Source organism: Tianweitania sediminis, from assembly GCF_017813335.1.
Classification (GTDB): Bacteria; Pseudomonadota; Alphaproteobacteria; order Rhizobiales; family Rhizobiaceae; genus Tianweitania; species Tianweitania sediminis.
The window spans coordinates 167,712-216,530 of sequence record NZ_JAGIYY010000006.1; the positions used below are offsets into that span (position 1 = coordinate 167,712).

The 48,819-nt window shown below is 61.1% G+C and carries 47 protein-coding genes and 2 tRNA genes (1 of these 49 cut by a window edge); 15 read left to right on the forward strand and 34 right to left on the reverse strand.

Translation table 11 applies throughout. The features are described from left to right. From J5Y06_RS16570 to J5Y06_RS16590, 5 genes are all read right to left on the reverse strand, one after another. Window positions 1-11, reverse strand: a tRNA-Cys gene (locus J5Y06_RS16570); it reaches 63 nt to the left of the window's first position. Between the two features lie 103 nt (window positions 12-114). Continuing rightward, window positions 115-687, reverse strand: a complete 573-nt coding sequence (locus J5Y06_RS16575) for a GNAT family N-acetyltransferase (RefSeq protein ID WP_209336291.1) — start codon at window positions 685-687, stop codon at window positions 115-117. Continuing rightward, window positions 684-1,529, reverse strand: coding sequence for a 3-mercaptopyruvate sulfurtransferase (gene sseA, locus J5Y06_RS16580; RefSeq protein ID WP_209336292.1), 846 nt, complete (start codon window positions 1,527-1,529; stop codon window positions 684-686). The genes J5Y06_RS16575 and sseA overlap by 4 nt, the downstream gene beginning before the upstream one ends. Before the next feature lie 2 nt (window positions 1,530-1,531). Continuing rightward, entirely contained in the window at window positions 1,532-2,263 is a 732-nt protein-coding gene (locus J5Y06_RS16585) for an alanyl-tRNA editing protein (protein WP_245247974.1), read from the reverse strand. After that, entirely contained in the window at window positions 2,260-3,297 is a 1,038-nt protein-coding gene (locus tag J5Y06_RS16590; RefSeq protein WP_209336293.1) for a cysteine synthase A, read from the reverse strand. The genes J5Y06_RS16585 and J5Y06_RS16590 overlap by 4 nt, the downstream gene beginning before the upstream one ends. A gap of 218 nt (window positions 3,298-3,515) precedes the next feature. Between J5Y06_RS16590 and J5Y06_RS16595 the strand changes: the two genes are divergently transcribed. Continuing rightward, window positions 3,516-4,307, forward strand: a complete 792-nt coding sequence (locus J5Y06_RS16595) for an SDR family NAD(P)-dependent oxidoreductase (protein WP_209336294.1) — start codon at window positions 3,516-3,518, stop codon at window positions 4,305-4,307. Between the two features lie 7 nt (window positions 4,308-4,314). Here the strand turns inward: J5Y06_RS16595 and J5Y06_RS16600 are convergent, their stop codons facing one another. Both J5Y06_RS16600 and J5Y06_RS16605 read right to left on the reverse strand, forming a co-directional pair. Next, window positions 4,315-5,511: an MFS transporter gene (locus J5Y06_RS16600; RefSeq protein WP_209336295.1), complete on the reverse strand. Its 1,197-nt coding sequence runs from the start codon at window positions 5,509-5,511 to the stop codon at window positions 4,315-4,317. Window positions 5,512-5,590: 79 nt separating this feature from the next. Then, window positions 5,591-6,934, reverse strand: coding sequence for a DEAD/DEAH box helicase (locus tag J5Y06_RS16605; protein WP_209336348.1), 1,344 nt, complete (start codon window positions 6,932-6,934; stop codon window positions 5,591-5,593). Between the two features lie 390 nt (window positions 6,935-7,324). Here J5Y06_RS16605 and J5Y06_RS16610 point away from each other — a divergent pair, with 390 nt between their 5' ends. The 4 genes from J5Y06_RS16610 to J5Y06_RS16625 all read left to right on the forward strand — a co-directional run bounded on the left by J5Y06_RS16610 (window position 7,325) and on the right by J5Y06_RS16625 (window position 11,976). After that, the gene (locus J5Y06_RS16610) at window positions 7,325-8,782 is read left to right on the forward strand and encodes a TrkH family potassium uptake protein (protein ID WP_209336349.1); all 1,458 of its coding nucleotides are present in this window, start codon (window positions 7,325-7,327) and stop codon (window positions 8,780-8,782) included. 177 nt (window positions 8,783-8,959) lie between these two features. Beyond that, window positions 8,960-9,934: a tripartite tricarboxylate transporter substrate-binding protein gene (locus tag J5Y06_RS16615; protein ID WP_209336296.1), complete on the forward strand. Its 975-nt coding sequence runs from the start codon at window positions 8,960-8,962 to the stop codon at window positions 9,932-9,934. 70 nt (window positions 9,935-10,004) lie between these two features. Further along, window positions 10,005-10,466: a tripartite tricarboxylate transporter TctB family protein gene (locus tag J5Y06_RS16620; protein ID WP_209336297.1), complete on the forward strand. Its 462-nt coding sequence runs from the start codon at window positions 10,005-10,007 to the stop codon at window positions 10,464-10,466. A gap of 4 nt (window positions 10,467-10,470) precedes the next feature. After that, window positions 10,471-11,976 (forward strand): tripartite tricarboxylate transporter permease, encoded by a 1,506-nt coding sequence (locus J5Y06_RS16625; RefSeq protein WP_209336298.1) that lies wholly within the window; start codon window positions 10,471-10,473, stop codon window positions 11,974-11,976. A gap of 53 nt (window positions 11,977-12,029) precedes the next feature. Here the strand turns inward: J5Y06_RS16625 and J5Y06_RS16630 are convergent, their stop codons facing one another. The 3 genes from J5Y06_RS16630 to J5Y06_RS16640 form a co-directional block, all read right to left on the reverse strand. Continuing rightward, window positions 12,030-12,416: a MerR family transcriptional regulator gene (locus J5Y06_RS16630; protein ID WP_209336299.1), complete on the reverse strand. Its 387-nt coding sequence runs from the start codon at window positions 12,414-12,416 to the stop codon at window positions 12,030-12,032. Window positions 12,417-12,501: 85 nt separating this feature from the next. Continuing rightward, window positions 12,502-13,914, reverse strand: coding sequence for a magnesium transporter (mgtE, locus tag J5Y06_RS16635; protein WP_209336300.1), 1,413 nt, complete (start codon window positions 13,912-13,914; stop codon window positions 12,502-12,504). Between the two features lie 149 nt (window positions 13,915-14,063). Further along, window positions 14,064-14,660 (reverse strand): transglycosylase SLT domain-containing protein, encoded by a 597-nt coding sequence (locus tag J5Y06_RS16640; RefSeq protein WP_209336350.1) that lies wholly within the window; start codon window positions 14,658-14,660, stop codon window positions 14,064-14,066. A 204-nt stretch (window positions 14,661-14,864) separates the two neighbouring features. On the opposite strand from J5Y06_RS16640, the gene J5Y06_RS16645 reads away from it, so the two are divergent. Beyond that, window positions 14,865-15,485 carry an FMN-binding negative transcriptional regulator gene (locus J5Y06_RS16645; RefSeq protein WP_209336301.1) on the forward strand — a complete coding sequence of 207 codons (621 nt, stop codon included), beginning with the start codon at window positions 14,865-14,867 and terminating at the stop codon, window positions 15,483-15,485. A gap of 148 nt (window positions 15,486-15,633) precedes the next feature. Here the strand turns inward: J5Y06_RS16645 and J5Y06_RS16650 are convergent. Then, window positions 15,634-15,718, reverse strand: a tRNA-Leu gene (locus J5Y06_RS16650). 189 nt (window positions 15,719-15,907) lie between these two features. On the opposite strand from J5Y06_RS16650, the gene lipB reads away from it, so the two are divergent. Further along, the gene (lipB, locus tag J5Y06_RS16655) at window positions 15,908-16,720 is read left to right on the forward strand and encodes a lipoyl(octanoyl) transferase LipB (RefSeq protein WP_209336302.1); all 813 of its coding nucleotides are present in this window, start codon (window positions 15,908-15,910) and stop codon (window positions 16,718-16,720) included. 139 nt (window positions 16,721-16,859) lie between these two features. Here the strand turns inward: lipB and J5Y06_RS16660 are convergent, their stop codons facing one another. The 23 genes from J5Y06_RS16660 to J5Y06_RS16770 all read right to left on the reverse strand — a co-directional run bounded on the left by J5Y06_RS16660 (window position 16,860) and on the right by J5Y06_RS16770 (window position 39,503). Next, on the reverse strand, window positions 16,860-17,543 hold the full coding sequence (locus tag J5Y06_RS16660) for an ABC transporter ATP-binding protein (protein ID WP_209336303.1): 684 nt from the start codon (window positions 17,541-17,543) through the stop codon (window positions 16,860-16,862). After that, window positions 17,543-18,769: a lipoprotein-releasing ABC transporter permease subunit gene (locus tag J5Y06_RS16665; protein ID WP_209336351.1), complete on the reverse strand. Its 1,227-nt coding sequence runs from the start codon at window positions 18,767-18,769 to the stop codon at window positions 17,543-17,545. Before J5Y06_RS16665 ends, J5Y06_RS16660 begins: the two co-directional genes overlap by 1 nt. A 71-nt stretch (window positions 18,770-18,840) precedes the next feature. Beyond that, the gene (gene proS, locus J5Y06_RS16670; protein ID WP_209336304.1) at window positions 18,841-20,169 is read right to left on the reverse strand and encodes a proline--tRNA ligase; all 1,329 of its coding nucleotides are present in this window, start codon (window positions 20,167-20,169) and stop codon (window positions 18,841-18,843) included. A gap of 404 nt (window positions 20,170-20,573) precedes the next feature. Continuing rightward, the gene (locus J5Y06_RS16675; RefSeq protein WP_209336352.1) at window positions 20,574-20,849 is read right to left on the reverse strand and encodes a DUF1467 family protein; all 276 of its coding nucleotides are present in this window, start codon (window positions 20,847-20,849) and stop codon (window positions 20,574-20,576) included. After that, complete coding sequence (mce, locus tag J5Y06_RS16680) at window positions 20,849-21,253, reverse strand: methylmalonyl-CoA epimerase (RefSeq protein ID WP_209336305.1); 405 nt, start codon at window positions 21,251-21,253, stop codon at window positions 20,849-20,851. Before mce ends, J5Y06_RS16675 begins: the two co-directional genes overlap by 1 nt. 24 nt (window positions 21,254-21,277) lie before the next feature. Continuing rightward, complete coding sequence (locus J5Y06_RS16685; protein ID WP_209336306.1) at window positions 21,278-22,954, reverse strand: ribonuclease J; 1,677 nt, start codon at window positions 22,952-22,954, stop codon at window positions 21,278-21,280. 10 nt (window positions 22,955-22,964) lie between these two features. After that, window positions 22,965-23,732, reverse strand: a complete 768-nt coding sequence (locus J5Y06_RS16690; protein ID WP_245247978.1) for a biotin--[acetyl-CoA-carboxylase] ligase — start codon at window positions 23,730-23,732, stop codon at window positions 22,965-22,967. A gap of 65 nt (window positions 23,733-23,797) precedes the next feature. Beyond that, on the reverse strand, window positions 23,798-25,234 hold the full coding sequence (nuoN, locus tag J5Y06_RS16695; protein WP_209336308.1) for an NADH-quinone oxidoreductase subunit NuoN: 1,437 nt from the start codon (window positions 25,232-25,234) through the stop codon (window positions 23,798-23,800). Between the two features lie 14 nt (window positions 25,235-25,248). Next, complete coding sequence (locus J5Y06_RS16700; RefSeq protein WP_209336309.1) at window positions 25,249-26,757, reverse strand: NADH-quinone oxidoreductase subunit M; 1,509 nt, start codon at window positions 26,755-26,757, stop codon at window positions 25,249-25,251. Beyond that, entirely contained in the window at window positions 26,757-28,757 is a 2,001-nt protein-coding gene (nuoL, locus tag J5Y06_RS16705; protein ID WP_209336310.1) for an NADH-quinone oxidoreductase subunit L, read from the reverse strand. Before nuoL ends, J5Y06_RS16700 begins: the two co-directional genes overlap by 1 nt. A gap of 9 nt (window positions 28,758-28,766) precedes the next feature. Then, entirely contained in the window at window positions 28,767-29,075 is a 309-nt protein-coding gene (nuoK, locus tag J5Y06_RS16710; RefSeq protein ID WP_209336311.1) for an NADH-quinone oxidoreductase subunit NuoK, read from the reverse strand. A 2-nt stretch (window positions 29,076-29,077) separates the two neighbouring features. Then, window positions 29,078-29,698: an NADH-quinone oxidoreductase subunit J gene (locus J5Y06_RS16715; RefSeq protein WP_209336312.1), complete on the reverse strand. Its 621-nt coding sequence runs from the start codon at window positions 29,696-29,698 to the stop codon at window positions 29,078-29,080. Window positions 29,699-29,856: 158 nt separating this feature from the next. Then, complete coding sequence (nuoI, locus tag J5Y06_RS16720; RefSeq protein WP_209336313.1) at window positions 29,857-30,348, reverse strand: NADH-quinone oxidoreductase subunit NuoI; 492 nt, start codon at window positions 30,346-30,348, stop codon at window positions 29,857-29,859. 2 nt (window positions 30,349-30,350) lie between these two features. Continuing rightward, window positions 30,351-30,542 (reverse strand): hypothetical protein, encoded by a 192-nt coding sequence (locus tag J5Y06_RS16725; protein ID WP_209336314.1) that lies wholly within the window; start codon window positions 30,540-30,542, stop codon window positions 30,351-30,353. Next, window positions 30,542-31,588, reverse strand: a complete 1,047-nt coding sequence (nuoH, locus tag J5Y06_RS16730; RefSeq protein ID WP_209336353.1) for an NADH-quinone oxidoreductase subunit NuoH — start codon at window positions 31,586-31,588, stop codon at window positions 30,542-30,544. The genes J5Y06_RS16725 and nuoH overlap by 1 nt, the downstream gene beginning before the upstream one ends. Before the next feature lie 9 nt (window positions 31,589-31,597). Further along, window positions 31,598-33,685, reverse strand: a complete 2,088-nt coding sequence (gene nuoG / locus J5Y06_RS16735) for an NADH-quinone oxidoreductase subunit NuoG (RefSeq protein WP_209336315.1) — start codon at window positions 33,683-33,685, stop codon at window positions 31,598-31,600. A gap of 67 nt (window positions 33,686-33,752) precedes the next feature. Continuing rightward, complete coding sequence (gene nuoF, locus J5Y06_RS16740; RefSeq protein ID WP_209336316.1) at window positions 33,753-35,057, reverse strand: NADH-quinone oxidoreductase subunit NuoF; 1,305 nt, start codon at window positions 35,055-35,057, stop codon at window positions 33,753-33,755. Continuing rightward, window positions 35,057-36,145, reverse strand: coding sequence for an NADH-quinone oxidoreductase subunit NuoE (gene nuoE / locus J5Y06_RS16745; protein ID WP_209336317.1), 1,089 nt, complete (start codon window positions 36,143-36,145; stop codon window positions 35,057-35,059). Before nuoE ends, nuoF begins: the two co-directional genes overlap by 1 nt. Further along, window positions 36,145-37,335: an NADH-quinone oxidoreductase subunit D gene (locus J5Y06_RS16750; protein WP_209336318.1), complete on the reverse strand. Its 1,191-nt coding sequence runs from the start codon at window positions 37,333-37,335 to the stop codon at window positions 36,145-36,147. The genes nuoE and J5Y06_RS16750 overlap by 1 nt, the downstream gene beginning before the upstream one ends. A gap of 10 nt (window positions 37,336-37,345) precedes the next feature. After that, a complete protein-coding gene (locus tag J5Y06_RS16755) occupies window positions 37,346-37,954 on the reverse strand; it encodes an NADH-quinone oxidoreductase subunit C (protein WP_209336354.1) in 609 nt (202 codons plus the stop codon). A gap of 15 nt (window positions 37,955-37,969) precedes the next feature. Beyond that, complete coding sequence (locus J5Y06_RS16760) at window positions 37,970-38,551, reverse strand: NuoB/complex I 20 kDa subunit family protein (RefSeq protein WP_209336319.1); 582 nt, start codon at window positions 38,549-38,551, stop codon at window positions 37,970-37,972. Continuing rightward, window positions 38,542-38,907 carry an NADH-quinone oxidoreductase subunit A gene (locus tag J5Y06_RS16765; protein ID WP_209336320.1) on the reverse strand — a complete coding sequence of 122 codons (366 nt, stop codon included), beginning with the start codon at window positions 38,905-38,907 and terminating at the stop codon, window positions 38,542-38,544. Before J5Y06_RS16765 ends, J5Y06_RS16760 begins: the two co-directional genes overlap by 10 nt. Before the next feature lie 185 nt (window positions 38,908-39,092). Beyond that, window positions 39,093-39,503, reverse strand: a complete 411-nt coding sequence (locus J5Y06_RS16770; protein ID WP_209336321.1) for a hypothetical protein — start codon at window positions 39,501-39,503, stop codon at window positions 39,093-39,095. 169 nt (window positions 39,504-39,672) lie between these two features. On the opposite strand from J5Y06_RS16770, the gene J5Y06_RS16775 reads away from it, so the two are divergent. The 8 genes from J5Y06_RS16775 to J5Y06_RS16810 all read left to right on the forward strand — a co-directional run bounded on the left by J5Y06_RS16775 (window position 39,673) and on the right by J5Y06_RS16810 (window position 48,622). Beyond that, entirely contained in the window at window positions 39,673-41,286 is a 1,614-nt protein-coding gene (locus J5Y06_RS16775) for an ABC transporter substrate-binding protein (protein ID WP_209336355.1), read from the forward strand. 40 nt (window positions 41,287-41,326) lie between these two features. After that, window positions 41,327-42,319 carry an ABC transporter permease gene (locus J5Y06_RS16780; protein ID WP_209336322.1) on the forward strand — a complete coding sequence of 331 codons (993 nt, stop codon included), beginning with the start codon at window positions 41,327-41,329 and terminating at the stop codon, window positions 42,317-42,319. After that, window positions 42,316-43,143: an ABC transporter permease gene (locus tag J5Y06_RS16785; RefSeq protein ID WP_209336323.1), complete on the forward strand. Its 828-nt coding sequence runs from the start codon at window positions 42,316-42,318 to the stop codon at window positions 43,141-43,143. Before J5Y06_RS16780 ends, J5Y06_RS16785 begins: the two co-directional genes overlap by 4 nt. Continuing rightward, window positions 43,140-43,901 (forward strand): ATP-binding cassette domain-containing protein, encoded by a 762-nt coding sequence (locus J5Y06_RS16790; protein ID WP_209336324.1) that lies wholly within the window; start codon window positions 43,140-43,142, stop codon window positions 43,899-43,901. The genes J5Y06_RS16785 and J5Y06_RS16790 overlap by 4 nt, the downstream gene beginning before the upstream one ends. Then, window positions 43,901-44,680 carry an ATP-binding cassette domain-containing protein gene (locus tag J5Y06_RS16795; protein ID WP_209336325.1) on the forward strand — a complete coding sequence of 260 codons (780 nt, stop codon included), beginning with the start codon at window positions 43,901-43,903 and terminating at the stop codon, window positions 44,678-44,680. Before J5Y06_RS16790 ends, J5Y06_RS16795 begins: the two co-directional genes overlap by 1 nt. Before the next feature lie 108 nt (window positions 44,681-44,788). Further along, window positions 44,789-45,451: a carbonic anhydrase gene (locus J5Y06_RS16800; RefSeq protein WP_209336326.1), complete on the forward strand. Its 663-nt coding sequence runs from the start codon at window positions 44,789-44,791 to the stop codon at window positions 45,449-45,451. Between the two features lie 105 nt (window positions 45,452-45,556). Beyond that, the gene (locus tag J5Y06_RS16805) at window positions 45,557-47,143 is read left to right on the forward strand and encodes an acetolactate synthase large subunit (protein ID WP_209336327.1); all 1,587 of its coding nucleotides are present in this window, start codon (window positions 45,557-45,559) and stop codon (window positions 47,141-47,143) included. Window positions 47,144-47,191: 48 nt separating this feature from the next. Beyond that, entirely contained in the window at window positions 47,192-48,622 is a 1,431-nt protein-coding gene (locus J5Y06_RS16810; protein ID WP_209336328.1) for an aldehyde dehydrogenase family protein, read from the forward strand. The last annotated feature ends 197 nt before the right edge of the window (window positions 48,623-48,819 follow it).

Sequence of the window (48,819 nt, forward strand, 5' to 3'; positions counted from 1 at the left end):
GCCACGAGGCCTCGACGCGCGCCTCGCACAGGCGGGTTCAATAGGTTGAGGCCCCGATGGCGTCAAGCGCTGCTTGCGCGCCCCGTCTTCTTTCTTCCTGCTGCTCCAGCAGCCTTAAGGCAGGAAGAGTACATAGGCCCGTTCACGCTGCGAAAGCGGCCTGACAGTGCTTCTCACCTGCCCCACAGGAGCAAAGCCGAGCTTCTGGTAAAGTGGCAGCGCTGCGGGGTGATCCAGCGTGCAGGTTTGCACGGTCACGCGGCGTGGCTGGTAGAACCAGGCAGCCTCGATCGCCGCACCCAGGAACCAGCGGCCGAGCCCCTGCCCGATCCCGTCAGCAGTCATGCCGAAATACGCAAGCTCCACCTGATCGGGAAGCTGCGCGTGAAGATCAAAGAAGCCCACCGGCGCGCCGTCCAGATGCAGCACGCGGATGTCACGGCCCGGCGCCTGAAGGTAAGCGCCAAGCTCCTGGTCGCTCATCCGAAGCACATTCACCCAATGCCATTTTCGGCCGACGCGATCCATCAGGTAGCGAAAATAGTGCAGCGGGATGTGCTTGGTGCGAAGCAGCGCGAGCTTCTTGTTCACGGGCATTGCCGGTAGATGCGCCGGCGGCCGCTGCATTTCGAGGAAGGTGACGGTTACCTCAATCGCTTCTGCCGCCACGGTTGAAAGGCTGCTCATTTCTGGCTGGTTTCCACTGCGGTGTCGGATCGCGCGCCCCACTCACTCCAGGACCCGTCGTAGAGCTTGTGATTCGAAGAGCCGAGGGTTTCCAGCGCCAGGGAGACAACCGCGGCGGTGACACCGGAGCCGCAGGTGGTCACCACCGGCTTGTTGAGGTCGAGGCCCGCTGCTTCGAATGTTTCGCGCAGGGCCTCGGGCGAAAGCAGTTTCCCGTCCTGCGAAAGCGCAGCAGCAGGAACGTTCCTGGCCCCAGGCATGTGCCCTCCGCGCATGCCGGCACGCGGTTCAGGATCAGTGCCCTTGAAGCGCCCCGCTGGTCGTGCATCGGCAATCTGGAGGTCGCCTGTGCGCACCGCTTCCTGCATGTCTCCGAAGCTTGCCACGCGCTCGGGATGATGATCGACATCGAACACGCAGGGCGCGATCTTCGTGACCTCCCCGGTCAGCGGAAGGCCGGCCGCCTTCCAGCCATCGACGCCGCCTTCCAGAATTCTGACATCCTTGGCACCCATCAGGCGGAACATCCACCAGGCTCTGGGCGCGGTAAACACGCCCGGTCCGTCATAAACAATGATGGTGTCGTTTTCCGTCAGGCCCATCGAACCGGCCCAGCGCGCGAAATCCTGGGGAGACGGCAGCGTATGCGGAAGCTCGCTTTGCGGATCCACCACCAGGTCGTGATCGAAAAACACCGCGCCTGGAATATGCGCGGCGTCGTACTCGGCCTTCGGATCCCGATTCTGAGCCGGCAGGTACCAAGACGCATCTACAAGGGAGACGCCGGGCGTCTTAAGGTTTTCGAGCAGCCACTGCTGCGAAACAAAGAAGTTCTCGGCCATTCTTATCCTCCCAAGGTCCCGAAGCGCAGCCGGAAGCGGCGATTTTCCCGGCCCTTCTTCTCGATCTTCCCGATGTGAATGTCACCGATTTCACTAGTCGAGCGTACATGCGTGCCGCCGCACGGCTGGCTATCGACGCTGGCATTCCCGCCGATGCAGACGAGCCGGATCTGACCTGAACCAGAGGGCGGCCGCACGTTCTTTGACTTCACCAGCGCGGGGTTGGCGGTCAGTTCGTCTTCGCCGATCATGCGCACGAATACAGGGTGATCGGCGCGGACGAGTTGCATCAATCTGTCCGTCGCTTCTTCCTTGCTCATTCCGCCGTCGGGCATGTCGAAGTCGACACGCGAATCCTCTTCCGAAACCGCGGCTCCCGTCACCGGATATGGGCAGAAGGTCGTGAGAAGGTGGCAAGCAGTATGCATGCGCATCAGCCGCAAGCGCCGCTCCCAGTCGATCAGCAAATCGACGGTGTCGCCGGCGCGAAGAGTGTCGGCCCCTTCCGCGGCAAGGTGGAAGATATCTTCCTTGGTTTCGCCCGTTACCGTTCCGGTGATCGCGATTTCTGCGCCGTCGGCGCGAATGAGGCGGCCCGTGTCGCCGGGCTGCCCACCCGATGTCGCGTAAAAGATCGTGCGATCCAGGACGATCCCGCGCTCATCGACCTGCTGTACGGTCGCTTGCGTATGGGCGAGGTAAGCGTCGTCGCGAAAAAGAGGAATGGTTTTCAAGATGGAACAGCCTCGAACGGCGGCTGGATCGTCGTTTCCTGCTCCATCCAGGCTGGCACCGGCAGGTTCTTGGAGCGCAGGAAATCCGGGTTGAAAAGCTTCGACTGATAACGCGTTCCGTAGTCGCAAAGGACCGTCACGATGGTGTGGCCCGGCCCAAGATCGCGGGCAAGACGGATGGCGCCGGCGATGTTGATGCCAGACGAGCCCCCGAGGCAAAGCCCCTCCTCTTGCACGAGGTCAAACACGATCGGCAGGGCCTCTTCGTCGGCGATCTGATAAGCGAAATCGGGCTTGAAACCCTCTAGATTGGCGGTGATGCGTCCTTGACCGATGCCCTCCGTGATCGAGCTACCTTCCGATTTCAACTCCCCTTCGGTGTAGAAGTTGTAGAGCGCAGCCCCGAGCGGATCCGCGATGGCGATCTTCACGGCGGCGTTGTGCTCCTTCAGCCCGATGCCGACACCGGCCAAAGTTCCGCCACTGCCGACCGCTGCCACGAAACCGTCGATCTTGCCGCCGGTCTGCTCCCAGATCTCCTGCGCCGTTGTGCGGATGTGACCTTCGCGATTGGCCGTGTTGTCGAACTGGTTAGCCCAGATCGCTCCATTGGAGGCAGTCTGCGCCATCTGTTCGGCCAGGCGTCCGGAGAGTTTCACGTAGTTGTTGGGGTTCCGGTACGGCACCGCGGGGACCTCGATCAGTTCGGCCCCGAGGACGCGAAGCGCATCCTTTTTCTCCTGGCTCTGCGTTTCGGGAATGACGATCACGGTGCGATAGCCAAGCGTCTTGGCCACGAGCGTCAGACCGATACCGGTGTTGCCGGCCGTGCCCTCCACGATGATGCCGCCGGGCTTCAGCAATCCTTTGGCTTCGGCGTCACGGATAATGAACAGTCCGGCTCGATCCTTCACCGACTGGCCCGGATTCATGAATTCCGCCTTGCCAAGGATTTCGCAACCCGTGGCTTCCGAAGCGCGCTTGAGCCGGATGAGCGGCGTATTGCCGATCACGTCGATTACGGAGCGGTCCATGATTTCCTCGCTGTAGGTGTGAAGAGACGAACCTATGAAGGCGGGGCCCACCACGCAAGACGCACATTTTCCGAGAAGGGAGGCCAGACAGGATCATCCTCCCAACAGGCAGGCGTCGCGCAGCAACAACGCCTTTGACCAGCCGAAGTTCGAAGGGACGTGCGGGGTTCCGCATCCGCATCGAACAGTCTAGGAGCATCGCTCCGGAGAGCCGATTCATGACGAAATATCGCGCCACACCACAAGACGGCACCGTATGGGTCACCGGCGCAAGCGGCGGTATTGGCTATGCCCTGGCCCTCGCTCTGGCGCGCGCCGGCTATACGGTGGCGGCCTCAGCCCGAAGCGCTGATCGCTTGGACGATCTCGCCAAGGAAGCGGTTGCTCCGGGACGCATTGTGCCCTTTCCGCTCGATGTCACGGATGAAGCCAAGGTGCGGAGCGTAGTGGAACGCATCGAACAGGAGCTCGGCCCGATCGCACTGGCGGTTCTGAATGCCGGAACCTCCCTTCCAGCCACGGGCGTTCGCATCCAGCCGCCTCTTTACGAGCGCGTCTACGACGTGAATCTGTTTGGGGTGGTTCGCTGCATGGCGCCGGTCGTCGAGCGCATGAAGGCGCGCAACAAGGGGCAAATTGCGATTGTCGGTTCCCTAACCGCCTATTTCGGGCTGCCGGGCACCGCCGCCTATGGCGCGACGAAAGCCGCCTTAAACGCAATGGCCGAGTCCCTGCGCTTTGACTTCCACACGCTGGATATCCGCATTCAGGTCATCAATCCGGGCTTTGTGGATACAGCCATGACCCGGCTGAACCGCTTCCCCATGCCCGGCCTGATGACACCGGATGCCGCTGCCAAGCGGATCACGAGCGGCCTCCAAGATGGCGGCTTCGAAGTGACGTTCCCGCGCCGGCTGGCCTGGCCCATGAAGGCGGTGCGCCTTTTGCCGCACGCCATCCTGTTTCCGCTTCTTTTTCGTCTCACCCGTTGGGGTCGACGGCCCTCATGATGCTTGATCAGGGCCGATCGGGCTTGGCGTCCGTGGACCACAGGTAGATCAGAACGGCCAAGGCTAGCAGAAGCGCATAAAACCAGAACAGCGCGGAATAAGCCGCAGACGGTTCGCCTGGAACCGTGGCAGCAGTCACCACTGCGCCGCTCGCGAACTGCATCGCTCCCACGCCGCCGATCGAGAAGAAGTTCATCAAGGTGGAACCGCGACCGACCAGGTGAGGCGGATAGAAAGCGCGCGCATGCGCCATGAGAAGTCCGTAGCTCGCCCCCGCAAGACCCATGGCGATGAACAGAAGAGTGACAGTGGCGATGCTGGTGACAGGCTGGCTGGCGAGGATCACAACCACAACAAGGCTGATCAGATTGCCGCCGACAGCGATCCATTTGCGGGTCCGCAGCAGGGTGTCCAGCGGTCCATAAAGGAAGTTCCCTGCCACCATAGCGAGCGCCATGAACAGGGTGACGCGCCCAATCGTCAGCGCATCCGCGCCGTATAGATCCGTCAGGTAGGTGCCGGCCCAAAGGCTTCGGACATTCACCACAGGACCGTAGTTCACCGCCGTCAGGGGGATGATCGCCCAAAGCGCCGGGATCTTTAGGAGCTCGATATAGCCTCGAAAGCCTGCTCCCGATGCATGCCCGATATGGGTCGGTTCCGGATCACGCACGAGAAGAAAAACAGCGCCCGCGGCAAAAAGGGTGAAAACGCCAAGACCCGCCATGACTTCGCGCCAGCCAAACATCTCCGCGGCATTGGCGAGCGGCGAGGCGCCCACCACGTTGCCGAGACTTCCGATCCCAACCATCATCGACGTGAGCAGCGCCAGCTTGGCCGGCGGATAGCTTTTGGAAAATACGTAAACAGCGCCCATCAGCGCGGCCGAACATCCGATCCCGATGAGTGCCATGGCAACGATGATCATTTCGGGGCTGTTGGCCGTGGCGAACACCGCTGCGCCTGAACCGCCGCCGGCGGCAAGGAGAAGGCTGGTAGTTCGCCGCGGTCCATAGCGGTCGAGCCAAACGCCGACGGCAAATTGCATCAGGGCGAAGGCCACGAACCATGCACCGGAGGCCAGGGACAGCTGCGCTTTTGTTGCGCCGAGTTCAGCGGTGAGAGCCGGAGTGAGAACCGCGAGAAAGGTCCGGTAGAATTGCGACAGCATGTAGCCGAGCGCAAACGCGACGAGTCCAACCAAGGCTTACCTCCCACCGCCCCGAACGAAAAACGGAGCCGGTTTCCCGGCTCCGCCTATGCGATCGATGGGGGGATTGCAATCAGGCTGCGCGTGGAGCCGGCTTGCGGTTGCTCCAACCGCGACGCTTGCCGCGGAATGGCTTTTGCCCTTCTGGCTTGCCGCCGCGGACATCGCCATTACCACCGGTCGCAGCACGGCCCTGCCCTTCCGGACGCTTGCCGCCGCGGGCGTGTTGCGGGCGTTGATTTCCCCGCGCGCCACGAGGCGCCTGCGGCTGAGCGGCGGCCGCATCGAGATCCACGCCACCTGAAAGGTCGCTGACGATGGTCAGCTTGGTGCGGGTGACCTTTTCCACAGCACGAAGCTTTGCTGCCTCAGCCGGATCGCAAAGCGTGATGGCGATGCCATCGGCGCCGTTGCGGCCGGTGCGTCCAATCCGGTGGACATAGCTTTCCGCTTCATCCGGCAAGTCGAAGTTCACGACATGGCTGATGCCCGGCACGTCGATGCCACGCGCGGCGATGTCGGTCGCGACCAGAATGCGAACCGAACCGTCGCGGAAACCCTGCAAAGCTTTCTGACGCGCATTCTGGGACTTGTTGCCATGGATCACTGCGGCCTTGAAGCCGTCCTTTTCGAGATCACGCGTGACGCGATCGGCACCGTGCTTGGTGCGTGCAAAAACGATCACCTGGCTCATCGCCTCATCGCCGAGCAGCTTGGACAGGAAGACCCGCTTCTGCTTCAGCGGCACGATGTGAACGCTCTGCTGGATCTCCTTCGCGGTCGTGCCCTGCGGCGCAACTTCGATGCGAACCGGGTCGTTCAACAGCGTGTCGGCCAAAGAGGCGATCTCAGTGGGCATGGTCGCTGAAAACAGCGCCGTTTGCCGCTTGTGATGGGTGGCCTTTGCCAGACGCTTCACGTCGTTGATGAAGCCCATGTCCAGCATGCGGTCGGCTTCATCCAGCACCAGCCAGCGTGTTTCCGAGAGAACCACATCGTTTTCGCGCACGAGGTCGACGAGCCGGCCAGGCGTCGCGATCAGAAGATCGACTCCCGGCGCAAGCTTCTTGACCTGGCTGAAGCGTGACACGCCACCAAGCACGAGAGCAGTCGAAATATGCATGCCCTTCGTTACGGAACGGATCGTTTCCTCGATCTGCACCGCGAGTTCACGCGTTGGCGCAAGGATCAGTGCGCGCGCCGTCTTCGGCGTTCGCTTGCTTCCGAGTGCTGCGATCTTGGACAGGATCGGAAGCGTAAAGGCAGCGGTCTTGCCGGAGCCGGTTTGCGCAATGGCGACGATGTCGCGACCTTCCAGATGCACGGGAATGGCGGCAACCTGGATCGGCTTCGGCGTGACGAAGCCTGCATTGGCTGTGTTTTGAAGAAGTGTTCCTGACAAGCCGAGTTCGGCCATGGTCGGAATGGTGGTGGTTTCGATATCAGTCAAAAGAACTATCCTGCGGACACATGCCGCAATGTGCCGACGGGCGCAGCCCCGCGGCAGAGATGATGAGAAACGACGAGGCGACGGAGGTAAGTCCGTTCGGTTGCGCTGCCGTGCCTAACAGAGGCAATGTTATTCCTCACGAACACGCGAGGAATACGACGCAACCAGTCCCATAAGGAGAAAGCCGGCAGACCCGGCCCATGCGCCTGCAGGCCGTATATGGCAGGTCATGCGCTGCAGCGCAAGATCGCTCGGCGATACCAGCACGCAATGAGCTCCGATGGACGAGAAGCCGCTCATCGCTTATGCGGGTTGCGCCGATTGCCGTTGTTTCCTGTTGTTTGGATCGCCACCTCCTTGCAAAGCCTAGCTGTTCGTTCCGCGGTACATGCCGCAGGCATCTTCGGACTTTACCTGTCTGGCACGATGCTGCTGCCGGCGGCCGTCGACCTTTATTATGGCAACGAAGACTGGAAGGTCTTTGCCTTTTCGGCGTTCCTCACGGGTGGGTTTTCGCTCGCCGTGGCTCTCGCGACGCAATCCAGCGCCCCCTCCGTTTCGCCGCGCTTTGGCTTTTTGCTGGTGAACCTCCTGTGGGGCACCGCAGCCCTCGCTGGATCTGTTCCCTTCCTCTTATCCTCGCTCGAGATGGGCCTGACGGACGCAATCTTCGAGTCTGTTTCCGGCATCACCACCACCGGGGGAACGGTGATCACCGGTCTCGACAGCGCGCCGCCGGGCATTCTGTTCTGGCGCTCCCTGATACAGTGGATGGGCGGCATCGGGGTTATCGCCTTGGGACTCTTCATCCTGCCCTACCTGAACATCGGCGGCGTGACCTATTTCAAGATCGAGTCGTCCGACATTGAAGACCGTCCTTTCGAGCGGCTGACGACTTTCACCGTCGCCCTCCTCACCATCTATTCCTTGCTGACCCTAACCTGCGCCGTGTCCTACGCCGCCGCGGGCATGACTGGCTTTGACGCAATCAACCACGCGATGTCCACGGTTTCGACCGCGGGGTTTTCCACGCATGACGCCTCGTTCGGCCGCTACGGCGACAACTACGCGGTCTTGTGGACCGCAATCGTTTTCATGACGATCGCCGCTTTGCCCTCGTCGATCCTGATTTTGTTTGCAATCCGTGGCCGCACCGAAGCCATTCGAGATCCGCAGATCCGCGTCTTCCTCGGCTACACGATCGTGCTGTCCCTTGGCGTCACGGTCTATCTCCGCACGATCGACGGGGTGGATTTTTGGGAAGCGCTGACCCACTCAACGTTCAACTTTGTGTCCGTGATCACCACCACGGGCTTCGCAAGCGACGACTACAACCTGTGGGGCCCGTTCGCGATCGCCTGCTTCTTCGTGGCGAGCTTCCTCGGCGGATGCTCGGGATCGACGTCAGGCGGCATCAAGGCCTATCGCTTCTTTATTCTTTACCGGCTGATGGCCAACGGCTTGCGGCGCCTGATCTACCCCAATGTGGTCTTGCCGGTCCGCTACGGTGACCGCCCTGTTGATGACGTCATGCAGCGCAGCGTCGTGCTTTTCATCTGCGCCTTCATGATGATCTGGCTGCTCGGCAGCGTGCTGCTCGCGGCCACTGGTTTGGACCTGACCACAGCAACAACGGCAACGGTGGGAGCGCTCGCGAATGTCGGCCCTGGATTGGGCGACATCGTAGGTCCGGCTGGCAACTACACGACCTTTCCCGACGCCGCGAAATGGGTGCTTTCGCTGGCGATGTTGTTTGGGCGGCTGGAGATATTGGCGGTTCTGGTGATCTTCACGCCGGGCTTCTGGGGCCGCTGAGGCAGCCTTTGCATTGCGTATGCGACGAAAGAATAAGGGTGTTTGACCGGTGTTGGCCACCAATGTCCGTGATCAGGACCTTCGCCCGGTTGCGTTCAGCAGCAAAATAAAAGAACCATGCTGCAGAAGCAGTGATCGGGAGGAGACCGGTCGCGCCTTCTCGAAAAGGAGGAATCAATGAAAGCACTTCTTGCGTCACTGGCTGCCGCACTCACCCTTGCCACCACCAGCTTCGCTTCGGCGCAGTCGTTTCCGGAGCGGAATATTACCATTGTCGTGCCGTTTTCCGCCGGCGGTCCTACCGACACGGTGACGCGACTTGTGGCCGAAGCAATGTCGAAAGACCTCGGCCAGCAGGTCCTTGTGGAAAATGTTGGCGGTGCCGGCGGCACCCTTGGTGCTGCCCGCGTCGCTGATGCGGAAGCCGACGGCTACACGCTGCTGCTCCACCACATCGGCATGGCCACCAGCGCCACGCTTTACCGCAAGCTGCCTTTCGATACGCTCAACGCTTTCGAGTACATCGGCCTCGTCACGGAAGTTCCGATGACACTTGTCGCCCGGAAGGATCTGGAACCCACCGATCTCAAGGGGCTCATTGAATATGCGAAGGCCAACAAGGATACGGTGACGGTTGCCAATGCTGGTATCGGCGCTGCTTCGCACCTGTGCGGCATGCTGTTCATGAGCGCGATCGAAACACCGCTGGTGACCGTTCCCTACAAGGGCACCGGTCCAGCTATGACCGACCTGCTCGGCGGCCAAGTCGACATCATGTGCGACCAGACCACCAACACCACCAAGCAGATCCAGGGCGGCACCATCAAGGCTTACGCCGTGACTGCGCCCGAGCGCCTGGATGTTCTTCCTGATGTGCCGACTGGCAGCGAAGCTGGGCTGAAGGAGTTCGACGTCTCGATCTGGCATGGTTTGTATGCCCCGAAGGGCACGCCGTCCGAGGTGGTTGACCGCTTGTCCAAGTCGCTGCAGGCGGCCCTGGCCGACCAGAACGTGATTGATCGTTTCGCCGAACTCGGCACGGAGCCGTCGCCTGCGGAAGATGCAACCCCTGCTGCGCTGAAGGCGAAGCTGGAAGGTGAAATCGATCGCTGGAAGCCGGTGATCGAAGCCGCCGGCCAATACGCGGATTGATCCTGCGGTGAGCGGGTGGGCCTTGCCGCCCTCCCGCTCCTTGCTCCCTACCCTTACCCGGAACCACATCATGAAATCCCTGTCGTTCGACAAGGTGAACGGCTTCGCTGGCCTGCTCTTCATCATCCTCGGTGGGTTCTTCGCCGTGCAGGCCTATGGCCTCGACCTTGGCACGGCCTTCCGAATGGGTCCGGGCTACTTCCCTTTGGTGCTGGCCGTGATCCTTATCGGCTTGGGGTTGATCGTCTTGATCCAGGCCACACAGGTGTCGGGTGAGGCTTTAGGGGCCGTCGCCTGGCGCGGCATGCTCCTGATCTTGCCTGCGCCGATCGTTTTCGGATTGACCGTCAGGGGGCTTGGCTTCGTCCCGTCGTTGTTCCTGACCGCGCTGGTCGCCTCCTTTGCCTCGACGCGAATGACCATCCTGCGGGCGCTCCTGGTTGCCGCCGCCGTCACCATCTTCGCATCGCTGGTGTTCATTGAAGCGCTGGGGCTGCCCTTCCGCCTTTTCGGCCCTTGGCTCGGATACTGACCTGATGGATCTCTTCAGCAATCTGGCTCTGGGCTTCGCAACGGCCGCTTCGCCCTGGAACCTGTTGTTCTGCCTGATCGGCGTTCTGCTGGGCACGCTGATTGGCGTTCTGCCGGGCATTGGCGCCACGGCCACGATTGCCATGCTGCTGCCGATCACCTTTCAGCTGGAGCCCGTGTCGTCGCTCATCATGCTGGCCGGCATCTACTACGGCGCCCAGTATGGCGGCTCCACCACAGCCATCCTCATCAACATGCCGGGCGAAAGCTCATCCGCGGTGACCGCGATCGACGGTTACCAGATGGCGCGAAAAGGCAAAGCGGGCGCAGCCCTTGCCATTGCTGCAATCGGGTCTTTTTTCGCCGGAACGGTTTCCACGTTCCTTGTCGCAATCTTCGCCCCGCCGCTGACCTCCATTGCCCTCCAATTCGGTGCAGCCGAATATTTCTCGCTGATGGTGGTGGGCCTGGTTTCCTCGATCGCCTTGGCGCACGGCTCCATCATCAAGGCCTTGGCGATGGTCGTGCTCGGGCTGCTGCTAGGCCTGGTCGGCACCGACATCTACAGCGGCACACCTCGCTTCACCCTGGGCATCCGCGAATATGCCGATGGCCTGAATTTCGTCGCCGTTGCGGTTGGCGTGTTTGGCGTTGCGGAGATCCTCCGCAACCTCGAAAGCGAGAAAACACGCACAGCCGTGATCACGAAGGTATCGGGGCTTTTCCCCTCGCGAGAGGAGTTGCGCGCGATCGTAGCGCCCGTGCTGCGGGGCACCGCGATCGGTTCGGCGCTTGGTATCCTTCCCGGCGGTGGCGCCATCCTCGCTTCTTTCGCCTCTTACACGGTCGAGAAGCGTGTATCGCAACGTCCGGAGGAATTCGGTCACGGCGCAGTGGCCGGCGTGGCGGGGCCCGAGTCTGCCAACAATGCGGGCGCGCAAACGTCCTTTATCCCCATGCTGACGCTTGGCATCCCTGCCAATCCCGTGATGGCCCTGATGATTGGTGCCATGATCATTCAGGGGATCGTGCCAGGTCCCAACGTCGCAACCGAGCAGCCGGCGCTGTTCTGGGGCATCATTGCGTCCATGTGGATCGGCAATCTGATGCTGGTGATCCTGAATCTTCCGCTCATCGGCCTTTGGGTGAAGCTCCTGACAGTGCCCTATTACGTCCTTTTCCCGATCATCATGGCCTTCTGCTCCATCGGCGTTTACAGCGTCAACGGCAATCCCTACGACCTCTATGCCGTCGCGTTGTTTGGTCTGCTTGGCTACGGCCTCGTCAAACTGCGCTGCGAGCCCGCGCCTCTGCTGCTGGGCTTCGTCCTGGGGCCGCTTCTCGAAGAAAACCTGCGCCGTGCCATGATCATCTCGCGCGGTGACCCATCCGTCTTCGTGACACGCCCGATCAGCGCTATCCTCCTGCTGATCGCCGTCGCCGTTTTGGTGGTCGTGTTCCTTCCATCAGTGCGTCGCAAGCGCGAGGAAGTCTTCGTCGAGGAAGACTGACTACATAGGACGGACAGCGTTTCTGTGAGGCTTCTAGCCGCTAACGTCGCCCATCAGGTGTTGACGCCGAGTTCAACCAGCCGCTCGACGCAGGACTCTTCGGCCTGATCGAGTTCCTGAAGTGTCTCCTCGAGGTCCCGGCGCTTCTGCTTGAGGCTGTCGCGCTTCTCATCGATTCGCTTGATCATCAGCTTGAGCTGCCCGACTTCTCCGGGCGGCTCCTTGTACATCTGCACGATCTCCCGGATTTCGTTGATCGAGAAGCCAAGACGCTTGCCGCGCAGGATCTGCTTCAGAAGGTGCCGGTCGCTGGGCCGGAACAACCGTGTGCGGCCACGCCTCACAGGATGGATGAGACCTTCGTCCTCGTAAAAACGCAGGGTGCGCGTGGAAACGTCGAATTCCCGCGTCAGTTCGGTGATCGTGTAGTACTCTCGCACGCTTCGCCAACTCTGCAGAAAAAGGTGGCAGAGCATGTCACCGCATTTACGTAAAAGTCAAACCGGAGCACGGTTTGCCGAGCCTTTAGCTGAGCGCGAACCACCAGGTGGCGATGCCGAGAAAGGAAAAGAACCCGACGATGTCCGTCACGGCCGTCACAAAGACCGACGAAGACACGGCCGGGTCGGCGCCGACGCGATCAAGCAGAAGCGGGATCAAGATGCCGGCGAGCGCTGCGGCAAACATGTTGATGATCATGGCTGCGGCAATCACGCCGCCAATATCCGTATCCTCGAACCAGAAGCCGGCGACAGCGCCGATCAGCACCGCGAAAAGAACTCCATTGATGATGCCGACCCCCATTTCACGGCGGATGATGCGTCCGGCGTTGTAGATGTCGAGATCGCGGGTTGCGAGCGCGCGAACCGTCACCGTCATGGTCTGAGAGCCGGCATTGCCACCCATGCCGGCCACAATCGGCATCAGCACGGCGAGCGCCACGATCTGTTCGATCGTCGCTTCGAAAAGGCTGATCACCGAGGCAGCAACAAAGGCCGTGACAAGGTTGACGAGAAGCCACGGCACGCGCAGGCGCGAGGTCACGCGCACCGAATCCGACAATTCTTCGTCGCCCACGCCGCCCATTCGCAGAAGATCTTCTTCCGCCTCCTGCTGGATGACGTCCACCACGTCGTCAATCGTCAAGACGCCAACGAGCCGCTCGTTCTCGTCCACCACGGCGGCAGACAGGAGGTCGTACTGCTCAAATTCCCGCGCTGCTTCTTCCTGGTCCATCGTGGCAGGAAGCGCATGCCGCATTTCATGCATGACCTCTTCGATTCGCACCCCGCGCTTTGATCGGAGCACCTGGTCGAGATCCACCGCACCCACCAGCTTGAAAGTAGGATCCACCACGAAGATCTGGCTAAAGCGTTCCGGCAGGTTTTGATCGTCGCGCAGGTAGTCGATCGTTTGCCCCACCGACCAGAAAGCCGGCACCGCAACGAACTCCGTTTGCATGCGACGACCGGCTGTTTCTTCCGGATAGTCGAGGGATCGGCGCAGACGGATACGTTCGGGAAACGGAAGCTGCGCGAGGATCTCTTCCTGATCCTCGGCATTCAGATCTTCCAGAATGTATACGGCGTCATCGGAGTCGAGCTCCTGCACCGCCTGCGCGATCTGTTCATTCGGAAGCGATTCGACGATCTCGGCGCGAATCGTGTCGTCGACTTCCGTCAGCGCCGTGAAATCGAAATCGGCGCCCGACAATCGGACAAGGTGCCCGCGCTGATCTGGCTGCAGCGCTTCCAGCAGGTCACCGACTTCGGATTGGTGGAGATCGGCGATCTCCTCCTTCAGACGATCCGCGTCCTCCGTCTCCAGGATTTCGCCGATCGTGTGAAGGAAGCTGGAGCGGATCGCGCCGTCTTCGCCATAGATGTCCGACGCTTCGCCGTTGGCGGGGTCGCGGTCAAAGGCGTGCGGATCTTCCAAGTGCGCCTCCAGGCCTGCGGAATTGGGAACAGCTGGCCTGGAGCCTGCTAGGTCGTCAGATAGCTAGTTTCTATGTCAGAGGCAAAACGAAATGAGGTTACCGGCCCAGTTTGATACCGAGCCGTCAGGCAATTGAGATGGGAAGCTAGTCAGAGACGGCCGCAGCGCGCCAGTTGGGCTCGGTACTTCTCGGCCATTGCAGCTGTTTCGCGGGCATAGCGCTGGATGGAAGCGTTCGCGCGATGCTTGCCGCGCGAATACCCCGCCCACCCGTGATAATAGGCAAGGTACAGGTTGCCGGCATCGCTGCGCGCGATGCCCAGGGTGCTTGCGCTTTTCGCGTGATACCAACCAACGAAATCGACCGCATCGGCAAAACGGTTGCGCCGCGCGAGTGCCCTGCCCGTTTCCCGCTGGTACTGCGCCCAGGTGCCGTTAAGCGCTTGCGAAAATCCGAAGGCGCTTGATTGCCGCTTCCACGGAATAAAGCCGAGCAGCTTGGTGCGCGGCGGGCGGGCGTGGCTTTTGAACCCCGACTCCTTTCGCAAGGTCGCCATCAGAACGTGGATCGGAATGCCATGTGCCTGTTCAGCGTCCTTGGCGGCCGAATGCCAGTTGTCGAAGAAGCTATCGCGCTGGTCGAAAATGGCGCAGGCGTCGTTGATGCGGCTCGGCGGTGCACTCGCGCAAGCGGCGAGAAACACAAGAAGCAACGGTGCTGCAATGAGGGACAAACGGATTTGCATAGAACCAGACAACAGGCTCATGATTAAACTTCGCCTAAAGTTCGCGTTTACCCGTAAGGCCATGTTGAGGCGCACCCGGACAGGCAAAGCAGGTGGCTGGGGTTGGCTAAATCGGCAAGTCCTGCTGGTGGCTCAACGAGGACTTCTTGAGTTTGCCCAGCCTCGCTGGCAACGATCGGTTCTTGTCGAAGCTGGAACGCATAGATGTACACGCCCCCTGCATTCCTCGAGGATGATCCGACGATTCTGCATAAGATGATGCGCGAAGCGCGTCTGGCCACGCTGATCACGGCAACCACGGAGGGCCTGCTGGCAACGCCGCTGCCCCTGCTTCTGATGGACTCCGAAGAAGAACATGGAGTTCTTTACGGCCATCTTGCGAGAGCAAATCCGCAATGGAAAGCAACACCTCTCGGCGAGGCGCTCGTCACCTTTGCCGGACCGAACGCTTATGTGACGCCCTCTTGGTATGCCACCAAACAGGAGCATGGGCGGGTTGTTCCGACGTGGAACTATGCAGCCGTGCATGTTTATGGTGAGGCCGAGTTCTTTGAGGACGAGGTGCGCTTGCGCGAAGCCGTCACGCGCTTGACGGATCTTCACGAAGGCACCCGTCGAAAGCCATGGTCTGTTTCCGACGCGCCGGAGAAGTTCATCCAGGGCCAACTCAAGGGTATCGTCGGCCTGCGGTTTAGAATCACCCGAGTGGAAGGCAAGATGAAGATGAGCCAGAATCGCAGCGAAGCGGATCGGCGCGGTGTGGTCGATGGGCTCACTGCCAGCGATCTCGAAGCCGACCGCTCCGTCGCTGCCCTCATGCGCTGACAGGGTGGAGACGGTCGGCTATGCTGAAGCTCAATCGACCACAGAACGTTCGGGCCCTAATGATGTCGAGGCCAAATAGGCGGCAACTACCGATCTATAGACCGACTTCCGCGGGCCTCCAGGCAGAAGCCAACTGCTGTAAGAGAGATGGTGCGGTCGAGAAGACTCGAACTTCCACGCCTTGCGGCACAGCGACCTCAACGCTGCGCGTCTACCAATTCCGCCACGACCGCACGTGGTAGATCCGGTCACCGACCGGCCACGCGCATCTAGCAAAAGGGTTCGGAGGGCACAAGAGCGAAAGCCCGGGAAAAAGCGCATCCCCATGCATTTCGCGCAATCCTCTCACAACGTGCGTTTTGCGCGTTCGCGGACTATATGGAAGACGGCTCTAAACTCTCTTTGCCGAGCAGCAGTTTTCCATGACGCACCGCGACGCGATCGACCCCACCTTTCTTCCGAAGTTGAGCACGCCTCCGGTGGAATGGCGCGTCGAACCGGGTCTCACAGAATACCAGGACGCGCTCGCCTTCATGGAAGCGCACGTTGCGGCCATTCGCAACCACGAGGCCCCGGAACTGGTTTGGCTGGTGGAACATCCGCCCTTGTACACGGCAGGCACAAGCGCGGTAGACAGCGACCTCCTCGCCCCCGGCCGCTTTCCCGTCTTCCACGCCGGTCGCGGCGGAGAATACACCTATCACGGACCCGGCCAGCGCGTGGCCTATGTCATGCTCGACCTGAAGCGGAGGCGCGAAGACGTCCGCGCCTTCGTTGCCGCCTTGGAAGCATGGATCATCCGTACCCTGGCGAGCTTCAACATTAAAGGGGAGCAGCGGGATGACCGCGTCGGCGTATGGGTTCGCCGCCCCGAACGCCCGCTTCTCCCCACAGGGGAAATGGCTGAAGACAAGATCGCGGCGATTGGCATACGGCTACGCCGCTGGGTGAGCTTCCACGGCATCGCCATAAATGTGGAGCCGGATCTCGAACATTTTTCCGGCATCGTGCCTTGCGGCATCAGCGGCTATGGGGTCACCAGCTTCGTGGATCTGGGAATCCCCGCCGCCATGGGCGACCTTGATCTCGCTCTCAAGCGAAGCTTCGCCGAGGTATTCGGTGCGACCGCAGCCTCAGAAAGCTCCGATCCAGAACGCAGCGCCGACCAAAAACGCGCTGATGGAAACAAGGGAGAACACGTCCTGGAACAACTCGGTCATGGCTTAGCTCCTTGATCTTCTGATGTCCCCTTTTTGTTCTACTTTTGTTCAAATTGCAAGTGTTCCGGTTGCGTTCTCCCGCTATCCTCCTGCCAAGGTTAAGAGAAGATAAACGATCCGTCGGAGAACAAGGCGCGATAAGCCGCTCGATGCGCTAGAAGTCGACGATCTTGCCGTCTTGCAGGGTCACGCGACGGTTCATGCGCGCTGCCAGCTCATGGTTATGTGTAGCGATCAAGGCGCAAAGGCCGGACTGCCGGACAAGGGCTTCCATGGCGTCAAATACATAAGACGCCGTGACAGGATCGAGATTACCGGTGGGTTCATCTGCCAAAAGCACCAGCGGGGCATTGGCCACTGCACGTGCAATCGCGACGCGCTGCTGTTCACCGCCGGACAGTTCCGCCGGACGGTGATGCCCGCGCTTGCCGATCTTCATGTAGTCGAGCAGCTGCTCGGCACGCGCAGTCGCTTCCCTGGGCGAAAGGCCCTTGATCATCTGCGGGATGGCGATGTTTTCCACCGCGGTGAACTCGGGCAACAGGTGGTGGAACTGGTAAACGAAGCCGATGTCGTTGCGGCGAACGGCGGTCCGCTCCTGGTCGTTTAGCTTGCCACAATCGCGGCCAGCCAGAACCACCTCGCCCGCGTCCGGGCGCTCCAGCAAGCCGGCCGTGTGCAGGAGGGTGGACTTGCCCGCGCCGGAGGGTGCCACCAGCGCAACCATTTCACCCCGATGCAGAACGAAATCTGCACCGGACAGAATGGACAGGCGCTTCTCGCCTTGTTCGTAATGACGCTGAACGCCCTTTAGCGCCAGCACAATCTGCCCCGACATCACTCGTACCTCAGCGCCTCGACCGGATCGAGACGTGCAGCGCGCCATGCCGGAAACAGGGTCGCAAGAAACGACAGCACCAGCGCCATCAGCACCACGGAAACCGTTTCCTGCATGTCCATTTCCGCCGGAAGCTGGGAAAGGAAGTAGAGTTCCGGATTGAACAGGGTTGTGCCAGACAACCAGGAAAAGAACTGCCGGATGCGCTCGACATTGAGGCAAACGACAACACCCAGCACGACGCCCGCGATCGTCCCGCTGATCCCGATTGCCGATCCGGTCATCAGGAAGATGCGCATGATGGCGCCGCGACTTGCCCCCATGGTGCGCAGAATAGCGATATCGCGGCCCTTGTCCTTCACCAGCATGATCAAGCCCGAGATGATGTTGAGGGCAGCCACCAGCACGATCAGCGTCAGGATCATGAACATGACGTTGCGTTCGACCTGCAGCGCCGAAAAGAAGGTCTGGTTGCGCAGGCGCCAGTCGGTCAGCACCAGTTGCCGCTGCGCCGCATCTTCAATTGGAATCTTCAGCGCGTCGACGTTGTCGGGATCTTCGACATAGATCTCGATGGTCTGAGCCAGCCCCTCCACGTTGAAGTATAGCTGCGCCTCGGCCAACGGCATGAACACGATGGATGCGTCATATTCCGACATGCCTACTTCAAAGATTGCGGTGATCGGGTAGCTTTTCACTCGTGGAGTGGTGCCGAAGGGCGTCACATCGCCTTCCGGCGACACCAGGGTGATCGGGTCTCCCAGGGCAAGCCCGAGGCTTTGCGCCATGCGCGTGCCGATCGCCAGCCCATCGCCCCCATCGAAGCCCTCCAGCGTCCCCTGTCGGATGTTTCGCGAAACGAGTTCCACCTTGGCGAGATCCTCGCCTCGAATGCCACGCACGAGCGCGCCCGTGCCGGCACCGACTGTGCCGGATGCGAGGACCTGGCCCTCCACGAGCGGCAGGGCATACCGCACCCCGCCGACACCTTCGATGCGGCGGGCAACCTCCGCATAATCATCGAGCGGCCGATCGATCGGCTGCATGATGATGTGGCCGTTGATCCCGAGGATGCGCGTCAGCAGTTCGGTGCGAAACCCATTCATCACCGCCATGACGATGATGAGCGTGGCAACGCCCAGCATGATCCCGGCAAAGGAAAAGGACGCGATCACGGAGATGAAGGCTTCCTTACGGCGGGCCCGGAGGTATCGCCACGCCACCATCCTCTCAAAGACCGAGAATGGCCCGGCGCCTGCTGGCTCCAAGGTCTGTCCAGGCACTGGCGCAGCCGCGGTCAAGCCTTCTTCCCCAGCGCAGCTTTGAGATCGGTGATCGTCTTCACGTCGCGCTCGCCGGTCGCGCGCCGCTTGACCTCCACCGCACCTTCGGCCACGCCGCGGGGGCCTACGATCACCTGCCAGGGAATGCCAATCAGGTCCGCAGTGGCGAACTTTCCGCCCGCGCGCTGGTCGGTGTCGTCATAAAGCACGTCGAGACCGGCCGCCTCATGCGCGGCGTAAAGATCTTCGCAGACGCGGTCGCATTCGGCGTCGCCGGCCTTCATGTTGATGATCACGACGTCGAAGGGCGCAACCGCTTCCGGCCAGATGATGCCGTTGTCGTCGTGGCTGGCTTCGATGATCGCTGCAATCAGCCGCGACGGACCGATGCCGTACGATCCCATGGAAACGAAATGATCCTTGCCGTCCGGGCCTTGAACCTTGGCCCCCAGGGGCTTCGAGTACTTCTCACCGAAGTGGAAGATGTGGCCGACCTCAATGCCCCGTGCGGCAACCTGGCTGTCGGTCGGCACTTCGTTCCACGCGGCCTCGTCATGCATCTCATCGGTAGCGGCGTAAGGCGTCGTCCAATGCTGGACGATATTCGCAATCGCCGCATCGTCGGTGAAGTCGGTGTCCGCACCGGGAACAGCCATGGTGAGATAGTCGCGGTGGCAGAAAACCCCGCTTTCACCCGTATCGGCCAGGATAATGAACTCGTGGCTCAGATCCCCGCCAATCGGGCCCGTATCGGCCTTCATGGGAATCGCCTTCATGCCCACGCGCTCGAAGGTGCGCAGATAAGACACGAACATGCGGTAATAGGCAGCTTTCGCGCCTTCGAAGTCAATGTCGAAAGAATAAGCGTCCTTCATCAGGAACTCGCGTGACCGCATCACACCGAAGCGTGGCCGCACCTCGTCGCGGTACTTCCACTGAATATGGTACAGGTTGAGCGGAAGGTCCTTGTAGGATTTCACATAGGTCCGGAAGATGTCCGTCACCATCTCCTCGTTCGTCGGACCATAAAGCATGTCGCGCTCATGACGGTCTTTGATGCGCAGCATCTCCTTGCCATAAGCATCATAACGGCCGCTTTCACGCCAAAGATCGGCCGACTGGATCGTCGGCATCATGATCTCAAGCGCACCGGCCCGGTTCTGCTCCTCGCGGATGATCTGGCAAACCTTGTCCAGCACCTTCTTGCCCAGCGGCAGCCAGGAGAAGCTGCCCTGCCCCTGTTGGCGGATCATCCCAGCCCGCAGCATGAGGCGATGCGACACGATCTCCGCCTCGCGCGGCGTTTCCTTGAGGATGGGCAGGAAATAGCGCGATAGCCGCATTGTCAGAGTCCACGGGATGATTGGGCAACCGGAATCGGCTGCTTTGAGAGCGAGAATGGTCGCGCTTCATAGCCATTTCACGGCAAATTGGAAACCCGGCCCCGCGAGCGACGCTTCCGCGCTCGAGGCCCTGTCGCTGCCATGGATTTGTGCAGCGCAGCACAAGAAGTGGGCGTTGCGGCCAAGATTCCTCGTGACAACTATGTGTCACCACGTTAAGGTTTTTGAACAACAAAGAGAATGAAGAAACAAAATCGGTCATTCTCTGGCGCGGTCAAGTCTTGGGAGGATGCGATCTAGGCGCGGTTACTCGCTGCCGCCCAATTGGGTTAATGATCGGACGCGTATCTTAAAAGCAAGGCTTCGGCCTTGCTTTTTTTTCGTCTTCTGTTGCGTGGTTTAGTTCAGGCCGCCAGTTCTGCCGGTACAAAGAGCGGCAAGTCGCGGAAACTGTAGCCCATAACCTGCGTGCCCCAATAGTAGATGGCGATGAGCGCGCTCGTGACGAGGGTGGTCCAGAGGATCGCTCGCGCCATGTGAGGGCCGCGCGGCGCACTGGCTGTGGTGCCCAAGGTCACGTCTCCATCGTCGTCTTGCGTGCGCAAGCCGAACGGCAACACGGCGAAGAGCACGAGCCACCACAGAACGAAGTAAATGGCGATAAAGGAAATCCAGCCCATCATACTTGTTCGAGCTCGACCAGAGTGCCTTGGAAGTCCTTGGGATGCAGAAAGAGCACGGGCTTGCCGTGCGCGCCGATCTTAGGCTCGCCGTCTCCCAAGATGCGTGTGCCGGCTGCCTTCAGCTGGTCACGCGTCGCAAGGATGTCATCGACCTCGTAACAGACATGATGCATACCGCCGGCAGGGTTCTTGACCAAGAACCCTGCGATCGTGGAGTCGGCGCCGAGCGGTTCGAGGAGCTCGATCTTGGTGTTGCCAAGTTCGATGAACACAACGGTTACGCCATGGTCTGGCAAGGCTTGTGGCTCCGTCACGCGAGCCCCGAGCGTGTTCCGGTAAACCGCGACCGCGGCCGCAAGATCGGGAACCGCAATGGCCACATGGTTCAATCGACCGAGCATGCTGGCTCTCCTTTCAACCGGGCATCAGCGCGTGACGAAGACAGTCACGAGCGGCTTCTTGCCCCAGACTTCGTTGGCCGCCGATCGGACGGCGCGTCGGACGGCTTCTGATACCAAATCCAGATCCTTGCGCCGCTGCCGCGGGATACTGTCGAAGGCGCCAACTGCCGCGTCCAACAACATTTCCTCGAAATCTTCCCCCCGGTCATCGCTTTCGGGAAGGCCAATCGCAACAAGATCAGGATCGCCGGAAAGCTCGTAGCGTTCGTCAAGCACCACGTTGAGTGCGACATGACCGGCAAAGGACAGCTTGCGGCGATCACGAACACCGGTCTCGGCCTCGCCGCCGATTAACCGCCCATCCTTCATCAAGCGCCCGACCGGCACCTGGTCGATCACGATTGCGTCGCCCGGAGCGAGCCGCACAAGATCGCCGTTTCGCACGCGCGGAACCTCCGGCACACCGCAGTCACGCGCCAGATTGGCGTGGGCTGAAAGATGCGCCGCTTCCCCGTGCACGGGAATGGCGATGCGTGGCTTCACCCAGTCATACATCTTGCGCAGCTCGTTGCGCCGGGGATGGCCCGACACATGGACGAGCGCATCGCCATCACCATCCTCGATGATCCGAATGCCCTGGTCAATCAAGAGGTTCTTTGTTTCCAGGATCGCCTTTTCATTCCCTGGAATGCTTCGCGACGAATAAATGACGATGTCGCCCGGCGACAGAGCGACATTACGGAATTCGTCACGCGCGAGCTTGGCCAGCGCGGCGCGCGGCTCGCCCTGGCTGCCGGTGCACAGGATCACAACCTTGTCGCGCGGGATGTAGCCAAAGTCGTCTTCGCCGATGAAAGGAGGCAGTCCTTCGAGGTAGCCGAGTTCCCCCGCCACATCGATTACGCGCTTCAGCGAGCGCCCGAGAACCAGCACCTGGCGATCCGTTGCCAGGGCGGCTTCTGCGATTGACTTGATACGACCGACGTTGGACGAGAACGTGGTCACAGCGACGCGTCCCGGTGCGTCCGCGATGACTTTGCGGATCCCCTCCCCCACCTCTTCCTCGGAAGGCGATTCGCCTTCCCGCAGCGCATTGGTGGAATCGCAGACAAGCGCCAGCACGCCCTCCTCACCCAGAGCGCGGAAGCGGTTCTCGTTGATCAGCGGCGGCAGGGTGGGCGCCGGATCGATCTTCCAGTCACCCGTGTGGATCAGCGTGCCCAGGGGTGTGGTGATGGCCAGCGAGACCGGCTCAGGAATGGAGTGAGTGACCGCAATCGCCTCAATGCTGAAAGGCCCAACCTGGAACGTCGATCCCGCCTTGTAGATCTCAACCGGGATCTTCAACGCCTTGGCTTCCGCCGCGCGTTTGGCTTCAAGCAAGCCGGCGCTGAACGGCGTCATCCAGACGGGCGCCTTCAGCCTTGGCCAAAGATCCAACAGCGCTCCATAGTGATCCTCATGAGCGTGCGTAATCACGATGCCGCGCAGGGTCTTCACCTGCGCTTCGATAAAGCGGATGTCCGGCAGCACGAGGTCGACACCTGGCAGGTCGGGGCCGGGAAACGTCACCCCAACATCCACCACGATCCATTCCCGCGCAGTTGGGGGACCGAGCCCATAAAGCGCGAAGTTCATGCCGATTTCGCCCACGCCGCCGAGGGGGACGAAAACCAGTTCGGCGTTGTTGTTATCTGCCAATCTTGTTCCTTTACGAGGCCGCTGCGGATGCAACGGCTCCAAAATGCACGTCACCGGCTGCGATGCTGGTCCTGCTGCCATCGGGCAGGCGGATCACGAACCGGCAATCTTCATCGATTGTTTCGAAGTGGCCGCGCAGAACCTTTTCGTCAAGGCGCACGGCCACCTCGCCGCCTAATCCAGCCGCCCGTTGCAGCCAGCGATCCCGGATCCGGCCTAGGCCACGCCCATTGTCCCAGTCCCGGCTGTTGCGAGCCCAAGCCCCGCTGAGCGCAAGGAACACGTCTTCTGCGCTCGCCTCCACGGCCAACGCCCGCAGCGACGTGGCGGGATAAGGTGTGTTATCCGGATGTGCCAGCACATTGACCCCGATCCCGACGGCGACTGCAAATCGGCCGTCCGGCAACACGCTCGATTCCAGGCCGATGCCCGAAAGCTTGCCGCCCTCGCCCAGCACGTCATTCGGCCATTTAAGAGCGAAGCGCGTGCCGCCGCCGTCACTGCCCCCATCGGCCGCAATCTCAACGCCCGCGTCCGGCGCGATCTCGGCCAGGGCGTCAACAAGGGAAAGGCCTGCTACAAAACCAAGGGTCGCAGCGAGCTTCGGTTCGAAGCGCGCCACCACCAGCAGCGTCGCCGCAAGGTTCCCCGCAGGGGTTTCCCAAACACGCCCGCGGCGACCACGTCCGCTTTCCTGCTTCAGCGCGCAGATCCAGAGATTTCCCGGATCCCCGCTCGCGGCCCGCTCCAGCGCCATCTTGTTCGTTGAGCCGACCATATGGTGGCCTTCCAAACGAAAGCCACCTGCCTCGGCTTCCGGAGCGAGTGCGAAGCGCGTCATATCTAGAAGAAGGAAGCAGCCGCAGCCTGCGCCATGGTTCCGAGCGGCCCACCGATCAACACGTAGAACAGCGTGAACGCAGCCGTCACACCAAGCACCAGGCGCAACTCGCCGGCAACGGGCACGAAGCCTGTGGTGGGCTCGTCGAACCACATGATCTTGATGAGACGAAGGTAGTAGAACGCGCCAACCACGGAAGCAAGCACACCGATCACGGACAGGGCGTAAAGCCCGGCATCGATGGCCGCCAGGAACACGTACCACTTGGCCCAGAAACCGGCGAGCGGCGGAATGCCGGCAAGCGAGAACATCATGATGGTAAGCACCAGCGCCATCATCGGGTGCGTGGTGGAAAGCCCCGCGAGATCGTCGATCTGCTCGGCGTTCCCTTCCTTGCGGCGCATCGCAAGAATCACCGCAAAGGTGCCGAGGGTCATCGCGAGGTAGATCGCCATGTAAAGCACGACGCCGCGCACGCCTTCCTGCGAATTCGCTGCAAGCCCCACCAGGGCAAAGCCCATATGGCCGATCGACGAATAGGCCATGAGGCGCTTGATGTTGCGCTGGCCAATTGCGGCAAACGAACCGAGCAGCATAGACGCAATGGAAATGAAGACGATGATCTGCTGCCAATCCAACGAGATTGGCGCGAACGCTTCCATCGTGACGCGCACGGTCAGCGCCATGGCAGCCATCTTCGGCGCTGCGGCCATGAAGGCGGTGATCGGCGTCGGAGCACCCTCATAAACGTCCGGCGTCCACATATGGAACGGCACGGCCGAAATCTTGAAGGCGAGACCCGCAAGTACGAAAACAAGGCCGAAAACAAGGCCGAGCTGCCGCTCAGCACCAAGGAGAAGCGACGCGATCGCCTGGAAATTGGTGTGGCCAGTGTAACCGTAGACCAGAGAAATTCCGTAAAGCAGCATGCCTGAAGACAAGGCGCCGAGCACAAAATACTTCAGGCCTGCCTCGGTGGAACGCAGGCTGTCGCGGTTAAAAGCGGCGAGCACATAGATCGCCAACGATTGAAGCTCCAGGCCGAGGTAAAGCCCGAGCATGTCGTTTGCCGCAATCATCAGCATCATGCCGAGCGAGCAAAGCACGATCAGAACGGGGAACTCGAACTTGTCAAAGCGCTCGTCCTTGGCAAAGCCCACGGACATGATCAGCGTCGCCGCCGATCCGATCAAAGCCAGGCTTTTCATGAAGCGGCCGAACGGGTCCAGCACGAACGCGCCGCCGAAAGCCAGCCCGTTCTCACCGTAGACCCACATCCAAAGCAGGGCCGCCAGCAGCACCGCGACTGCCAGGCCGGTGACGAGGCGGTTCGCCGCCGCGCCCGCAAAGGTGCCGACCATGAGCAGGACCAGCGCCCCGACCGCGAGGATCAGTTCCGGTCCGAGCAGCTGCAGGCTGGTTGAGAATGCCGGGATCATGGCGTCAGCCGTCCTTACTTGGCGAGCGCCGCGGTATCAGCCGCGCCGGTCGCCTGTGAAACATGCGCGATCAGGGCATCCACCGATGCCGTTGTCGCGTCGAAAACGGGGGCCGGATACACGCCGAAGAAGATCGTCAGCACCACCAGCGGGTAGATCACCACCTTCTCACGCGTCGAAAGGTCGAGCATCGACTTAAGGCTTTCCTTGGTCAACGCCCCGAAGATGATCCGGCGATACAGCCAAAGTGCATAAGCGGCTGACAGGATCACGCCCGTTGCCGCAAAGAAGGCAACCCAGGTGTTGGCGCGGAATGCACCCATCATGGTCAGGAACTCGCCAACGAATCCGCTGGTGCCTGGCAGGCCGACATTGCCCATGGTGAAGATCAGAAACACCACGGCATAGCGCGGCATGTTGTGGACCAGGCCACCGTAGGCTGCGATCTCACGCGTATGCAGCCGGTCGTAGACGACGCCGACGCACAGGAAGAGCGCGCCTGAGATCAGGCCATGCGACAGCATCTGGAAGATCGCGCCCTGCACGCCCTCGGCGTTCATGGCAAAGATGCCCATGGTCACGAAGCCCATGTGGGCAACGGAAGAATAGGCGATCAGCTTCTTCATGTCCTCCTGCATCAGCGCCACCAGCGAGGTGTAGATGATGGCCACCACGGACAGCGTGAACACGAGCGGCGCAAACATCTCGGACGCCTCCGGAAACATCGGCAAGGAGAAGCGCAGGAAGCCGTAGCCGCCCATCTTAAGGAGAATGCCAGCCAGGATTACCGAACCCGCAGTCGGCGCTTCCACGTGTGCATCCGGGAGCCAGGTGTGCACCGGCCACATCGGCATCTTCACGGCGAACGAGGCAAAGAAGGCGAGCCACAACCAGACCTGCATGTTGCCGGGGAAGTCGTACTCCATCAGCGTCGGAATATCGGTTGTTCCGGCCTGCCAGAACATCGCCATCATCGCGAGCAGCATCAGAACAGAGCCGAGCAAGGTGTAAAGGAAGAACTTGAAGCTCGCGTAGACACGACGCTTGCCGCCCCACACGCCGATGATGATGAACATCGGGATCAGGCTCGCTTCAAAGAAGGTGTAGAACAAGACGATATCGAGGGCGCAAAACACGCCGATCATCAGCGTTTCCAGGATCAGAAACGCGATCATGTATTCCTTGACGCGCTTTTCCACCGACACCCAGGAAGCCAGGATGCAGAGCGGCATCAGGAAAGTTGTTAGGATCACGAACAGCATCGAAATGCCGTCCACGCCCATGTGATACGAGATGCCGGAGTCCAGCCACGGCGTCTTCTCGATCATCTGGAAGCCGGCCTGCCGGTTGTCGAAGGCCACCCAGATCAGAAGCGACAGGACGAACGTGAAGACCGTCGTCAGCAACGCGACGTTGCGAATGTTGCGCCGCGCCGCAGGACCATCTTCCCGGATCAGGAAGATCAACAGCGCACCGACCAGCGGCAGGAACGTGACCGTGGAAAGAATTGGCCAGTCAGTCATCAGAAGGTGTTCCCGAGCATCATCCAGGTGACCAGCGCGGCAACGCCGATCAGCATGACGAAGGCATAGTGGTAGAGGTAGCCGGTCTGCAGCCGCACGACCCCACGCGTCACGTCAGCGACGCGTGCGGCGATTCCGTCAGGTCCGAGCCCGTCGATCACGCGACCGTCGCCTTGTTTCCACAGGAAGTGGCCAAGGCGCATTGCGGGGCGCACGAACAGAAAGTCGTAGAGTTCGTCAAAATACCACTTATTGAGCAGGAACTTGTACAAGCCCTGATGCTGTGCGGCGAGCCGCTGCGGCGTTTCCGGCGACCGGATATAGAACTGGTAGGCGAGCGCAAAGCCGATGACCATCGCAACAAGCGGGGAAAGCTTCACCCACAGCGGCACATGGTGGAAATGATCGAGGATCTCGTTTTCGGGCAGCGTGAACAACGCACCCTTCCAGAACTCGTTGTATTCCTCGATGTGGCCGATGAAGAAGTCGTGGAAGATGACGCCGGCAAACAGGGCACCGGCGGCCAGGATGTAGAGTGGCACAAGCATCACAGGCGGAGACTCATGCACATGATGCATGACATCGGCCGATGCCCGCGGCGTCCCGTGGAAAGTCATGAAAATGAGGCGCCACGAGTAGAAGCTGGTGAACACTGCAGCCAAAACCAGGAGGACAAAGGCGTAGCCCGCCATCGGGTTATGTGCGGCAAACGCACCTTCGATGATGGCATCCTTGGAGAAGAAGCCGGCGGTGCCGAGAATTGTTGTGGGAATGCCGACACCGGTGAGCGCAATCGTCCCGATCACCATCATCCAGTAGGTGGTCGGTATCAGCTTCCTGAGACCGCCCATCTTTCGCATGTCCTGCTCGTCCGAAACGGCGTGGATCACCGAACCGGAGCCGAGGAAGAGCAGCGCCTTGAAGAAAGCATGCGTGAACAGGTGGAAGATGGCAGCGCTGTAGAAGCCCGTGCCGAGCGCCACGAACATGTAGCCAAGCTGCGAGCAGGTCGAATACGCAATCACGCGCTTGATGTCGTTCTGGACGAGCCCAACCGTGGCCGCAAAGATCGCGGTGGTCGCACCGATAAAGGTGACGAAGGTCAGAGCGGTATGGCTGTGCTCAAAAATGGGCGACAAGCGAGCCAGCATGAACACGCCGGCCGTCACCATGGTGGCGGCATGGATCAGCGCGGAAACAGGTGTCGGACCTTCCATGGCGTCCGGAAGCCAGGTGTGGAGCGGCACCTGGGCCGACTTGCCCATGGCGCCCATGAAGAGCAGCAGGCAGACCACGGTAAGCGCGGCCTGGTTCGACAAGGCATAGCCGAGGAAGTTGAGCGCCACCACACTGCCAACTGCGGCCTCTGCGCCTTCCGCCGGAATGAAGGTCGCGGCATTGGCGAAGATCGTGTCGAAGTTGACCGAGCCGAACAGCACGAACACGCCGAAGATGCCGAGCGCAAAGCCGAAGTCGCCAACGCGGTTGACGATGAAGGCTTTCATGGCCGCCGCGCTGGCTGACGGCTTCTTGTACCAGAAACCGATCAGAAGATAGGAGGCGAGACCCACACCTTCCCAACCGAAGAACATCTGGATCAGGTTGTCGGAGGTCACCAGCATCAGCATGGCGAAGGTGAAAAGCGAGAGGTAGGCGAAGAAGCGCGGCCGGTGCGGATCGTGATGCATATAGCCGATGGAATACACATGCACGAGCGCCGACACGGTGTTCACCACGATCAGCATCACGGCCGTGAGAGTGTCGATGCGAAGCGACCACGCCACGTCGACACCACCAACCTGGATCCAACGGAGAATGGGTACGGTGAATGGCTCGCCGTGACCGAGCGCAACGGAGAAGAATGCAATCCACGACAGAACAGCTGAAACGATCAGCAGCCCGGTGGTAACATATTCCGAAGCTTTCGCACCAATGGAGCGGCCAAACAGGCCGGCGACCAGGAAGCCGATGAGGGGAAGAAAAACAATGGCCTGATACATGGCGCCGCCTCAGCCCCTCATCGAATTCACGTCTTCAACCGCGATAGACCCGCGGTTGCGGTAGAAGACCACCAGGATTGCCAGTCCAATCGCTGCTTCTGCAGCGGCCACGGTCAACACGAACAGCGCGAACACCTGGCCCACGAGATCGCCAAGGACGCTCGAAAACGCCACGAAGTTGATGTTCACGGCAAGCAGGATCAGTTCAACCGACATCAGGATGACGATGATGTTCTTCCGGTTGAGGAAGATGCCAAAAACGCCAAGCGTGAAGAGAACGGCAGAAACGGTGAGGAAATGGGAGATGCCGACTTCCATGATCAGATCCCCTCGCCCGTCTTGACCTTCTTGATTTCCATCGCGGTTGCCGGCGTCCGAGCAACCTGCGCGGAGATCGACTGACGGCGCACATTCGGCTTGTGGCGGAGCGTCAGCACGATGGCGCCGATCATGGCCACCAGCAGAATCAGCCCGGAAATCTGGAAAAAGTGCACGTAGTTGGTGTACAAGATATCGCCCAAGGCAGCCGTGTTGGATCGCACCGCCATGTCAGGCGTTGGCATAGGCACCGTTTGAGCGAGTTCCGGCGAGAACACATAGCCACCAGCCACGATCACGAGCTCGGCTGCCAGGATGATGCCCACCAGCGCGCCAATCGGCGCATATTGCAGGGCGCCGGTTTTCAGCGCCGCGAAGTCGACGTCGAGCATCATCACCACGAACAGGAACAAGACCGCCACGGCGCCGACATAAACCACCAGCAGGATCATCGCCAGAAACTCGGCCCCGGATAGGAGGAACAAGCCGGCCGCGTTGAAGAAGGTGAGGATGAGGTACAACACCGAATGCACGGGGTTCCTCGCCGCGATCACCATGAAGGCGGCCGCAACAGCGACAAAGGCGAAGAGATAAAAGAAAGCCGCCTCAATACCGGTCAGCATGGGTGTCCTCGGTTCTCGGGTCCGCGACAGTCAAATCGCGGCAAGCCAGCCTTCTGCCTCTTCAGGCAGATGCCGGCTCTCTTAATTGGCAGACCGCGAAAGCGAAAGATGCAATTGCGGAAGGTTGTGCGATCCGGCGCGAGCGCCGGCATCTGTGATCAGCGATAAGCGGCGTCCAGCGCGATGTTGCGGGCGATTTCACGCTCCCAGCGGTCGCCATTCGCCAGCAGTTTTTCCTTGTCGTAATAGAGTTCTTCGCGCGTTTCGGTGGAGAACTCGAAGTTGGGACCTTCCACGATCGCATCCACCGGACAGGCTTCCTGACAAAAGCCGCAGTAGATGCACTTCACCATGTCGATGTCATAACGCACGGTCCGGCGCGTTCCGTCGTTGCGGCGCGGTCCGGCCTCGATCGTGATCGCCTGAGCCGGACACACGGCCTCGCACAGCTTGCAGGCAATGCAGCGTTCTTCACCATTGGGGTAACGACGCAAGGCATGTTCGCCACGGAAGCGAGGGCTCTGCGGCCCCTTCTCGTGTGGGTAGTTGACGGTTTCCTTTGGCGCAAAGAACTGCCGCATGGACAGCGCAAACGCCTTGGCGAACTCGATCAGCAGCAGCGATTTGGCCGCTTGAGCAAAGGAAGACATCTTCAATCTCCGAAGATGGCGGGCGCGATGAACCAGCCCGCGACAGGAAGAACAATCAACTGCACCAGCGCACTGACGCGCAGCGCTCTCCGGGTGTCGTCAAATTCCACACGGCGGCCGAGCGCCACGCTGAAGGTGGCAAAGCCGAGCGCGATAAGCAGTCCGACGATGGCACCGATCGCCGCCACCGACATCACGCGAACCCCGTGATCTTGAGGAAGGCGGCGGTGATCACGACCATGGCCAGCGAAATCGGCAGAAACACCTTCCAGCCGAGGCGCATCAACTGGTCGTAGCGGTAGCGCGGCACGAAAGCCTTCACCATGGCGAACATGAAGAACACGAGGCAAAGCTTCAGCACGAACCAGATGACGCCCGGAACCCAGGTGAAGGGAACGAAGTTGAACGGCGGCAGCCACCCGCCCAGGAAGAGGATGGTGGTGAGCGCGCACATCAGCACGATCGCCACATACTCTCCGAGGAAGAAAAGAAGGAACGGCGTCGACGAGTACTCGATCATGTGACCGGCAACGAGTTCCGACTCGGCTTCCACGAGGTCGAAGGGCGGCCGGTTCGTTTCTGCCAGGGCGGAAATGAAGAAGATGACGAACATGGGGAACAAGGCCAACCAGTTCCAGTCGAGGAACGTGTTTGGCAGCCCGAGCAGTGTGCCGAGACCGGTGTATTGCGAAAGAACGATGTCCGTCAGATTGAGCGATCCAACGGTCAGCAGGACGGTGACGATCACGAAGCCGATGGAGACTTCATAGGACACCATCTGCGCCGCGGAGCGCAGCGCGCCAAGGAAGGGGTACTTCGAATTCGAAGCCCAGCCGCCCATGATCACGCCATACACTTCGAGCGAGGTGATGGCGAAGATGTAAAGGACGCCCACATTGATGGAGGCGATTGCCCAGCCTTCGCTCACCGGAATCACCGCCCAGGCTGCGATTGCAAGCACCGCCGACACAAGAGGTGCCAAAAGAAACACCGCCTTGTTGGCGCCGGACGGAATGACCGGCTCCTTGAAAACGAATTTCAGAAGGTCGGCAAAGGCTTGCAGCGTGCCCCATGGGCCGACCACGTTCGGCCCACGCCGCAGCTGCACGGCAGCCCAGATCTTGCGGTCGGCGTAGAGCAGGTAGGCCACGCCCACCAGCAAAATGACAATCAGCACCACGGATTGAAACAGGATGACGAGCGGCGGCCAAACGTAAAGCCAGAAGAACGAGGTTTCCATCGCCATCTCTTATTCCGCCGCCTGCTTGAAGCCGCTTTGGGCGAGCGAGGAACACTCGGCCATCACCGCGGATGCACGGGCGATCGGGTTTGTCAGGTAGAAGTCCTTGATCGGAGAAACGAAAGTGCCTCGCTCCATCGTGCCGGCAACATCCGCAAGCCGCGCCAATCCGGAAAAATCGCCAACAGCGATTTCGTCGATCTCGGCCAAATGGGGGAACTCGGCAAACAGTTTGCCGCGCAGTTGCTGGAGCGAGTCGAACGGCAGGCGCTTGCCCAAGACTTCCGACAACGCGCGCAGGATCGCCCAGTCTTCGCGTGCTTCACCCGGTGCGAAACCGGCGCGGTTCGCAAGCTGCACGCGTCCTTCCGTGTTCACGAAGAGGCCCGACTTCTCCGCATAGGTCGCACCGGGCAAGATGACGTCAGCGCGATGCGCACCGGCGTCGCCATGGCTCCCGATGTAAACGGTGAAGGTGCTGGGACCGATCTGGCTCATGTCCAGTTCGTCGGCGCCAAGGAGGAACAACACGTCGAGCGCACCGCCCATCATGCCGGCAACCGGCTTGCCGCCCTCGCCTGGCACGAAGCCGACGTCGAGACCGCCGACGCGCGAGGCAGCCGTGTGAAGCACGGCAAAGCCGTTCCACCCCTCACCCACTGCGCCAACACTCTGTGCAAGCTTTGCCGCGGCGGAAAGAACTGCGGCACCATCGCCGCGCGAAAGCGCGCCCTGTCCGACGATGATCAGCGGCCGTTCCGCCTTCTTCAGGGTATCAAGGAAGTCGAGCTTGCCTTCGGAAAGTTGCGTTAGCGTGTCCGCTCCAGCACCGAGTGCCGAATAATCGTAGCGGAGGTCGCCTGCATCTCCGATGACGCCGATCGGCATGTCGGTGAGGCGCCAGCGCTTGCGAATGCGGGCATTCAGCACCGAGGCCTCCCAACGTGGGTTGGCGCCGATGATCAGCACCGCGTCCGCTTGTTCGATGCCAAAGATGCTGGGATTGAAGATATAGCTGCTGCGACCGAAGGAAGGATCCAGCGCAGCGCCATCCTGGCGGCAATCGATGTTTGCCGAGCCAAGCGATGCCATTAGCCCCTTCAGCGCATACATTTCCTCGACGGTCGCAAGATCGCCTGCGATTGCGCCGATCCGGTCGCCCGTCTTGCCACTCACCGCTGCCTTGATTGCGCTGAACGCGTCACCCCAGCTCGCCGGCTGAAGTCGACCGTTGCGCCGGATATAGGGCCGATCGAGGCGCTGCGTGCGCAGGCCATCCCAAACGAAGCGCGTCTTGTCGGAGATCCACTCCTCGTTCACGTAGTCGTTGACCCGCGGCATGATCCGCATCACTTCGCGACCGCGGGTGTCGATCCGGATTGCCGAACCCACGGCATCCATCACATCGATCGATTCCGTCTTCGAAAGCTCCCAAGGCCGCGCCTGGAACGCATAGGGCCGCGACGTCAGCGCGCCGACAGGGCACAAATCGATCACATTGCCCTGGAGCTCCGATGTCATCGCCTGCTCGAGATAGGTGGTAATCTCGGCGTCTTCGCCGCGGCCGATCAGGCCGAGTTCGGAGATGCCTGCGACCTCCGTCGTGAAGCGAACGCAGCGCGTGCAATGAATGCAGCGCGTCATGATCGTCTTCACGAGCGGGCCGATATACTTGTCTTCAACGGCGCGCTTGTTTTCGCTGTAGCGGGAAGCGTCCATGCCGAACGCCATCGCCTGGTCCTGCAGGTCGCATTCGCCGCCTTGGTCGCAGATCGGGCAATCCAGCGGATGGTTGATCAGCAGGAACTCCATCACGCCTTCGCGGGCCTTCTTGACCATCGGCGTGTTGGTGAACATCTCCGGCAGCTCACCATTCGGGCCGGGACGCAGATCGCGCACGCCCATGGCGCAGGACGCCTGCGGCTTCGGCGGTCCACCCTTCACTTCAACCAGGCACATCCGGCAGTTGCCGGCGATCGACAGCCGCTCGTGGAAACAAAAGCGCGGCACTTCGGCCCCGGCCTCCTCCGCCGCCTGCAGCAGCGTGTAGTGGTCGGGTACCTCGATCTCTTTCCCGTCGACCTTCAGCTTCGCCATGTTCTACCAGTTCCTTGCAGCCGCTCCGTCGGAGCTGCTCAACTCATCCATCGCCTGCTTTCGCAAGCTACTCCGCGGCAACCAGCACCGGCTCGACCCGATGCGCGTTATAGGAGAACTCGTCGATGCGGCGCTCGATCTCAGGCCGGAAATTCCGGATCAGGCCTTGGATCGGCCATGCAGCGGCGTCACCCAGCGCGCAGATCGTATGACCTTCCACCTGCTTCGTAACATCCAGCAGCATGTCGATTTCCCGCTTCTGCGCTTCGCCGCGCACAAGACGCTCCATCACGCGCCACATCCAGCCGGTGCCTTCGCGGCAGGGCGTGCACTGGCCGCAGCTTTCATGCTTGAAGAAGTAGGACAGGCGCGCAATTGCCTTCACGATGTCGGTCGACTTGTCCATGACAATCACGGCCGCCGTTCCGAACGAAGACTTGCGTTCGCGCAGGCCATCGAAGTCCATTGGGCAGTCGATGATGTCCTCGGCCTTGACGACCGGGCAGGATGCGCCGCCGGGAATCACGGCAAGCAGGTTGTCCCAGCCGCCGCGTACGCCGCCGCCATGCTTTTCCACCAACTCACGGAACGTGATGCCCATCGCTTCTTCAACGGTGCAGGGCGTGTTGACGTGCCCAACCAGCATGAACAGCTTCGTGCCGACATTGTTCGGGCGCCCGATGGACGAGAACCAGCCTGCGCCGCGACGCAGGATCGTCGGCGCAACGGCGATTGATTCCACGTTGTTGACCGTAGTGGGCGCCCCGTAAAGGCCCATATTGGCTGGGAACGGCGGCTTCAGGCGTGGCTGGCCCTTCTTGCCCTCAAGGCTCTCGAGCAGTGCGGTTTCCTCGCCGCAGATATAAGCGCCCGCGCCGTGGTGGACGTAGATCTCGAAGTCGTAGCCGTTCTTGTTGCCGCGGCCGATCAGGTTCGCAGCATAGGCCTCGTCGATCGCCCGCTGCAGCGCTTCGCGCTCGCGGATGAACTCACCCCGGACGTAGATGTAAGCCGCGGTCGCTCCCATGGCGAAACCGGCAATCAGGCAGCCTTCAACCAGAGTGTGCGGATCATGGCGCAGGATCTCGCGATCCTTGCAGGTCCCCGGCTCCGACTCATCGGCGTTCACCACGAGATAGGCCGGCATGCCCTTGGTGTCCTTCGGCATGAAGGACCATTTCAGGCCGGTTGGGAAGCCAGCGCCACCGCGGCCGCGCAGGCCCGAGGCCTTCATCTCGTTGATGATCCAGTCCCGGCCCTTGGCGATGATCTCGTCCGTGCCATCCCACAGGCCACGATCCATAGCGCCTCGAAGGGAGCGGTCGAAGCGGCCGTAGATGTTCGTGAAGATGCGATCCTTGTCCTGAAGCATCAGTTCGCCTCACCACCTTGCGTGCCGGTGTTCGTTCCGCGTGCCGTTTCATCCGATCCGTCGGCAGTTCGGCCCGCGGTATCCTTGCCCGCGCTCTGGATGCCGGGTTCACCGGCACCGGTTGCCGGCCCTTTTCCATCCGCACCCACGGGCTCACCCTTCATCAGTTCGGGTGCCTTCATGTCAGCCGATCCCTCAGGTGACTTCGGTCCGCTCTTGCGTTGATCGCTGTCGCCTTCAACACTCGGCTCGGCTTTGTTAGCTTGCGCCTCGTTGACCGCCGGTGCCTTAACGCTTTCAGCGCGCTCAACGGCGGGGTCGGTCTTGACCGGTGAAGGCGATTTGATCGCCGGGTTGGTTTCCTCGGCCGACGTTTTTGGTCGAGCGGCCTCACTCGGTGGTGCCGCTGGGCTGGCCACTGCTGCGGCAGCCGCAGGCTCCGCCGGACGGTCGCGCCAAGCCCTTGCATTCCGCTTGATCGCGTCCTCGTCCAGCAAGGACGTGAAGCCGGTTGCCGGTGCCGAATAATAGCGATCCACCTGTGGACCGGGTTCAACTGAACGACCGGCTTCAAAGGCGTCGATGATTTCTTCCAGCCGCTCGGGCGTCAGGTCTTCATAAGTGTCCTTGAAAACCATCACCATCGGAGCGTTCACGCAAGCGCCGAGGCATTCCACCTCTTCCCACGACAAAGTACCGCTTTCGTTGGTGTGGAACTGCTCGTGATGGATCCTGGAACGGCAAACGTTCATCAGCTCTTCCGCGCCGCGGATCATGCAGGGCGTCGTGCCGCACACCTGGATGTGCGCCTTGGTTCCCATTGGCTTGAGCTGGTACTGCGTATAGAAGGTCGCAACTTCCAGCACGCGGATATACGGCATGGACAGCATGTCGGCGACCGTTTCGATCGCAGCCTTCGATACCCAGCCTTCCTGTTCCTGCGCGCGCATCAGCAGCGGGATCACCGCCGACTGCTGACGACCTTCCGGGTATTTGGCGATCGTGAGATCCGCCCAGGCTGCATTCTCGGCACTGAACGCGAAGCTTGCAGGCTGAACAGTGGCTTCTGCGAGACGACGAACGGACATCAGCGGTCGACCTCACCAAACACGATGTCGAGGGATCCCAAAACGGCGCTGACGTCAGCCAGAAGATGCCCGCGGCACATGAAGTCCATCGCCTGCAAGTGTGCAAAACCAGGAGAGCGGAACTTGCAGCGGTACGGCTTGTTCGTGCCATCGGACACGATATAGACGCCGAACTCACCCTTGGGCGCTTCCACTGCCGCATACACCTCGCCTGCCGGCACCTTGTATCCTTCGGTGTAAAGCTTGAAGTGGTGGATCAGCGCTTCCATCGAGCGTTTCATAGCCGCACGCTTCGGCGGCACGACCTTACCATCGGTGTTCGATACCGGTCCGATGCGATCAGGTCCGAGCAGCTTGTCGACGCACTGGCGCATGATCTTTGCCGACTGGCGCATTTCCTCCATGCGCAGCACGTAGCGGTCGTAGCAGTCGCCATTCTTGCCGATCGGAATGTCGAAATCCATTTCGGCATAGCACTCGTAGGGTTGAGACTTGCGGAGATCCCAGGGAGCGCCCGAGCCGCGGATCATGACACCCGAAAAGCCCATGTTCCATGCATCTTCCAGGGAGATGACGCCGATATCGACGTTGCGCTGCTTGAAGATGCGGTTTTCCGTCAGAAGATCGTCAAGATCCTGAACGGTCTTAAGGAAGCCGTCGATCCAGTTGCCGATGTCTTCGATGACCTGGTCCGGGATGTCCTGGTGCACGCCGCCCGGGCGGAAATAGGCCGCATGCATGCGCGAGCCGGAAATCCGCTCGTAGAACACCATAGTCTTTTCGCGCTCGACGAAGCCCCAAAGCGGCGGCGTCAATGCGCCCACGTCCATGGCCTGGGTCGTGACGTTCAGGAGATGCGACATGATGCGTGACAGTTCCGCGCACAGAACACGGATCAACTGTCCACGACGCGGCACCTCGACGCCCAGCAGGCGCTCCACGGCCAGGCAATAGGCATGCTCCTGGCTCATCGGCGCGCAATAATCGAGCCGATCAAGGTAGGGAAGCCCCTGCAGATAGGTCTTCGTCTCGATCAGCTTCTCGGTGCCGCGATGCAGCAAGCCGATATGCGGGTCGACGCGATCCACCACCTCGCCGTCGAGCTCCAGCACAAGGCGCAGAACGCCGTGCGCAGCCGGGTGCTGCGGTCCGAAATTGATGTTGAAGTTGCGAACGGCGGTTTCAGCCATGTCGTATGCCTTAGTTCACCTTCGCCTTTTCGTCGCCGGGCAGCACGTAATCCGTGCCTTCCCAGGGCGACAGGAAGTCGAAGTTGCGAAATTCCTGCTTCAGTTCCACCGGCTCGTAGATCACCCGCTTCATGGCATCGTCGTAGCGAACTTCAACGAAGCCCGTTACGGGGAAGTCTTTGCGCAGTGGATGGCCTTCGAAGCCATAGTCGGTAAGAATACGACGCAGATCCGGGTTGCCGGAAAACAGGATGCCGAACAGGTCGTACGCTTCCCGTTCATACCAGATCGCCGCCGGAAAGACCTCCCAGATGGATGGGACGAGCATGTCCTCGTCGGCCTGCACCTTGACGCGGATCCGCTGATTCTGGCGTGGCGACAGGAGGTGATACACCACGTCGAAGCGCAGCGGCCGTGCCGGGTAGTCCACGCCGGAAATGTCGAGAAACGAGTAGAACTGGCACTGCGAGTCGCGCTTCAGGAACGCGATCACGTCAACGATCTCCGAAGCGGGAACCGTGATCGTCAGTTCGCCGAAGCGAACGTCCGCCGTTTCAACCGCGCCGCCCAGCTTGTCCTTGAGATAGCCCGCAAGATCGTGGAGAGCTTCGCTCATGATAAAACTGCCTTCCACTTAGCGCTCGATCGTGCCGGTCCGGCGAATCTTCTTTTGCAGCATGAGAATGCCGTAAAGCAGCGCTTCGGCGGTGGGCGGGCAGCCGGGAACGTAGATATCGACCGGCACGATGCGGTCGCATCCGCGCACAACTGAATAAGAGTAGTGGTAGTAGCCGCCGCCGTTCGCGCACGATCCCATGGAGATCACGTAGCGGGGCTCCGGCATCTGGTCGTAGACCTTGCGTAGCGCCGGCGCCATCTTGTTGGTGAGCGTCCCGGCAACGATCATGATGTCCGATTGGCGCGGTGACGCACGCGGCGCGATGCCGAAGCGCTCCGAGTCGTAGCGCGGCATGGAGGTGTGGATCATCTCCACCGCGCAGCATGCCAGGCCGAACGTCATGAACATCAGCGATCCAGACCGGGCCCAGGTGATCAGCGCTTCGGACGAGGTGACAAGGAAACCCTTGTCCGACAGTTCCGAATTGATGTCGTTGAAAAACGGATCACGCGAGCCAACGGGCTCGCCCGTTGATGGATCCAGAATGCCGCGCGGACGCGGCGCAACCAGGGTTCCGGAGGTAGGGCTCAATCCCATTCGAGCGCTCCCTTCTTCCATTCATAGATGAAGCCAATCGTCAGCACGCCCAGGAAAACCATCATCGACCAGAACCCAAACATGCCGATGTCCCCAAAGGACACCGCCCATGGAAAAAGAAAAGCGACCTCGAGATCGAAGATGATGAAAAGGATGGCAACGAGATAGAATCGCACGTCGAACTTCATGCGCGCGTCGTCGAACGCATTGAAGCCGCATTCATAAGCAGAAAGTTTCTCGGGGTCGGGGTTGCGGTAGGCGACAAGGAAGGGGGCAACAGTAAGAGCCACGCCAACCAGAAGCGCCACGCCGAGAAAGATCACAACGGGCAGGTAAGAAAGAAGAAGCGCGTCCATCCAGGAACCTTGGCTAGCCAATCCACCGATATTTAGGTCGCGAGGAGCCCGATTGATAGGGCAGCCGTGATCAAACAGCGCTGGTGCGACATTGCTGCATTGCGGGGGTGACTATCCCTTCAGAAGCCCGGTTGCAAGCCAATAGAGCACGACGTCGCGTCAGCTTTCGCGGGAAAAAGCAGGTGTCACAAGAGCGTGGCGGCGATCACCCAGATTGCTCCCGTGGCGGCGGCAAGGGTGCCCTTCCAACCGCCGACGCGGCCGCTCAAGCGCCAGATGCAGGCGAAAAGGAAGACGTTGTACGGAACAGGCGACAGGAAGATCAGCATCGCCGCCCAATCTTTCGCGTCCAGGCTGAAGGCAACGAGCGAAGCGATGGTGGTGAGCAGGTTGACCGAACTGCCGATCACCAGCGTGTCACGGATCACCAGCCGTCCAAGCCCCACCTGCCCGCGCCAGCGGCTGAGGGCGTAGTCACCCGGCCTGGCCCAAGGAGATCGCCCACCGACATGGCTCCGAGAGGCCACGGAAGGAATCGCGTCCACCACGCCGTTGCCGGACGAGTCAGAGCCTGTGCTTTTCAGATCATCCGACACTTGGTGGTTCGTCCCGGGCCGACGCGGAAGCAGCGAGGCTGAGGCATATTGATCTTCCACCAACAACACCGTTTTCTTCCCGCGATCCTGCATCTAGGGTCGCTCAGCGGCAGCCGCAATATCGCTGCCAACCTGACCCGTTGATTGAACAGGGAGAGAGTTCGCGATGATGATGATCCATGCCGTGTCTCGCCGCCGCTTCCTCGCAGGCTCCTCGCTTCTCCTGGCGTCCGGCGCAATGTTGAAATTCGGGTTCGCGCAAAGCGCGCCCCAGCGCGGAGGTCAACTGATCGTTGCCGCCGATTCGGAACCGCGCAACCTCAATCCGGCGATCGTTGCGTCCAATGGCGTCTTCTTTATTGCCTCCAAGGTGGTGGAACCGCTCGCAGAAGCTTCCTTCGAAGGCCCGGATGGTTTGGCGCCGCGCCTCGCCGTGTCTTGGAGCGGAGCAGACGACGGGCTGAGCGCAACCTTCAAATTGCGGGAGGGCGTAACCTGGCACGACGGAGCACCCTTTACGTCGCAGGACGTCGCTTTTTCGGCAATGAACCTATGGAAGCCGCTTCAAAACCTCGGCCGCACGATCTTCAAGGATCTCGAAGCGGTAGATACCCCTGATGACCTCACCGCCGTCTTCCGCTTTTCTCAACCGACCCCCTTCCAGTTGATTCGAAATGCGCTGCCGGCGGTCACAAGCGTGGTGCCGAAGCATATCTACGAAGAAGGCGATATCGCTTCCAACCCGGCCAACCTCCAGCCCGTGGGTACCGGGCCGTTCAAGTTTGCCGAACATAGACCAGGTGAATACTACCGGCTTGTCCGCAACGATGCTTATTGGGCAGACGACCTGCCGCAGCTGGACGAGATCATCTACCGCGTTCTGGCGGATCGAGCTGCCGCCGCCGGCGCGCTGGAAGCCGAGGAAATCCAGCTGGCCGCCTTCTCTATGGTTCCGCTGGCTGATCTGGCCAGGATCGATCAGGTCGACGACATCGAGATCAAGCCAGAGGGGTACGAGGCCCTCACCTACCAGCTGGTCGTTGAAATCAACCACCGCCGCAGGGAACTGGCCGATCTTCGGGTGCGGCAGGCGATTGCCCATGCGATCGATACGGACTTTGTCGTCAAAACCATCTTCCTCGGCTACGCGTCACCCGCAACCGGTCCGGTGCCCTCAAACGACCCGCAGTTCTACACGCCAGATGTCCCGACCTACCCGTTCGACGTGGCGCGGGCGAACACGCTCCTCGACGAAGCCGGCTATAAGCGGGATGCAAACGGCACGCGCTTTTCACTGAAGCTCCTCCCGGCACCGTACTTCAACGAAACGCGACAGTTCGGGGCTTATCTTCGCCAGGCGCTGGCTTCGGTCGGAATCGATGCCGAGATTGTCAACAACGACGCGGCTGCCCACCAAAAGGCCGTTTATACCGACCATGCCTTTGATCTGGCGGTCGCGCCCCCTGTTTACCGCGGCGATCCCGCGATTTCGACAACGATCCTCGTGCAAAGCGATCTGCCCGCAGGCGTGCCTTTCTCTAATCAGGGTGGCTACAGCAACCCGGAGATGGACGCGCTGATTGCAAAAGCTGCAACCACGCTCGACCCAGGTGAGCGTGTCGCGCTTTACAAGCAGTTCCAGGCTATGGTGAAGGCGGATCTTCCTTTGATCAACGTCGCGGAATGGGGCTTCATCACGGTTGCCCGCTCAAGCGTCCAGAACATAGGCAACACTCCGCGCTGGGCGGTTTCGAACTGGGCCGACACGTGGATCAACACCTGAGCCCAAGGCACAAAAGCCTGTTGCAAGGCGATCGTGCACCATGAACCGCGTGCTCGGCTTGATCGGGCGGCGCTTGCTTGCAAGCATGTTCGTGCTAGGGCTTGTGGTGGTCGGCACCTTCTTCCTGCTTGAAGCGGCACCCGGCGATGCTGTTGATGCCTATGCTGCCGCTCTTGGCGCAGGCGATGCAGGACTGACGGCTGAGTTGCGGGCCCAATGGGGTCTTGATCAGTCGCCATGGGCGCGCTTGCTCGCCTACGGCTACGCCCTGGCACATCTCGACCTTGGCCGATCCCTGATCTTCTCGCGCCCCAACCTCGAGATCATTAGGGAACGCCTCCCCAACACGCTTCTGCTGATGGGGACCGCGACCGCGCTGTCCTTTGGCCTCGGTTCCCTTCTGGGGATCTGGGCAGGGGCAAGGCCGGGGAGTTTTCGCGATCGGCTGCTGTCGATCGGCTCGCTTGCGCTTTACGCCATTCCCGGTTTCTGGCTGGGGCTCGTGCTTCTTGTGGTGTTCGCCATTGAACTCCGCTGGTTGCCGCTGAGCGGCATCGAAACCATTGCATCCGGCAAACAGGGGTTTGCGCGCGGCGCAGATATTGCGCGCCACCTAGTTTTGCCGGTAGGTGCGCTGAGCTTGATCTACCTTGCACTATATCTTCGCGTGATGCGCGCGGCCATGGCCGAAGCCTGGCGCCAGGACTTCGTGCTTGCTGCCAAGGCAAGGGGCATTCCGCGCCGTCGTATCGTGCTTGGCCATGTGGCACGCAACGCCATGATGCCCCTCGTGACGATGTTGGGCCTCCAGTCGGCGGCCATGTTGGGGGGCAGCATCGTCATCGAAAGCGTGTTTGCCATTCCCGGATTGGGTCGCCTCGCTTATGAAGCCGTCGCCGGCAGAGACACGTCACTGCTGATGGGCATCATCCTTGTCAGCGCGGTCCTCGTGATTGCGATCAATCTCGCGGTCGACCTGCTTTATGCCTGGCTCGACCCGCGCGTCGGCGCCAACACGACAGGTGTCGCGTGAGCCTTGCACAGCGGATTTCCCGCGCTCCTGAAGCCATCGCCGGCATCACGATCCTGATTTGCTTGATGCTGGTTGCCCTTTCAGCGCCCCTGCTTTTCCCGGGAGATCCCCTGGCGATCTCGGGCACGCCGTTGCTGCGCCCGTTTGTGGACGCAACCCACTGGCTGGGAACGGACCGACTCGGGCGCGACGTGCTCGCCGGCGTCGTACATGGTGCTCGAACATCGCTGCTAGTGGGGCTGGTTTCTGCGGCAGCTGCAATCGTCCTGGGCTCTGTGGTCGGCACCTTGGCGGGCTTTGCGGGCGGCTTGCTGGACGAACTCCTGATGCGGGTAACGGATGCCTTCCAGACCGTCCCGGGCTTTCTGATGGCGCTGGCCTTTGTCAGCACGATCGGGCCCTCGCTGATGGTGGTGGTGACGGCAATTGCCCTTGCAAGCTGGACCGCGCCAGCTCGCCTGGTGCGTGCGGAAGTCCTGTCCATCCGGGAGCGGGACTATGTCGCCAGCGCGCGTGCGATCGGCATGCACCCCTTGAAGATCGCGTTTCGCGAAATTCTGCCAAACGCGCTGCCGCCAGTTCTAGGGCTGTCCGCGATCATCGTCGCCGGCGCGATCTTGACGGAAGCGGCGCTTTCCTTCCTTGGCCTCGGCGATCCCAACCGCGTCACCTGGGGCGGCATGATCGCTGAAGGCCGCGCTGTGCTTCGATCCGCTCCCTTTCTTTCCATCATTCCGGGCGTTGCGCTCGTGCTGACCGTTCTAGGCGTCTATCTCGCAGGTGAAGGGCTGGTTGAAGCGACGAGCCGCAGGAGCCGGGCATGAGACGGCTGCTTCAGTTGAAGGAGTTCGGCGTCGCCTATGAGGGAGGGGGCGACAACAGCGCCCTCGCTCTCGAAGCCGTTGATCTGGAGATCCGCGCCGGCGAGAAACTTGCGCTTGTCGGGGAAAGTGGATCGGGAAAAACCACGCTTGCCCTGGCGCTTGCATCCTTGTTGCCATCGCATGCGCGGCGCTTTGGAACAATGGCATGGGAGGCGAGCGAGCCCAGGCCGGGAGGGGATATAGGCTTTGTTTTTCAGGATCCTGGCGGCAGCCTGAACCCGGTGCGTCCGGTGGGCGACACGATTGCGGAGGTCGTGCGGATCCATCGCCACCAGGACCGCCGCACTGCGATGCGCATGACCTTGACGCTCCTGGATCAAGTCCGCCTCCCCGATCCAGAACGCATTGCCCGCGCCTATCCCCACCAGTTGTCGGGCGGACAGCGCCAACGCGTTGCCTTGGCGGCAGCCCTAGCGGGTGACCCGAAGATCCTTGTTGCCGATGAGCCCACAAGTGCACTCGATACCGTTGTTCAGGCGGCGGTGATTGAGCTCATCCAGTCGCTGACAACGACAGCGGGCATGACCCTGATCTTCATCAGCCACGACATCGCTCTGGTTTCCGAGTTCGCCGATCGGATCGCGGTGTTCCGGTCAGGCCGGTTGGTTGAGGTTGGAACACCCGACGAAATCATTTTTGCCCCCGGGCAGGCTTACACCCGCCACCTCATCGAAGCCCATCGGGCGGTAGGCTTCTGATGCGCCCGTTGCTGCAGGTTTCCGGGCTCACCAAAGCCTTCAAACGGGGCGGAAGAGGCGTTCCGGCGGTGCAGGATGTATCCTTTGACATCGGGCCTGCCGAAACGCTCGCGCTGGTGGGCCCCTCGGGAAGCGGGAAGTCGACGCTCGCGCGCCTTGTGACCCGGTTGATCGAACCCGATGGCGGGTCGATCCTCTTTGAAGGCGAGGACATCTTGCGGCTGAAGCCAAAGGCCATGCGCGCCATGCGGGCAAGGCTTCAGATCGTCTTCCAGGACCCGGGGTCCGCCTTCAACCCGCGGGCAACGGTTTCGCGCGCGATTGCCGATTCGCTGAAGATCCACACCGGCTTCAGCCAAGGCGAGCGACGGACGCGAGTCCGCGATCTGTTGGAACGCGTCCGGCTCAACCCCGATCTTGCGGAGAGATCCATTCACGACCTGTCGGGCGGACAGCGCCAAAGGGTGGCGATTGCGCGGGCGATGGCCAGTTCGCCGACTTTGATCGTTCTGGACGAAGCGGTTTCTGCCTTGGACGTGTCCGTTCGCGCCGAGATCCTACATCTTCTCAAGCGGCTGCAGCGCGAAACACGCGTTGCTTACCTGTTCATCACGCATGATCTCGGCGTGGTTCGGGCGATCGCTGATCGCGTCGCCGTTCTGGATGATGGCCGCATCGTGGAGCACGGGTCAGCGCAAGAGATCATCGCCACGCCGCAATCGCCGACGGCGCAGGCGCTGGTGGCCGCTGTGCCGCGGCTCAGGCTCCAGGCGCAGTAGCCGACAGCGTGCAAAAGCCTGCTTCGGGAGATGACCCCTCCTCCGGCTTGCTGTGCCGGAGAAAGCTGCTAGATCCTGATTTCCAGTTCCCCAATGGAGGCAAGGCGGATGTTCCCGGACAGACTTCGCGATGGTTATCAGGCGTTCCTCGATGGTCGCTTCATCGGCGAACGATCCAGATATCAGAGCCTGGCCGAAGCGGGACAGAAGCCGGAAATCCTCGTTTTCGGCTGCATCGACTCGAGGGTGTCCCCGGAGGTCATCTTTGATGCAGCGCCGGGTGAAATGCTGGTGGTCCGCAACGTGGCGAACATCGTCCCTCCCTATGAACCGGATCGTGAGTTCCAGCACGGAACCAGCGCGGCGCTAGAGTTCGGCGTTCAGGCGCTGAAGGTGAAGCATATCGTTGTTCTGGGGCACGCCAGCTGTGGCGGCATCCGTGCCTTTGCAGACGAGATCGAGCCCCTGTCGCCCGGCGACTTTATCGGCCGCTGGATGGCGCAGATCGCGCCTGCCGCGCAAAGCCTTGGGCCGCGCAGCTTGAGTGATGCGGATTACCTGCAACGACTCGAGTTCGCGACCGTCGAACTCAGCCTCCGAAACCTGATGACCTTTCCCTGCGTGCGCATCCTGGTTGAGCGCGGCAGACTTCAGTTGCACGGCGCCTATTTCGCCGTCGCCACGGGACGGCTGATGGTGCGCAATCCGGATACGGGCACGTTTGAAGCCTTCTCGGGACGCAGCTCCTTCAACGAAACCGCAGCCGAGTAATCGCCGGAAAGCGAGTGTCAGCACGATGGCTGCGGAGTGTAGTGAGCCAGCCGCCGACCTCTGCAGCACAACAGACGCCGCCGTGATGCGGAAGGAACGGAGATCATGTCCGAAAAGCCACAAGCCGGCCCACAGACCGGAGCGGAAGCGCTCGTACGCACATTGATCGCAGGTGGGGTGGAGACATGCTTCGCTAATCCTGGCACAAGCGAGATGCATTTCGTGGCCGCGCTCGACCGCATCCCTGGCATCCGCTGCGTGCTGGGTCTTCAGGAAAACATCGTAACGGGAATGGCCGACGGCTATTTCAGGGTCACGCGCCAGCCTGCGGCAACCCTGCTTCATTGCGGTCCCGGTTACGCCAACGGCATCGCCAACATCCATAACGCCCGGCGTGCCGGCAGCGGCATGCTCAACATCGTCGGCGACCATGCCATTCCCCATGTCATCCATGACAGCCCTCTCACGGCCGATGTGGACGCGCTGGTTGGCGCAACATCCGAATGGCACGCCTTCGGAACGGATCCGGCGCGGATCGGCGAGGATGCAGCACGCGGTCTTGAGGCGGCGGGATCGGCTTACGGACAGGTCGCATCGCTGGTGCTTCCGGCCGATGTTTCCTGGAGCGAGGGTGGCATCGATGCCAAGCCCGCTGCCCCGCGCGGTCCCATGGCACCCGATCCCGTCGCCATCAAGAAGGTTGCCCGGGCGCTGCGATCCGGGGGCAAGGCCGTGATGATCCTCGGCACGCCAGCGGTTGTTCCGGAATTGCATCCGCTCCTGGGAGGTCTCGCTGCCGAAACAGGCGCGGTTCTGATGGGTAGCCCGATGATCGCGAGACTGCCGAGCGGCAAAGGGCGCATGGTCTTTCCTGAGGTCCCCTACCCCGTGGATCAGGCTATCAAGGCACTTGCGCCCTTCGATGTGGTGGTGCTCGTGAATGCACCGCCGCCAACCGGCTTCTTCCTTTATCCCGGCCGCCCGAGCCTGATGCACCGGTCGGACGCCGATGTTCTGACGCTGGCGCGAGAGGATCAGGACGCGGCTGCCGCGTTGCAAGCGCTTGCGGCGGAACTGGGTGTCGGACCTGTGCCCGTGCCGGGGCCGAGCGGGTCCGGCATTCCTCTGCCCGTCGGCCCGATCACGCCGGACGGTTTTGCAGCGGTTGTTGCGAGGCACTTGCCCGAAGATGCGATCGTGATCGACGAGGCTCTGACCCTTGGCGGTGGTTTTCCGGCCGTGATGCCCAATGCAGCGCCCTGCGACTGGCTCACCGTGACCGGCGGCGCAATCGGCGGCGGCATTCCCTTGGCAACGGGCGCAGCCGTTGGTGCGCAGGCGATGGGGCGCCCGGATCGCCGGATCATCGCTCTCCAGGCCGATGGATCCGCGGCTTACACCGTGCAGGGGCTCTGGACACAGGCGCGCGAAAACCTGCCCATCACCACGCTCCTCCTCAACAATCGCTCCTACGCGATTCTCATGGGGGAATACGCCAAGGTCGGGGCACGGCCGGGACAGACCGCGAAGGACATGATGAGCCTGGATCGACCGGCAATTGCCTGGGCGACGATTGCTGAAGGGTTTGGCCTTTCCAGTGAAACAGTCACCACATTGGACGCGCTCGATCTTGCTTTACAACGCGCGCTCGCCTTGAATGGGCCCATGCTGATCGATGTCCAGTTTTCCTGATTGGAGCTGGAGGTGGTTGTTTGCGGCAGAGCATGAGGAAAGTTTGAGATGATTGAAAAGCGCCAGTTCTACATCAACGGAAGCTGGGTGGATCCCAAGGTTGCTCATGACCATCCGGTGATCAACCCGTCGAACGAGGAACCCTGCGCGACCATCAGCCTGGGATCGGATGCCGATACGGACGCGGCGGTTGCCGCTGCAAAGGCCGCTTTTCCCGCTTGGGCTGCAACATCCGTGGCCGAGCGCAAAAGCTACGTGGAAGGCATTCTGAAGCAGTTTGAGAAGCGTCGCGACGAGATGGCGAAGGCAATCTCGCTCGAAATGGGCGCGCCGATCGAACTCGCCTTCGGCTCTCAGGCCGGATCGCTTGAATGGCACCTGCGAAACTTCCTCGTGGCCATCGACGAGATCCAGTGGTTGAAGCCAATGGGCAGCAAGGGCGACACCATGATCGCGCAGGAACCGATCGGCGTTGTCGGCTTGATCACGCCTTGGAACTGGCCGATGAACCAGGTCACCTTGAAGGTGGTACCGGCCATGCTCGCCGGTTGCACCTGCGTGCTGAAGCCTTCGGAGGAAGCGCCACTGTCTTCCATGCTGTTTGCGGAGTTTGTGCACGATGCCGGCGTTCCGGCTGGCGTGTTCAACCTGGTGAACGGCGACGGCGCGGGCGTGGGAACACGTCTTTCCGGGCATCCCGATGTGGAGATGATCTCCTTCACCGGATCGACCCGCGCCGGCCGTGCGATTTCAAGAACCGCGGCCGAAACGCTGAAGCGCGTTACGCTCGAACTCGGTGGCAAGGGCGCTAACCTCGTTTTCGCGGATGCGGATGATGGTGCGGTTGAGCGCGGCGTTCGCCACATGATGCAGAATTCGGGACAGTCCTGTAACGCCCCTTCGCGGATGCTCGTTGAGCGCCCTTACTATGATCGCGCGGTGGAAATCGCCACGTCCGTGGCAAACACCATCAAGGTCGCCCCTGCGGATCAGAAGGGCGATCACATCGGGCCTGTCGTCAACAAGCGCCAATGGGACCAGATCCAGAACTACATCCAGAAGGGGATCGAAGAAGGTGCGCGTCTGGTCGCGGGTGGCCTGGGTCTCCCTGAGGGCATGAACCGCGGCTATTACGTACGCCCAACGGTTTTCGCCGACGTGAAGCCGGGCATGACCATTGAACGCGAAGAAATCTTCGGCCCTGTTCTGGCGATGATGCCATTCGACACGGAAGAAGAAGCCGTGAAGGTCGCGAACGACACGCCCTACGGCCTCACCAACTATGTCCAGAGCGGCAACCAGGAGCGGCGTCACCGCCTCGCACTGCAGCTCAAGGCAGGCATGGTCGAGATGAACGGCAAGGCGCGGGCAGCCGGAGCGCCATTCGGCGGCGTCAAGGCGTCCGGACGCGCTCGCGAAGGCGGCGTGTGGGGCATCGAGGAGTTCCTCGAAGCCAAGGCCATTTCGGGCTGGAACTGAGCCGTCGTTTCCCGGCGCTCAGCTGAACCACCGCCTGAAAGGCAGTACATAACGGGAGGAAGGCCGCTGCGGCTTCTTCCTCCCGTTCAGCCTCACAAAGTGACGCGCAGCCGAGCCCATTTGAAGCGGGCTCGGCAACTTTCGCAGATTAAGCCAGCCCCTCTGCTGCGACAGCGCTTGTCAGCCGCTCCAGTGTC

What these genes read in the sequence shown, in the direction of transcription:
- nuoG (WP_209336315.1), bottom strand. Translation starts at nt 33,685, where the DNA reads ATGGCGAAGCTGAAGGTCGACGGGAAAGAGATCGAGGTACCCGACCAC.
- J5Y06_RS16775 (WP_209336355.1), top strand. Translation starts at nt 39,673, where the DNA reads ATGATGATCCATGCCGTGTCTCGCCGCCGCTTCCTCGCAGGCTCCTCG.
- J5Y06_RS16615 (WP_209336296.1), top strand. Translation starts at nt 8,960, where the DNA reads ATGAAAGCACTTCTTGCGTCACTGGCTGCCGCACTCACCCTTGCCACC.
- J5Y06_RS16760 (WP_209336319.1), bottom strand. Translation starts at nt 38,551, where the DNA reads ATGGGATTGAGCCCTACCTCCGGAACCCTGGTTGCGCCGCGTCCGCGC.
- lipB (WP_209336302.1), top strand. Translation starts at nt 15,908, where the DNA reads ATGACGCACCGCGACGCGATCGACCCCACCTTTCTTCCGAAGTTGAGC.
- nuoK (WP_209336311.1), bottom strand. Translation starts at nt 29,075, where the DNA reads ATGGAAGTCGGCATCTCCCATTTCCTCACCGTTTCTGCCGTTCTCTTC.
- J5Y06_RS16640 (WP_209336350.1), bottom strand. Translation starts at nt 14,660, where the DNA reads ATGCAAATCCGTTTGTCCCTCATTGCAGCACCGTTGCTTCTTGTGTTT.
- J5Y06_RS16645 (WP_209336301.1), top strand. Translation starts at nt 14,865, where the DNA reads ATGTACACGCCCCCTGCATTCCTCGAGGATGATCCGACGATTCTGCAT.
- J5Y06_RS16605 (WP_209336348.1), bottom strand. Translation starts at nt 6,934, where the DNA reads ATGGCCGAACTCGGCTTGTCAGGAACACTTCTTCAAAACACAGCCAAT.
- J5Y06_RS16800 (WP_209336326.1), top strand. Translation starts at nt 44,789, where the DNA reads ATGTTCCCGGACAGACTTCGCGATGGTTATCAGGCGTTCCTCGATGGT.
- nuoI (WP_209336313.1), bottom strand. Translation starts at nt 30,348, where the DNA reads ATGTCTTCCTTTGCTCAAGCGGCCAAATCGCTGCTGCTGATCGAGTTC.
- J5Y06_RS16625 (WP_209336298.1), top strand. Translation starts at nt 10,471, where the DNA reads ATGGATCTCTTCAGCAATCTGGCTCTGGGCTTCGCAACGGCCGCTTCG.
- proS (WP_209336304.1), bottom strand. Translation starts at nt 20,169, where the DNA reads ATGCGGCTATCGCGCTATTTCCTGCCCATCCTCAAGGAAACGCCGCGC.
- nuoH (WP_209336353.1), bottom strand. Translation starts at nt 31,588, where the DNA reads ATGGAAACCTCGTTCTTCTGGCTTTACGTTTGGCCGCCGCTCGTCATC.
- J5Y06_RS16595 (WP_209336294.1), top strand. Translation starts at nt 3,516, where the DNA reads ATGACGAAATATCGCGCCACACCACAAGACGGCACCGTATGGGTCACC.
- nuoN (WP_209336308.1), bottom strand. Translation starts at nt 25,234, where the DNA reads ATGATCCCGGCATTCTCAACCAGCCTGCAGCTGCTCGGACCGGAACTG.
- nuoE (WP_209336317.1), bottom strand. Translation starts at nt 36,145, where the DNA reads ATGTCCGTTCGTCGTCTCGCAGAAGCCACTGTTCAGCCTGCAAGCTTC.
- J5Y06_RS16620 (WP_209336297.1), top strand. Translation starts at nt 10,005, where the DNA reads ATGAAATCCCTGTCGTTCGACAAGGTGAACGGCTTCGCTGGCCTGCTC.
- J5Y06_RS16810 (WP_209336328.1), top strand. Translation starts at nt 47,192, where the DNA reads ATGATTGAAAAGCGCCAGTTCTACATCAACGGAAGCTGGGTGGATCCC.
- J5Y06_RS16675 (WP_209336352.1), bottom strand. Translation starts at nt 20,849, where the DNA reads ATGGGCTGGATTTCCTTTATCGCCATTTACTTCGTTCTGTGGTGGCTC.
- J5Y06_RS16795 (WP_209336325.1), top strand. Translation starts at nt 43,901, where the DNA reads ATGCGCCCGTTGCTGCAGGTTTCCGGGCTCACCAAAGCCTTCAAACGG.
- J5Y06_RS16750 (WP_209336318.1), bottom strand. Translation starts at nt 37,335, where the DNA reads ATGGCTGAAACCGCCGTTCGCAACTTCAACATCAATTTCGGACCGCAG.
- J5Y06_RS16700 (WP_209336309.1), bottom strand. Translation starts at nt 26,757, where the DNA reads ATGACTGACTGGCCAATTCTTTCCACGGTCACGTTCCTGCCGCTGGTC.
- nuoL (WP_209336310.1), bottom strand. Translation starts at nt 28,757, where the DNA reads ATGTATCAGGCCATTGTTTTTCTTCCCCTCATCGGCTTCCTGGTCGCC.
- J5Y06_RS16790 (WP_209336324.1), top strand. Translation starts at nt 43,140, where the DNA reads ATGAGACGGCTGCTTCAGTTGAAGGAGTTCGGCGTCGCCTATGAGGGA.
- J5Y06_RS16725 (WP_209336314.1), bottom strand. Translation starts at nt 30,542, where the DNA reads ATGTCGGTGGCGGCGATCGGTGCCATCGTCGGACTGCTTATCGCGCTC.
- J5Y06_RS16715 (WP_209336312.1), bottom strand. Translation starts at nt 29,698, where the DNA reads ATGCTGACCGGTATTGAGGCGGCTTTCTTTTATCTCTTCGCCTTTGTC.
- J5Y06_RS16780 (WP_209336322.1), top strand. Translation starts at nt 41,327, where the DNA reads ATGAACCGCGTGCTCGGCTTGATCGGGCGGCGCTTGCTTGCAAGCATG.
- nuoF (WP_209336316.1), bottom strand. Translation starts at nt 35,057, where the DNA reads ATGCTTCAGGACAAGGATCGCATCTTCACGAACATCTACGGCCGCTTC.
- J5Y06_RS16665 (WP_209336351.1), bottom strand. Translation starts at nt 18,769, where the DNA reads ATGGTGGCGTGGCGATACCTCCGGGCCCGCCGTAAGGAAGCCTTCATC.
- mce (WP_209336305.1), bottom strand. Translation starts at nt 21,253, where the DNA reads ATGCTCGGTCGATTGAACCATGTGGCCATTGCGGTTCCCGATCTTGCG.
- J5Y06_RS16660 (WP_209336303.1), bottom strand. Translation starts at nt 17,543, where the DNA reads ATGTCGGGGCAGATTGTGCTGGCGCTAAAGGGCGTTCAGCGTCATTAC.
- J5Y06_RS16805 (WP_209336327.1), top strand. Translation starts at nt 45,557, where the DNA reads ATGTCCGAAAAGCCACAAGCCGGCCCACAGACCGGAGCGGAAGCGCTC.
- J5Y06_RS16590 (WP_209336293.1), bottom strand. Translation starts at nt 3,297, where the DNA reads ATGGACCGCTCCGTAATCGACGTGATCGGCAATACGCCGCTCATCCGG.
- J5Y06_RS16765 (WP_209336320.1), bottom strand. Translation starts at nt 38,907, where the DNA reads ATGGACGCGCTTCTTCTTTCTTACCTGCCCGTTGTGATCTTTCTCGGC.
- J5Y06_RS16690 (WP_245247978.1), bottom strand. Translation starts at nt 23,732, where the DNA reads ATGGTCGGCTCAACGAACAAGATGGCGCTGGAGCGGGCCGCGAGCGGG.
- J5Y06_RS16575 (WP_209336291.1), bottom strand. Translation starts at nt 687, where the DNA reads ATGAGCAGCCTTTCAACCGTGGCGGCAGAAGCGATTGAGGTAACCGTC.
- sseA (WP_209336292.1), bottom strand. Translation starts at nt 1,529, where the DNA reads ATGGCCGAGAACTTCTTTGTTTCGCAGCAGTGGCTGCTCGAAAACCTT.